The sequence below is a fragment of the Bradyrhizobium sp. cir1 genome, from assembly GCF_014198245.1.
In the GTDB taxonomy this organism is placed as follows: Bacteria; Pseudomonadota; Alphaproteobacteria; order Rhizobiales; family Xanthobacteraceae; genus Bradyrhizobium.
The window spans coordinates 1-40,905 of the sequence record NZ_JACIHE010000044.1; the positions used below are offsets into that span (position 1 = coordinate 1).

Annotated in this window: 25 protein-coding genes, 2 tRNA genes and 4 pseudogenes; 19 read left to right on the plus strand and 12 right to left on the minus strand. The window is 57.4% G+C overall.

Features of this window, described 5'->3' with window-relative positions; genetic code table 11:
* Window positions 1-2,503 precede the first annotated feature (2,503 nt).
* The gene (locus GGD63_RS38595; protein ID WP_183250448.1) at window positions 2,504-2,653 is read left to right on the plus strand and encodes a hypothetical protein; all 150 of its coding nucleotides are present in this window, start codon (window positions 2,504-2,506) and stop codon (window positions 2,651-2,653) included.
* A gap of 241 nt (window positions 2,654-2,894) precedes the next feature.
* Here the strand turns inward: GGD63_RS38595 and GGD63_RS41055 are convergent.
* A pseudogene (locus GGD63_RS41055) lies at window positions 2,895-3,247 on the minus strand (transposase); the annotation flags it as partial.
* 554 nt (window positions 3,248-3,801) lie between these two features.
* Between GGD63_RS41055 and GGD63_RS38605 the strand changes: the two are divergent.
* The 3 genes from GGD63_RS38605 (at window position 3,802) to GGD63_RS38615 (ending at window position 6,676) form a co-directional block, all read left to right on the plus strand.
* Complete coding sequence (locus GGD63_RS38605; protein WP_246785821.1) at window positions 3,802-4,755, plus strand: hypothetical protein; 954 nt, start codon at window positions 3,802-3,804, stop codon at window positions 4,753-4,755.
* Window positions 4,756-4,839: 84 nt separating this feature from the next.
* Window positions 4,840-5,778 carry a patatin-like phospholipase family protein gene (locus GGD63_RS38610; RefSeq protein ID WP_183250402.1) on the plus strand — a complete coding sequence of 313 codons (939 nt, stop codon included), beginning with the start codon at window positions 4,840-4,842 and terminating at the stop codon, window positions 5,776-5,778.
* Window positions 5,779-5,788: 10 nt separating this feature from the next.
* The gene (locus GGD63_RS38615) at window positions 5,789-6,676 is read left to right on the plus strand and encodes a nucleotidyltransferase (protein WP_183250404.1); all 888 of its coding nucleotides are present in this window, start codon (window positions 5,789-5,791) and stop codon (window positions 6,674-6,676) included.
* Between the two features lie 278 nt (window positions 6,677-6,954).
* Here GGD63_RS38615 and GGD63_RS38620 read toward each other — a convergent pair whose 3' ends face one another.
* From GGD63_RS38620 to GGD63_RS38635, 4 genes are all read right to left on the minus strand, one after another.
* Window positions 6,955-7,164: a hypothetical protein gene (locus tag GGD63_RS38620; protein WP_183250405.1), complete on the minus strand. Its 210-nt coding sequence runs from the start codon at window positions 7,162-7,164 to the stop codon at window positions 6,955-6,957.
* A gap of 18 nt (window positions 7,165-7,182) precedes the next feature.
* Window positions 7,183-7,266 (minus strand) — tRNA-Met (locus GGD63_RS38625).
* Window positions 7,242-7,574 (minus strand): hypothetical protein, encoded by a 333-nt coding sequence (locus tag GGD63_RS38630; protein WP_183250407.1) that lies wholly within the window; start codon window positions 7,572-7,574, stop codon window positions 7,242-7,244. Before GGD63_RS38630 ends, GGD63_RS38625 begins: the two co-directional genes overlap by 25 nt.
* Before the next feature lies 1 nt (window position 7,575).
* Window positions 7,576-7,652 (minus strand) — tRNA-Arg (locus tag GGD63_RS38635).
* A gap of 111 nt (window positions 7,653-7,763) precedes the next feature.
* On the opposite strand from GGD63_RS38635, the gene GGD63_RS38640 reads away from it, so the two are divergent.
* From GGD63_RS38640 to tnpC (GGD63_RS38665), 6 genes are all read left to right on the plus strand, one after another.
* Window positions 7,764-8,528 (plus strand): hypothetical protein, encoded by a 765-nt coding sequence (locus tag GGD63_RS38640; protein ID WP_183250409.1) that lies wholly within the window; start codon window positions 7,764-7,766, stop codon window positions 8,526-8,528.
* A 1,294-nt stretch (window positions 8,529-9,822) separates the two neighbouring features.
* Window positions 9,823-16,242, plus strand: coding sequence for a non-ribosomal peptide synthetase (locus GGD63_RS38645; protein WP_246785822.1), 6,420 nt, complete (start codon window positions 9,823-9,825; stop codon window positions 16,240-16,242).
* The gene (locus GGD63_RS38650) at window positions 16,239-17,666 is read left to right on the plus strand and encodes an MATE family efflux transporter (protein WP_183250411.1); all 1,428 of its coding nucleotides are present in this window, start codon (window positions 16,239-16,241) and stop codon (window positions 17,664-17,666) included. Before GGD63_RS38645 ends, GGD63_RS38650 begins: the two co-directional genes overlap by 4 nt.
* A gap of 600 nt (window positions 17,667-18,266) precedes the next feature.
* Entirely contained in the window at window positions 18,267-18,662 is a 396-nt protein-coding gene (gene tnpA, locus GGD63_RS38655) for an IS66-like element accessory protein TnpA (RefSeq protein WP_183250414.1), read from the plus strand.
* On the plus strand, window positions 18,659-19,006 hold the full coding sequence (gene tnpB, locus GGD63_RS38660) for an IS66 family insertion sequence element accessory protein TnpB (RefSeq protein ID WP_028344503.1): 348 nt from the start codon (window positions 18,659-18,661) through the stop codon (window positions 19,004-19,006). Before tnpA (GGD63_RS38655) ends, tnpB (GGD63_RS38660) begins: the two co-directional genes overlap by 4 nt.
* A gap of 70 nt (window positions 19,007-19,076) precedes the next feature.
* On the plus strand, window positions 19,077-20,663 hold the full coding sequence (gene tnpC, locus GGD63_RS38665; protein ID WP_183250416.1) for an IS66 family transposase: 1,587 nt from the start codon (window positions 19,077-19,079) through the stop codon (window positions 20,661-20,663).
* A 166-nt stretch (window positions 20,664-20,829) separates the two neighbouring features.
* Here tnpC (GGD63_RS38665) and GGD63_RS38670 read toward each other — a convergent pair whose 3' ends face one another.
* Together GGD63_RS38670 and GGD63_RS38675 are read right to left on the minus strand one after the other, a co-directional pair.
* The gene (locus GGD63_RS38670) at window positions 20,830-21,096 is read right to left on the minus strand and encodes a hypothetical protein (RefSeq protein WP_183250418.1); all 267 of its coding nucleotides are present in this window, start codon (window positions 21,094-21,096) and stop codon (window positions 20,830-20,832) included.
* A 386-nt stretch (window positions 21,097-21,482) separates the two neighbouring features.
* Window positions 21,483-21,826, minus strand: a pseudogene (locus GGD63_RS38675) (transposase); the annotation flags it as partial.
* Between the two features lie 1,489 nt (window positions 21,827-23,315).
* Between GGD63_RS38675 and GGD63_RS38680 the strand changes: the two are divergent.
* Window positions 23,316-25,229, plus strand: a complete 1,914-nt coding sequence (locus GGD63_RS38680; RefSeq protein ID WP_183250420.1) for a UbiA family prenyltransferase — start codon at window positions 23,316-23,318, stop codon at window positions 25,227-25,229.
* Window positions 25,230-25,356: 127 nt separating this feature from the next.
* Here the strand turns inward: GGD63_RS38680 and tnpB (GGD63_RS41060) are convergent, their stop codons facing one another.
* Both tnpB (GGD63_RS41060) and GGD63_RS40460 read right to left on the minus strand, forming a co-directional pair.
* Entirely contained in the window at window positions 25,357-25,905 is a 549-nt protein-coding gene (tnpB, locus tag GGD63_RS41060; protein ID WP_183250422.1) for an IS66 family insertion sequence element accessory protein TnpB, read from the minus strand.
* A gap of 45 nt (window positions 25,906-25,950) precedes the next feature.
* Window positions 25,951-26,154, minus strand: a complete 204-nt coding sequence (locus tag GGD63_RS40460; RefSeq protein WP_246785823.1) for a hypothetical protein — start codon at window positions 26,152-26,154, stop codon at window positions 25,951-25,953.
* A 738-nt stretch (window positions 26,155-26,892) separates the two neighbouring features.
* Between GGD63_RS40460 and GGD63_RS38695 the strand changes: the two genes are divergently transcribed.
* The 5 genes from GGD63_RS38695 to GGD63_RS38715 all read left to right on the plus strand — a co-directional run bounded on the left by GGD63_RS38695 (window position 26,893) and on the right by GGD63_RS38715 (window position 32,208).
* On the plus strand, window positions 26,893-28,707 hold the full coding sequence (locus GGD63_RS38695) for a hypothetical protein (RefSeq protein ID WP_183250424.1): 1,815 nt from the start codon (window positions 26,893-26,895) through the stop codon (window positions 28,705-28,707).
* Between the two features lie 764 nt (window positions 28,708-29,471).
* Window positions 29,472-29,897, plus strand: coding sequence for an IS66-like element accessory protein TnpA (gene tnpA, locus GGD63_RS38700; protein WP_246785824.1), 426 nt, complete (start codon window positions 29,472-29,474; stop codon window positions 29,895-29,897).
* Window positions 29,894-30,241, plus strand: coding sequence for an IS66 family insertion sequence element accessory protein TnpB (gene tnpB, locus GGD63_RS38705; protein ID WP_183250427.1), 348 nt, complete (start codon window positions 29,894-29,896; stop codon window positions 30,239-30,241). The genes tnpA (GGD63_RS38700) and tnpB (GGD63_RS38705) overlap by 4 nt, the downstream gene beginning before the upstream one ends.
* A gap of 69 nt (window positions 30,242-30,310) precedes the next feature.
* The gene (gene tnpC, locus GGD63_RS38710) at window positions 30,311-31,960 is read left to right on the plus strand and encodes an IS66 family transposase (RefSeq protein WP_183250429.1); all 1,650 of its coding nucleotides are present in this window, start codon (window positions 30,311-30,313) and stop codon (window positions 31,958-31,960) included.
* The gene (locus tag GGD63_RS38715; RefSeq protein ID WP_183250430.1) at window positions 31,957-32,208 is read left to right on the plus strand and encodes a hypothetical protein; all 252 of its coding nucleotides are present in this window, start codon (window positions 31,957-31,959) and stop codon (window positions 32,206-32,208) included. Before tnpC (GGD63_RS38710) ends, GGD63_RS38715 begins: the two co-directional genes overlap by 4 nt.
* A 599-nt stretch (window positions 32,209-32,807) precedes the next feature.
* Here the strand turns inward: GGD63_RS38715 and GGD63_RS38720 are convergent.
* The 3 genes and pseudogenes from GGD63_RS38720 to GGD63_RS38730 form a co-directional block, all read right to left on the minus strand.
* Window positions 32,808-33,027: pseudogene (locus GGD63_RS38720) on the minus strand (transposase); the annotation flags it as partial.
* Between the two features lie 446 nt (window positions 33,028-33,473).
* A complete protein-coding gene (locus tag GGD63_RS38725; protein WP_183250432.1) occupies window positions 33,474-34,220 on the minus strand; it encodes an SDR family oxidoreductase in 747 nt (248 codons plus the stop codon).
* A gap of 9 nt (window positions 34,221-34,229) precedes the next feature.
* Window positions 34,230-35,558 (minus strand): FAD-binding oxidoreductase, encoded by a 1,329-nt coding sequence (locus GGD63_RS38730; RefSeq protein WP_183250434.1) that lies wholly within the window; start codon window positions 35,556-35,558, stop codon window positions 34,230-34,232.
* A gap of 2,484 nt (window positions 35,559-38,042) precedes the next feature.
* Between GGD63_RS38730 and GGD63_RS38735 the strand changes: the two genes are divergently transcribed.
* The 3 genes and pseudogenes from GGD63_RS38735 to GGD63_RS38740 all read left to right on the plus strand — a co-directional run bounded on the left by GGD63_RS38735 (window position 38,043) and on the right by GGD63_RS38740 (window position 40,837).
* Window positions 38,043-38,813: a methyltransferase domain-containing protein gene (locus GGD63_RS38735; protein WP_183250435.1), complete on the plus strand. Its 771-nt coding sequence runs from the start codon at window positions 38,043-38,045 to the stop codon at window positions 38,811-38,813.
* Window positions 38,814-39,929: 1,116 nt separating this feature from the next.
* Complete coding sequence (locus tag GGD63_RS40705) at window positions 39,930-40,061, plus strand: hypothetical protein (RefSeq protein WP_283812026.1); 132 nt, start codon at window positions 39,930-39,932, stop codon at window positions 40,059-40,061.
* Window positions 40,062-40,322: 261 nt separating this feature from the next.
* A pseudogene (locus GGD63_RS38740) lies at window positions 40,323-40,837 on the plus strand (transposase).
* Window positions 40,838-40,905: the final 68 nt, after the last annotated feature.

Consider the following 40,905-nt stretch of genomic DNA (forward strand, 5'->3'; position numbering starts at 1 on the left):
CGTCAGCCTCCCGGCTATCGCCAGCTGACCAGTCCGGCTCTTGCCGGCGAACGCGGTGTCCCACCGCCAGTTACACCACGCTCAGGGACACGATCGCCGCCATCAGCCATGATACGGAATTTTAGGCTCTGCCGTCCGCTCAAGAGGCACGCCGGCGAACTCTCTTAACTGAGGCTCAAGGAACGCGAGCCGGTCGGGTTATCAAGTATAATGACCAGTTCAAATCAAACGCGGTACGGCAAATCGTAACCTACTGTGGCAGCAGCTATTGACTGCACAAGAGTGGCGTCAAGAGAGCAAAGTCTCACAGCGTCGACTTAGAACTCGCTGGCGATAGCCCGAGGGCAAGCGGCGAGCGTCGCGAATTGGATCCGCCACTATGAAGTCGAACAGCGTATCGTTGCCCATGATGTATGAGTCAGAACGAATTCGGATTCGGCGCGCCATTGAGGCTAGCTGAGATGTTCGGCTTGGGCGTTGGCCGGACCATTCGAACGCCGCGGGTCGGCATTCCGCAAGATTGTTCAGCTGAGAGACTTCGATGTTGCCCAGCGTGCCAAGAGCGACGAGGGTGTCAGGGAAGAGTTGTTCAGAACACGGAGAGCAGCACAGACGCGACTGGCGCCATGGAAAGAATCCGATTCTGCTCCTGCGAGCCGCTATGCGAGCGAAACTCGGGTGACTCGGCGATCGGATAGTGAAACCCTTAAAGCGCTGTTCCTGGCCGATGCCGCAAGCCTCTGTGTCGCTGGCCACCTTTGCTCCCGTGAGGGGCAAGCCCATCGCGGTGTTACCCAAGTGGTATTACTGAGAGGTACCGCAGGGCACCTACCTGTAAGGAGTGGGCAAGCCTTCAAAGACGCTGTCCCTACCGCGCCAGCGACGTCAACGGTTAACGGCGACGTGACTCGGCGCTCAATCGCCGGAAAAGCGCTGTCCCTGCCACGCGCCGCTAACCTTGGCACCAACCTTGCCCCATTCGGTATCGCCCCTCTAGGGTGCCGCCAGATTGTAGGCTTCGTAGGACCGCCAATCACCTACCTGAATTGGTTGGATCGTCTGCTACCTTCTAGGCTGGTTCGCTACCTTCGCGGAGAAATGGGGGATGCCCAATATACTAAGCCGCTCCGCTGCATGAAAAAGGCTTACACGCTATCGCTCATGACAGAGCCCGCGAATGTTGGCGGGGTAAGACGGGAGGCATAGAAGCGATCGCTTGAAAGACCACACGCGCCGCTAAAATTTAGCCTCGTCAATCTCCCTCGGCACAAGCAGACCGGCTGTCCGTGCCTGAAACAGCATGACAGTGCGGCTACCAGGTTCGTTTCTCCGACACCGGAAGCAGCGCGGGCGCGACTCGGCGCCGGTCGGTTGGGACTGGATCGGCGCTGTCCCTGCCGCGCCTGCCCTGCAGATTGAGGTTAGCAGGAACGTGACTCGGCGCGGTCCCATTCTGGTAATGGCGCTGTCTCTACCACGCCTCGCTAACCCTAGCGGCTCTGTACCCACGCTAGCTTTCCAAAAGCTGACGAAACCCGTACGGCAATTCACAAACGAACCGCAGCTGTCGTGGCCGATTGCGGACCATGCTCACTGACGGCCGCCGACCGCCCCATCAGCACACGCAGCCAGAAATGAAACCGATCGCTCCCAAGCCTGGCACGAAGTGTTTTCTCTGCGGTCTAGGCGGGGCAAGTCGACTTCAACGAACACGGTCATCGCGACCAAAAAATTGGTCTCAGGGCATGCGTGTGCGCACAGCATGATAATGCATTGGTAGCCTGTTCAGTTGAAGGATCGTCCTTAGAGAGTGAGTGGTGCGCGCCAAATTCGTATTCGCTTGGCCTCAATATTCGTGAAGGCCGCATCAGGCCGCGCGACGTGGTGTCGACTGTATCCGGACCAGTGTTATGGGCGGGGCAGCTTTGCCGTATAACCTGGCTATATCGCGTGTCCAATCGGTTAGGTGGTCGACCGGCCAATGACGAATACACATTCGTTGACCGCATCCCACAGCTGCAGGAAGTCGCAGTGGATCACCGCCTCCAAACAACGGCCCGTGCTGGGGCGGGGTTCATCAGGCGCGAGTAAAGCTCAGGATCGTCAACGGGCCATCGATGAATAGAGACGATTTCACATGGCGCCTAGCTCGGGCCGACAGAGCCTACGCCGTTTCCCGAGGTGCAGCCAACGCTATCGGTTCGATGCGCCAGGATCGGGGCTGCGAACTATCGTGCGCCGTAGCATAAGGGTGCTGTCAATTGTCACTACCAGATCTGGGTGTTGGGGGAAGCAGTACTTGCATCGTAAGGTTACGGACAGGTCGAATGCACATATGGGTGTTTCCATAAAGCTTCGAGAGGCGCATGCCATGGCAAACCTGAATCTCAGCTCCCAATCCGTTGCAGGCGCATGCGCGGGACAGCGGACCGTCACCGACCAAAAACGCACCAAATTTGGAGCACTGGTCCCGAGACGTTCAGGTTCCCAGATGAGACGTGTCATGAAACCAACAGCGCGGGCCGCAACATTAAAGCGTGTTCGGGCACTCTCCGATTTCGACCGGTGCTGCGCAATCTGGTGGCTCTATCGCCGCCATTTCGGCATCGACCCCGACGTGATGTTGGCCCTTGCCGCGGTCACGATCGCCTAGGAGAGATCCCGCTGCGGCATCTAGGCGTCGCGACATCGGCGACCTTTCATGCGAGGCAAGCACTGCCGCACCAAACCTGCCACCAAGTTGCGCGTTGGCTGGCGGACAGAAAATCTCAGCCTAACGCCAAACGTCTCAAGTCTCCCCCAGCCCACTAAGTCGCAATCACATCTATTGGCGGACTGCCTGGGGGGCACCCCAATGGCGCCTGGAAATACGTGAGCAGACCGCACAAGCCGAACTAGGGCGCGGATTCATAACGCGCGGTCAGCCCATAGGCGGATAGAGCGAGTTGGACGGAGGCAAGGTAGTTTCCTGCAAGCTGTCGTAGCGCGTCGCCACCCGACGGCATTGCTTGATCCTGTTGAAGAACCGTTCGACATGGTTGCGAGCGCGGTAGAGGTGCGGGCTAAAGCAGATCGGATCGCTGCGGTTGCTTTTCGGCGGGATGTTGGCTCACGCTCCCTTCCTCATGGCAAGCTCCCTGATCCTGTCGACGTCATAGCCCCGGTCGGCAAGCAGCATTGACCCGGGCTTCAAGCGAGAGAGCAGTCTTCCGGCAAGTCGTACGTCGTGCGCCTCGCCGGGCTCAACACCAGTCGCATCACCTTCCCGGCAGGGACCTCAGACTCTCGTCTTGTCAAGGGTGTGCGGACAAGTGGGTAACTTGCTCGCTTTAAGGATCTCAGCGGATTCGCGGCGCTGTTGCTCACTCTTTGAGCCGCTATTCCTGATTAGCCGTACCAAAAGGAAAGGCCGCTTTGCCGCTCGTCGTGTAGACCCAGTTGTCCTGCGTCCACTATTTCGCGGCGCCGCCCTCAATCTCGTACCACCAGCCGTAGCACCCAAAATAGTTGGCTTCTCCGGTTGTCGAATAGATGTAGTCTCGCTCCCGAGAGAACGCGATCTTGCCTTTGGGAGCGTAGATCCAGCTGGTACCTGACATCACGGCCGCTCGAGGAAACGGCGTCGCCTTGGCTAACTCGCGAGGCAACTAGCACTAACAGTGACGATAAGCAGCGTTGATGGCTCATCGCGCGCCGTCTTTCTGCTCGATGAAGAAAAATACGACGACGCGTACGGGCAGTTGCGCGATAAAGTGCGCGAAGCCGATTTGCGGTCTGATGACCTTGGAGGAAATCGCTCCTATGGGTAAAGAAATCAAATACTTACCATCAAAAACAGGTCCAAAGAAAATCAACCCAGCGCAGGGTATTTTGGATGTTTACGTCGATAAGCAGACGGAGATTCAAGGCATCGAAATGGGAGTTTTGAGCGACGGAACTCCCTTTCTCACTCAGCGGGGACTCGCCCGTCTATGCGGCGTGCAGAACGCTCACATCGGCACAATCGGCGCTGAATGGGACGAGGAAATTCAAAAACCTCGGATCACGACGATTAAGAATCTATTGTCCGCACGAGGACAAACGCCGACGGCTCCCTACTTCGATGTGTCTGATGAAAAGCGGCAGGTGTACGCTTATCCGGACTATGTTTGCCTTGCCATCCTTGAATACTACGCGTTCGAAGCTGGCGCCAACGTCAAGCCAGAAGCAGTGCAGAATTTCCGTCAGTTGGCCGGCATGGCGCTTCGGGAGTTCATATACACGCAACTAGGCTACAGCCCCTCAGCGCGGGTGCCAGATAGCTGGAGCCTGTTTCACGACCGAGTGTCGCTAGTTTTCCACACCGTGCCCCATGGCTACTTTAGTGTGTTCAAGGAAATGTCGGACATCATTGTCACGTTGATCCGGCAAGGGGCGCAGGTTGACGATAAATTCATCCCGGATATCAGTGTCGGTCAACATTGGGCAAATCACTGGCGCGATACCGGGCTAGAGGCGGCTCACGGTGAACGTATCCAATACGAGCATAACTATCCGAGCTATTTCCCGCAGGCCGCTTCAAACCCCCAGCCGGCGTACTGCTACCCGGACAGCTGCTTGGGAGAGTTTCGGCGTTGGATGCGTGACGTTTATTTGAAGGACAAAATGCCGACCTATCTTAGCACAAAGGCAAAGCAAGGAGCTCTTCCGCCTTCGTTTGTGAAGCTGGCCCTTGAAGCGCTGTCTCCAGCGACCAGGCCAAAGGCGCTGTCGTAAAAACTTGCCGCGAGTGCCGGCAGCGATAGTCAGCCGACCGACTTCTCGCACTATATGGTCCGTTTCAAAACTTGAGCATTTTCGATGGTTGACTTCTCAGCCGAACGTCCCTGCCGCGTTCTGAGTTTGGACGGTGGAGGCGCAAAAGGCTTCTACACGTTGGGTGTTCTCCGCGAGATCGAGGGAATGCTCGGCTGCCGCCTCCACGAAAAATTCGACCTCATTTTCGGCACGAGCACAGGCGCAATCATCGCTGCGCTCCTCGCACTCGGAAGGAGTGTGGCGGAGATCAGCAATCTCTACGAAGAGCACGTCCCGACAGTGATGAAAAGGAAGTCCCGTAGCGACAAATCGGCCGCACTTGCGAAGCTAGGCGACGATGTGTTCAAGGACGCGTCCTTCAAGGACATGAAGACCGCAGTGGGGATTGTTACGACACGCTGGGTGATCGAACGCCCAATGATATTCAAGACGAGTATTGAGCAGGCTCACGGCCGGATGGGTACCTTCTCACCGGGCTTTGGCGTCAGGGTTTCAGATGCGGTGCAGGCGTCGTGCTCGGCCTTTCCCTTTTTCGATCGAAAGGTTGTGAAGACGGACAGAGGAGATCAGATCGAATTGATCGACGGCGGCTACTGCGCCAACAACCCCACTCTGTATGCGATCGCCGACGCGATCATGGCCCTTAAATTGCCGCCCGAGCATCTGCGTGTGGTCAGCGTTGGTGTCGGTGTTTATCCCGCTCCAAAGCAGTCCTGGTTTAGCACAACGAAATGGGCGCAAATGCTTTTGAGTGTTCAACTTCTTCAGAAAACGCTGGAGATCAACACTCAATCGATGGATCAGTTACGGCACATCCTGTACCGACATATCCCGACCGTCCGGATCAGCGACACATTTGAGCAACCTGAGATGGCCACTGATCTCTTCGAGCATGATCTAAACAAACTGAACATACTGCGCCAGCGCGGCAGCGAGTCATTCGCGAAGGCTGAAGGCGACCTGCAGAAGCTGCTTATTTAGGAATTCAACCATGCCGATTTCTGAGGACCAACTCAAAACGTGGGCGAAGCAAGGCCCAACCCCACAGTTCACCGCAACATACGAGACGCTGAAGAATTGCTTAAATGATAGCAACTCGCCCTACTATTCCAAAGACTTTAGCATCTTCCTTCAGGGGTCATACAAGAACGACACGAACGTCTACGGCGACAGCGACGTCGATGTGGTAATTCGCCTCAATCAGACATTTTACACCGACCTGTCGAACCTCTCCGAAGAAGACAAGAAATTGTGGAACGCCGCACGCTCAGATGCGGCGTACACGCTTGATCAGTTCAAGAAGGACGTCACAGGCTGGCTCGTAAAAAAATACGGCAACGACGTGCAGCCAGGCACAAAGGCAATCTACATCAAAGGGAATGGGAGCCGCCGAAACGCTGACGTGCTCGTGTGCTGCAAACACCGGCGCTACACACGGTTCAAGAGCTCGAATGATCAACTCTATTATGAGGGTATCTCTTTCTTCCATTCTAGCGGCATTCGGATCGACAACTTCCCGGCCCAACATAGCGACAACTGCACGAAGAAACATCAGGATACGAAGAATTGGTTCAAGCACACCGCTCGCATCTATAAGAATGTGCGAAACACGATGATCGAAAAGAAGATCATCGAGGACGGGCTTGCACCTTCATACTTCCTTGAGGGCCTTCTATGGAACGTTCCGCTTGACCGTTTCGGCGGCACAGAACAACAGAACTTCCAGGACACGCTCGAATGGCTTTCGAAGGCCGATCGGTCCAAGTTCGTCTGCGCCAACGACCTCTACTACTTGTTCCATCCCACCTCGCTGGTCACGTGGCGGGCGGACAAGTGCACTACATTCCTCAGTAAAGCGATCGATTACTGGAATGCCTGATAGCGACGCTTAGCCGACTTGGTGAGTGCCTGGAGATGGATTCGAAACCGCGTCCCGCGGCTTTCAACGCGGAGCTCTACCGAACTGAACTATCTAGGCGAATTGGTGCGGGCGCCGGGCGAACCCGCGCTGCGAGAGCGGCACTCTCGCCGACTAAGGTAATCTTTCGCCCACGAAAGACGATGATGCGCCGAGACAGAGTTGAACTGCCACAGGTTTAACCGGCCCGTTTACAACGGATTGGGCTCGCCACGCGCCACAGTGTCTGCGCAAAAATCTTAGCCGTCGATGTTCGCAGCCGAATCCTTGAAGAGAACGGCGCGAGCCGCGCAGCCCTGTGCCTCGAGCGATTTGCGCATGCCGTGGTGCTCTCCGATGCGCGGGAGCTCGGCGCACACCTTCTGTGCTATGTCACCGAACGGCTTGCTCACCGCCTTTAGATGCGGCGGGAAGTGCTCGTAGGCGAAGAACTGAAGCAGCGCATCCATGGCGTTCTCCTCAAGAGTTGGTTGCAGGGGTCGGAATCGAACCGACTGTACCTTTCAGCATCACGTTATGAGTCTGATCAGCGTCCGGTGCTCGTCCCTGCGATAGGTTCTCTGGAGCCTGCCGTCTCCGGCCTGTCCCGAGTACATCCGTCGGTGATAGAAGCAAAATTGGGCGACCATGCTTCCCATGCCCGCATGATGTTGGCGGTCGTCAAGGTATCGCCGATCGGCAGGATCGCTTCGGCTCCGCCATCGATGCCAATGACGCCAGTCTGCAACTCGCCAAACGAGCCGTTAAGATAGAGCTCGCCGCCTGCGAACACCCGACGGTCGTGACCTATCCGCTGGCCGGCAGATGCGGCCGTTTCAAACGTCCTCGCAATCAGGCGGGCCCCGTGCTTTTCGGTCATCTGGTCACCCCTCCGCGAATCGAACGCGGGCCCTCCGCCGTCGGACGGCGGCGCTCTTTCCAACTGAGCTACGGGGCGAATTCTCGATCGGCTCCGGTGGCGACAGGGGCGACAGGGACTGGTGTAGAGGCATCTAGGCAAGCCAGCCTCCTGCAGCTAAATTACGGCTTTCCCCGCAAGCGAGGCCTTATGTCATCGGCCGGCCACATCGACCCACAAAAACTTGCCGACCTCCGCAAGAGAGAAGTGTACCGGCTCATATTCGAAGGCGCCGGTCAAATCGCGCCTGTCACCGCTGGCTTGGCCGCCCTGCTTCGCTTCACCCATCCGTCTGAGCTGCAGAAGGCTCTCGATGTTCAGCGGCTTGCTCTGGTTGATACCGCGGCCGACCACGAGGCCCGCCTGGTCGCCTTGGAGAAGCTCTTCGCTCCGCGCTTAGCAATCTCCTCCGGGGCTCTCATCGTTGGTCGCGATGCTTGCCTCCGCTCGAGCGCCGCTTTTTCCGAATACATCACCTATACCGATTTGGAAGCCTTCACGGCTCTTCCAAAGCGGGAATGGGAAGAGGTGCTGGCCGAGCTGAAGCAGCAGAAGCTTGCCCGTCCCGAGAATGGCCGGATGATGCTTCTGTGGCGGTTTTTCTGTCTCTTTGATCCCTTGTTCAATGGCACCGACCCCGTCGGCGATGCGGCCATGCTTGCCGGTCGTCTGGCTGATTGCGCAGATATTGATAGCGCTTCAGCTTTCGTCGCTGCTCCTAATCTCGCGCCCAGGCGCTTCAACCCCGCCATGATGTTTCTTTCCAAAGCAAGTGGCGAACGTGTCAAGCGCACCATAAATGGCGAATGGAGGTGTCTCGGAGAATTGAGTGGAGACGATCGATATCGCCTCAGAAACGTTCAGAGTAATTCGACTCAGATCGCTCTCGATCTGATGCGCGATCTGAGTCGATAGTGCGCGTCGCCTGCCACCCGAGAAACTCACTTCTCGAGCTCGACGCAAGTCATGCTGGGGCGGGCCCGGAATAGGCCCATAACCGGCGTAGATCGATGTCCGCTGTTCGGCCGCTATAGGAGGCAGAGCGCGGACGTGGCGGATTTATGAGTTCACGCCTTAGTGCTCGCCTCTCGCAGCATCAGCAGGCTGAGGTTTGTGGCATGGATGATGCTGCTCATGCAGTCCAACATCGTTGAATTGACAGGCTCGAATAGCTGAGTGGAGTGCGCGAAAATCGGACCATTTGATTTGTAAAGTCTGCCGATCGGGGCGAAGGACACGACGCGCGCAGTTCGCTAGGTGATCTTAAGCGGTAACATGAAAAAGGAATGCTGCATCCGGGTCCGCAAGGCCAGGACGGTGGTTTGAGCAGCTTATCAAGCAAGTCTGGCGAGTGCACCGCGATGGATTAATCCTCAAGCAGAAGCCATGGGCAGGCTGCGTCTCTGTCGATCGAAGTCTCGGTGAGCCATTCGTCCCTGCAGACGGCCAGCCGTTCAACCGTGCGCCGCCCAGGAAATATGGCCTCCGCGCCCATCCACAGCGGCTTTTGCTCACCTCCGGGCCCCCCGTGCGATGACACGATGTCTCAGTTTCCAGCTCGCATTGTTTATTGTCATAAATAGATCTCCATTGACTAACGGCCAAATAAGCTGAGCTATCGGATGTAGGTGACGAGGCGATCGGGCGCTTTGTTTACCGGTGCCAGTACCTGGATGACCTCAATGCCGTCTCTGGGACTGCTGCTGTGAGCTTCGATGAATCGTTGTAAGGCGCCGCCGGGTCCCTGTTGCGGCGATCACCGGCTTGAACACCATCGGTCTGGCGGTGGTTACGGTAAAAAGCCTTTCGTCCGTACAAGCTGTATGGCCGGGGCGGCCAGCACGCTGTCGATGGCTGGTGGTGCCGGCTCAAGTGCCGGGAAAGCGGACAAATACGCTAATCGCAAGCCGTGACGAGCCTGGGGCGCGTTGATTGCGGGTGCCATGCAAACGATCGCGGGTCCTCTACAAGAGCAGGTAGGTGCCAAAGTGGACGCGCCGTCTTAGCGTCCTCCTGTTCCTCTGCCTATCACCGAACCAGAAGCGAACACCGGAAAGCTCATACGGACAAAACCTTACGACGTGCGGAATCAGGGGGCTGCGCATGCACACCTCGATGACGAGCTCCGGCGGTCCGATTTTGGCACCGAAGAAGGCGACGAATGGCGGGGCGCGTGACTACGCAAAATCAATCAGCCAAGAAGCAGTCCATGGAACGTCAGCCGGTCGACGTGATCACGGCGATCAATCGGTTTGCCGGTTCGGATCCGGAGAGAGTTGCGCTGAGGCACGGCGCAGACGAACTCACATATGAGGCGCTACGATCAAGATCGGATGCCCTTGCAAGGATCTTACGAGAGCAGGGTGCTCGCGGCGCGGTTGTCGGCTATTGGGGAGGACGGGACCTCGACTGGGCGACGGCGGTCATCGCAATTGTGAAGGCTGGATCAACGTACCTACCGCTTGATCCATCGCTGCCGGCTTCCCGTACATCATTCATGATCGAGCAGAGCCGCTGCGCTTTGTTGATGGGCCGAGACCGTCCGGATTCGCTCGGCCTATTCCAGGGGAGCAGCAAGACAGCTCCGCAAGTCGTAGCTATAGAGGCGGCACTGGGCCGGATGCAGACCCCGTCCGTTATGCCATCGCCGAACGTGGATGGACTTGCCTATATTCTGTTTACGTCTGGTTCGACGGGCCAGCCTAAGGGCGCAATGATCGAGCGCCCCGGCCTAAACAATCATTTGGCGGCAAAGATCGATGCTCTAAGTCTCACCCGGACGGATTGCGTCGCGCAAACGGCATCGCACTGCTTCGATATCTCGCTTTGGCAGCTTCTTTCCGGGCTTTGCGTCGGAGCCTCTACATCGATCATCGATGATGGGACACTGAGATCGCCGTCATCGCTGCTTCAAGCAATTCAACGATGCGGCGCTACGGTCGTCCAATTCGTACCGTCGATGCTGGCAGTGTTTGTTGAGTATCTGCAATCGCTTGCCGCGGCAGAGCGAGCCGTGGACGGCTTACGGATTATTTCTACGGTCGGAGAACCGCTAACGCCCGGATTGGCGCGTGCGTGGCTTGCCTTGTATCCCCGCGTTTCCATTCTTAATCATTACGGGCCGACGGAGTGCGCGGACGGCGTGACGCATCATCTGGTTTCCGTGCCGCCTGCGCTGGCTGAGACTTACGTGCCGATCGGCAGGCCAATTCAAAACGTTGAGGTTTATGTCGCGGACGGACCACGGCTCTGCAATGTAGGAGAAGTGGGCGAAATCTGTGTTAGCGGTGTTGGTGTTGCTGCCGGCTACATCAATGACCAGGTCCGCACCAAGGATGCGTTTGGGCCAAATCCATTCTCGGACGACCTATCCTTCCGGCGCCTATATCGGACAGGTGATCTTGGGCGCCTCCGTTCCGACGGCCTTTTGGAATGTCTCGGGCGACGGGATCGTCAGGTCAAAATTCGCGGGCACAGAATCGAGCTGGGAGAAATCGAAGCTCGTTTGTCCGCTCATCCCTTGGTGCATGGCGCCGTCGCAGTCGCCTCTTCTTGCGCAGGTGTAAAGCTTACGGCGCGAGATATAGCTGGGGCGGAGGCGCAAGCCGACTCGCGGCGGATGGTTGCGTATGTGACGGCTCCAGCTGAACTGGCGGAAACCGACCTTCAGAAGTTTCTTGCCGAGGCACTCCCCAGTTACATGCTTCCGGAAAGAATCATCCACGTCAGCGGTATTCCACTGACCAGGAACGGAAAGGTCGACTTTTCAGCATTGCCTGAGCCGGGAAGTGTTCGGCCGGTATTGTCAACACCCTTCGAGGAGCCGCAATCAGATCTCGAAGTCCGGCTACGTCAAATCTGGTCGGGCATTTTGCGTATCGAGAACATAGGTGTGAATGACCAATTCATGAGCCTCGGCGGAGACTCGCTCCGCGCAATGCTCATCTTGGGACAGTTGCATTCCTTGCTCGGGGTGAGAGTGGATTTCAGGCTGGTCCTGAATGGGACGATTCGATCTCTTGCCGCTTCGATCGAGGCTCGCGCTGAGCCCAATCCATGCGCAGCCTTGACATACCGAAAGCTTGACCGATCACCTCTGACGCGACTCCAGGAGCACCTTTGGTTTCTGGCGCAGCTCGATCCATCTGCCCGTAACTATATCATTCAAGGCGGGCTGCGGATTAAGGGAAACATCGATTTAGCTCGGTTCAATCGCGCCTGGACCGAGGTCATTCACTCCCACCAGGCACTTTCGGCGCGCTTTATCGACGAAGACGGTCCGGTTCAATGCTTTGATGCTCCGCCATGCACCAATCTTGAATTGATCGATGCATCTCATCTCACCTCCTCCGAGGCTGAGGAGCTCATCGCACAGTTTCGGCGAACGGAGCTGAAAGACAATTTCGATCTCGGACAGGGCCAGTTGTTTCGCGCGCGCATGGTCCGGTTTGGTCCCGACAATCATCTCATATTGATCACCGCTCACGAAATCATCCTTGATGCCTGGTCGATTTCTGTTCTGCTCAGAGATATTCAGCAGAGATATTTAGATGCCGCGGCGCCTTGGCCAGAGAACCGTGCGTCACTCTCGGGCTACGCGGCTTGGGAAAAACAACACAGTTCTCCAGAGGCACTGGAGAGCCAACGTCACTATTGGCGTCGTCAGATTGGTGATGATCCGCCGGTGCTTTCGCTTGGAAGGGCGCGCCCGCAAACAGTTACATTCCGCGGCGCCTCGCATCCAGTGCTGCTTGGCAGCGATCTCTCCAGTCAGGTAAGAGAATTCGCGCGCCAAAATAGCTGCACCACGTCGACAACACTACTTGCGTGCTTCCAGCTGCTGCTACGAATGTATAGCGGTCAGGACGACATTATCGTCGGCATGCCACACGCTGTACGGGATCAACCTGGAAGTGCGGACATCATCGGCTTTTTCCTGAATATGCTGCCGATCCGTGCGGCGATCGATGCCGGTCAATCCTTTGCTGCTCATGCCAGGCGCATCCAGGGATTGGTCAGCGATGCCATCGCAAATGCGGCCTATCCATTCGGATGGATGGTCAGGGATACAAGGTTATGTCGCGAACCGGGCCGATCACCGATCTTCCAGGTCATGTTCAACATGTACTCCGAAGCCGCCGAACCAGTTGGTCGGGACGAGTTGGCTCTGACATTCCGCGAATATGACACCGGCTATGTCAAATTCGATCTAACACTGTACGCGCAAGATCACGGCGATGAAATTGCGCTCCAGCTGGCGTATGCGGAAGACATCATCTCGAGTGATCTGGCTGTCCGCATGGCCAACAATCTGCGGTGTCTGATTGCCGCCTGCGTTGATAAAGCGCTTGCGCCTATTGAGGACCTGAGCTGCCTTAGCGCCTCAGACCTCACGATACTGGATTCGCTGGATGGGCCGATCCAGCGATATGAGTCCGAATGTCCGCTTGCCGAAGCCTTCGAGCAGATCAGCGTCTCTAACCACGGCAAAGTAGCATATTTTGGCGAGTTCGGGCAGGTCACGTTTGACCAGCTGCGTGCGCGCGTAGCAGCAATCCGCTCGCTCCTGCGGGAGATGAAGGTGGGGGCCGGCGATCTGGTTGCCGTGCTTGTTGACCGGTCGCCGGACGTTGCCGCTGTCATGCTTGCGGCGCGAGGCTTGGATGCTGTTGTTGTGCCGATCGCGCCGGATTATCCGCGTGATCGGATCGAACATATCCTGCGAGATAGTCAGGCAAAGCTCTTGGTTCACGCGAACATCACGGAGCCTGGCTTTGAGATACCTTCGATTTGTCTGTTGGCCTTAGAAACGTGCAGTGGGTCGAGGGATGATTTCGGGCCCAGCGACACACCGTTAGATCACCCAATTGCGAGCCTCATATACACGTCCTCCTCGACAGGTCGGGCGAAGGGGGTTCTTATACCGGAAGCGGCCATTCTCAACCGGCTGAACTGGATGTGGCGGTGCTTTCCGTTCGATGGCACCGACGTCATGGTTGTCCAGAAGTCCGCCTGCCTTGTTGCGTCCGCTTGGGAGCATTTTGGTGGGCTTCTGAGAGGTGTGCCTACGCTGATCCTCACCCAAGAACAGGTCCTAGATCCGGATCTGCTGTTGCGCAGTTTGGCAAAACATCGCGTGACACGCTTTTTTGCCTCTCCGCCACTTCTGTCCGGTCTCATCGGGTCCCAGGAACGGCAACCGCAAAGGACCGCCTTGAGACTGGTCACAAGCAGTGCCGAACCGATGCCTTCCTCGCTGCCCGCTCGCTGGCGTGAGGCTTTTCCGGGCGTGCCGTTGTGGAACTTCTATGGTGCGACGGAATGTGCGTCCAATGCAGCCGTGCACGAAACGTCGGAGGCGGATGATAACTCGGCGCTTGTCCCAGTGGGGCGGCCAATCGACAACATCAAACTCTACGTGCTCGATTCACGATTGAAGAGAGTGCCTGTTGGAGCCCCCGGCGAACTGTGCATCGCAGGCCGCTGTCTGAGCGCTGGGTATTGGCGGGATCAAGATCGGACTGACCGCTGTTTCGTGCCGAATCCGTATGATGGCGGACAATACAACGTGCTTTATCGAAGTGGGGACATCGCACGCATCTCAACCAGCGGCCTTCTTGAGATTTGCGGCCGATCGGACAACCAGATCAAGGTGAGGGGCTTCCGCATCGAGCCGGAAGAGGTCGAAGTTGCCCTTGAGTCTCATCCGGCAATCGCAAAGGCCGCGGTCTTCGCAGAAGGCATCGATGACGATCGCCGCTTGACGGCGAGCGTGGTGTCCGCTCGCGAGAACCTCAGCTCTGGAGAGATTCTCGCCTACTTGCGCAACAGGCTGCCATCTCCCATGGTTCCCGCAGCCTTCCGGTTGGTTGAAAGTCTTCCCCTGACGACGAGCGGAAAGATAGACCGGGCTCGCCTATCATCGGTTCCGTACCGCCAGATAGAAACCAGTCCATCTGCTGAGCCCCGCACCAGGAACCAGCGAGTTCTTGCTCGGATCTGGGAGGATCTATTAGGGGTCAAGGGGGTGGGAATCGACAGCAGTTTCTTTGATATCGGCGGCGATTCTCTTCTGAGCGTGCGTTGCGTCACGCTGGCGTGCAAAGCCGGGCTGAATCTTACCGTCAGCCAACTTCATCGAACGCCGACCATCAGGGAGTTGGCGGCCGGGGAAGCGGAGGCGGCACCCCACAACATAGCTTCCGCGGACAGCTTGCTGCCTGTGCCCCCCATCATATCGTTTTGGAATTCTCTTCTCGGTTTTGACGAGCATTTTAACATCGGCGATCTGTTCTTTTTGCGGGGCGGCATCCTGAACATCAAGATCCTGGACCGCGCTCTTGCCCAAGTCATGGAGAAGCACGAAGGCCTCAGGCTACGCGTTGCCCGAACCCAAGATGGACTCCGGCTGGGGATTGGGCCTTGTCCGACTGAGCGCATCGTGGAGGAGATCGATCTCGTCCGGTTGACCGGCCCAGACCAGCGCAGGACAATCGAGATCGTCTCGGCAAAACGTCAACACATGTTCCGGTTTGACGGTCACACGCCTCTTGTTCACGTCGCGGCTTTCCGTACTTCGGAAAGCGGAGATTACTATTTGCTGGTGCTGATGCATCATTTCGTCGCGGATGGGATGGGCTATCGGCTATTCCTGGAAGCATTGGAGGGCGCATACAACGCTCTTGCTGCAGGCCATCATGTGAATGGCCCTGAGACCGTACAAAGGCTCTCTTCCTGGTTGAAGCGCCTCGAGCATTACGCGGACAGCGAAGCACCAGACGAACTCAAGTACTGGGAGGATATTGACTACGATCAATTCAATCTGCGTGTCAGCGACGCGTCATCGCGCGGCACGAGTGTTGCCGAAGGAAGCGCGACAGAGATTCACGATGCAAGTCTCGCAGGTCGTCGGGAGGATGCGAACGGCCGTTCGCGGGTAGATCGGGCCAAGTACCATCTTGAGATCGACGGGGAAGCGACAGCGGGTCTCCTTAGTATTAGAGCCAGATCAGCGCATTGTCAGGACTTTGATGTGTTTCTTGCTGCCCTGTCCGGTGCGTGTGGTGCCCTGTTCGGCAACTATTCGCTCTGGATTGATAGCCTGACCTCGACACGAGGTCGGCTGTTTGACGATTTTGATCCATCTCAGGTCATCGGCCTTATCAGCGAACTCGTTCCGTTTCCATTGAAGGTCACCGGAAGAGAGTCGCGTTCCGACCGCGCTCGTCTCATATACCGGCAGCGCAATGCGCTGCCGCGTGGGGGAATAGGCTTTCGGGCCCTGAAATTCCTAAACCGGGATCCGGCCTTGCGGTGTCGGCTCGATCGCCTGCCACTTCCCAGAATTGGGGTGAATTATCGCGCCGGTTTGCAGCGTCATTTCGCGCGTCGTTTTCTAGACACAGGCCCTTGTCCGCTTTGGATCGGCGAACACATGCATCAAGCAACGGCGATCCACCTCTTCTGGTTCGAGGTCGGATATCAATCGGGGCGTCTACAGATCGACACCACGTATGATCCAAGCATGGTCGATTATGAGGCGACCCGCCATCTTTGCACGGTCTTGCAACGGGAGCTGATGCAGACGATCAGCGAAATGCGGAAGATCTCGGGGCACCTTCAGCCATGAATGAGCCCGATGCGGAATTCGCCGCCGAGGGCGATCACGATGTGATGCCGAACAAGAACGCGCGCATCGATCTATCAGACCCCAGTCTGTTCAGACTTATCCTACAGCTCGCCATTCCGTCCGTTGTTGGCTTGTCGATCAACGCGTTGCAGCAGGTCGTCAACGCAATCTTTGTTGGCACACTCGGTGCGCCGGCGATCGCAGCTGTCAGCATGACCTTGCCGATCGTGGTCCTGCTCGCGGCGGCCGGACAGGGGATAGGAGTTGGAGCAGCCTCGTTCATATCTCGTCATCTTGGTGCTGGTGAGTACCTAGAGGCGAGTCGGGTCGCCAGTACCGCTCTCGCGCTCGCCGCGCCAGTCGGCATCACGGTCACAGTCGCTCTGTTTCTAAACATGCGAGAGATCTTCCTAGCGCTCGGTGCAACTCCAACCATCATGCCCCTGGCGCTCGACTACGCGACAACGCTTTTGTTCGGATGCACCCTGATGCTTCTGAATACTGTCAACGGCTTCATCGTCCGAGCCGAAGGCAACACACGATTTAGCATGTGGACGATGATGACCGCCTTCATCCTGAACGCTGGCCTTGATCCAGTGCTCATATCCGTGCTGGACCTCGGTGTGCGAGGCGCCGCTCTCGCAACGCTTGTGTCTCAGACTGCGGCTATTAGCCTCTATATCGCGTATTTTACCAAGCGACGCGGAATGGTCGTCGTCAGGATGTCTCACATCTCGTTGCGAGCAGATCGCATCAGAGAGATCGCGTTCGTGGGGGCGCCAGCGGCCATGACCAGCATCTTATCTGCTATTACTGTTGTGCTCTTGTACGGAGCAGCTGCGCCCTTCGGCGAAGAGTCCATCGCGGCCGTGGGAATAGCCGTGCGGCTCATAACGATTGGCGTACTGCTTATCAGCGGTTTCTGTATGGGTTCTCAAGCTATCCTGGGTTTTGGCTGGGGCGCACGCGATTTTTCTCGTGTACTGAAGGCTGCAAAGGTCATGCTCGCTATGACTGTCGCTCTTTCGGTTACATATTCCGCGGCCGTTGTGATTTTTGCCCGACCTTTGATCAGGCTGTTCAGCGATAGCGATAGCGTCAGGGAAATTGCCGTTTCTGCCTGCACCGTTTTCCATCTCTTTTTTGGACTGTATGGTGTTGAGTGTGTCGTCACGGCGATGCTTCAATCGCTCGGGAGAGCGCGTCTCAGCGCGGTTGTGTGTTTCGCGAGGCATTATCTCTTCATTCCGGCTGTACTGTTGTTTCCGGTGATATCGGGTTTCAACGGACTGTTGGCTAGTCAAGCAATCGCAGAGTTGGGTGCCGGAATGATCGCGCTGCTCGTCATGTTGCGCCAGTTCGCTGAGCTGAGGCGAGGAAGACCAGCACATTCAGCCAGGAATCGAGAGGGCTCCTTGACTTGATCAGGCATTATCCCGACCAATTAATGACTTCTTCGCGGGCAGCCAGCCGCCAACCGTTCAGAGCTGGTTGCCGAAGTTGTTGCCCTCGTAGGCGAGAACGAGATTGGCCAGTTCCATGGGATTATGAAGCTTATCTTGTCGATGCGGTCGTGTCATTTGTGTTGGAGTTATGAAACCGCGCCGTAAAAGAAGTTCTTCGCTGGTGCAGGTAAAGTCGTCGCTCTCGCAGGAGACGGATCCCAGAATTTAGGCCAGGATACGGGGATCCGATCCCGACGCAATCCCCTTCCTGCAACAAGGCTCTAAACTGCTCTCCTGATAGTAGGGGATAATAGCTCTTGCGATATGGCGGGCCGGGTGGAGGGCCCGGCGAATGTTCTTTGCTAGGTTCACTCACCTGGTGCTGGTAGGCGCGACTATTTCCGGATACTCCTCATAGCCGCGCCGCCGGGGTCTGCCGTCTTTTACAACAGGGCCGGCATGTTGTTATCGGCGCCGAGTGGGACTAAAAGTGTACGCATCCGACGGGCGCCGTCTTGCGTGACGCGAGGTAATTCGCGAAGCGTGTGACCTTAAGTCTAGCTTTAAGGTCATCAGGCGATGCGGGTCGAGGTTTTGGGCGGGCTGGAGCGGCGGCGGCGCTGGTCGCAGGACGACAAAGCGCGGATTGTCGAGGAGACGTTGGTGCCGGGCGCGAAGGTGACTGAGGTTGCGCGCCGCAACGGAGTCGCGACCAGCCTAGTGTTTACCTGGCGTCGACAAGCACGGACATCAGAGCAGGTTGTACCATCTTTTGCGCCGGTGCAGATCGTCGCTACGGAGGTGGAGGAAACTCCGAAGCTTTTGCCTGCGGGTGACGGCCGGGTGCGCTCCGTAGCGTCCGCGCGTACTGGATTGATCGAGATTGATCTTGGCAACCGGCGACGCATCCGGGTGGATGCGCACGTCGACCCGGAGGCGCTGGCGCGGGTTCTCGAGGTGCTTGAGCGCCGATGATCGCCATACCGGGTAATGTGCGGGTGTGGCTCGCGACCGGCCATACCGATATGCGCCGAGGCTTCCCGAGCCTTGCGCGTCTGGTTCAGGAGAGCTTGAAGCGTGATCCGCACGCTGGTGATCTTTACGTTTTTAGGGGCCGCCGCGGCGACCTGATCAAGATCATTTGGCATGATGGCCAGGGCGCATGTCTGTTCACGAAGCGGTTGGAGCGCGGCCGCTTTTTGTGGCCATCGCTGGCGGACGGCGTTGTGACGATCAGCGTTGCGCAACTATCCTATCTCCTGTCCGGAATTGACTGGCGAATGCCGCAGGCAACCTGGCGTCCGCAGGCTTCCGGTTAAGCTGTGGCTTATTGACTCACGAGGGAGATCGGTCGCGAATTTTAGCGGCGAATATGATTGATTTGCCCTCGTGACAACGCCTTCCGATCCGCTTCCCGCCGACCTTGCCGCTGCGCACGCAATAATCCTTGCGCAGCGCGAACAACTGGCGCTGGCGAAGAGCGAAGTGACCGTCGGTCGACTGGAAATCGAGCGGCTGAAGCTGATGCTGGCCAAGGCACGGCGCGAACAGTTCGGGCAATCCTCCGAACGCGGCAAGCTGCTGGTCGAACAGCTCGAGCTTGCCATCGAGGATCTCGAAGAGACGCAGGCCGAACAGGAAACCAAGGCCGAACTCGCCGCGCCAGGGGCCGCCAAGGAGAAGCGCGCGCAAAATCCACGGCCGCCGCGACGTCCGTTGCCGGACAATCTGCCGGTCGAGCGCGTCGTCGAACCCGCGCCTTGCGCATGTGGTAAGTGCGGCAGCGAGCGGCTGCACAAGCTCGGCGAGGTGGTCTCGAAGACCCTGGAATGCGAGCCGCGGCGCTGGAAGATTATCGAGCATGTCCGCGAAAAGTTCTCCTGCCGGGATTGCGAGGCGATCACAGAAGCGCCGGCACCCTCCCATCCGATCCCACGAGGCTTTGCCGGGCCGAACCTGCTGGCGATGGTGCTGGTCAACAAGTTCCTGCTGCATCAGCCATTGAACCGGCAGAGCAAGACGTATGCCCGCGAAGGGGTCGAAATCGATGTCTCGACCCTGGCGGATCGGATTGGCGCCTGCGTGGTGGCGCTCGATCCCATTATTGAGGCGATCCGGATCCATATCATGAGCGCGGAACGCATCCACGCCGACGATACGACGGTGCCGGTGCTGGCCAAGCTTAAGACGGTTACCGGCCGGATCTGGACCTATGTTCGCGATGACCGGCCGTTTGGCGGCACGGATCCGCCGGCGGCCCTGTTCTACTACTCACGCAACCGGGCTGGAGAACATCCGCAAAGCCATCTTGCCGGCTATGTGGGCCTCATGCAGGCCGATGCCTTCGATGGATATAACCAGCTCTACAAGGCCCAAAGGAAGCCAGCTCCGATCCTTGAAGCGGCCTGTTGGAGCCACGGCCGCAGAAAGTTCTTCGACCTGGCGAAATCTGGAGAGGCGCCGATTGCCAGCGAGGCCGTGCGACGCATCGATATCCTGTTCGAGATCGAGCGCACCATCAACGGCAAAACGCCGGAACAGCGGCTTGCGGCACGTCGTGATAAGTCGAGGCCGATCGTCGCCGATCTCGAAATCTGGATGCGCCAGCAGCGAACCTTGCTCTCATCAGGCAACGATACTGCAAAGGCGATCAACTACCTGCTCAACCGCTGGGCGGCGTTCACCCGCTTCCTGGACGATGGCCGCATCTGCCTCTCGAACAACGCTGCCGAACGAGCGTTACGCGGTGTGGCTGTCGGAAGACGAAATTGGACCTTCGCCGGTTCAGATGCTGGCGGCAATCGTGCCGCCGCTGTCTATACCCTGATCGAAACCTGCAAGATGAACGACGTTGATCCGCAAGCCTGGCTCGCTGACGTGTTGGCCAGGCTTCCAGATCACCCCGTCAATAGAGTCGCCGACCTGCTCCCGTGGAATTGGAAGGCGACCCAACAGTCCAAAGCGGCTGCTGCCTGAGCGCCGCGGCAGACCGGCGCGCCTGCCCGGGGTGCTGGCCGGATGCGTACCTAAAAGTCAGCCGTTAGCAGATTGGATTGATAGCCGCTTGTCTTGATTGCTGCCGAGGAGTTTGTCGCCGGCTTTCTCCATCGTGTATTCGAGCAAGCGCGCGCTCGAACGGCATTCATATCAAGAGGCGCATTTTCGGCGTGGAGCACAGGGCGAAGATCGCCGAACCGACGCTGCCACGGTCGTTTATCGCAAACAGATGTTGGCGAAATGCCGGACAGAGATCCTGCAACCTCGCAAGAAACCGCGTCGCATTATTGGCGACATAAATCCCTCCTCCTTGAGCCGCCACAATGAAGATGGGATATTCGCCGATCCTCTTAGCTTCCTCCAGCCGCGGCTGTTGTAAAAGCCACTCGCGGAATGCGGCGGCTACGGACATGCGGGCGTTTCTTCAGAGACCGTACGCAGTTCGTGGTCGTCACCTCCCAACAAGGAGTACAAACGGAAACGCAAATCTAGCATAGCGTCAGTGACGCAAATATCTACAAATTGAAAGTAGGTTTCGCGCGATGGAGGTCTCGAATGAAGGCGCTGGAGGACGAGAACACCCGGCTAAGTACAACCATGGTCAGCGAAGAAATGCTCGCTACCGTGACCCGGCTATTCCTGTCGGGGTGAAAGACCAGTTGACCTGCGGAAGCACCGGGAGAGCCCACGCCCGCCTGCCGTCGTGGAGGTGTGAGTATCAGAAGCCACGTGTGGACTACCGATTTGAATGTGGGCGCGAATGCGAGAAACGACGTTGAGCGTTCAACTTTCATCTTAACCAATCTCAAAGCGATCGCCTTTGCGGCACGGACAACCGTGGATTCGCGACAAATGCTCCAGAGCTGACCACAGTTGGCTCTGCGCTTGGCAGTTCTCTTCTCGCGAGCTCTGGGATTAGGGCAGATCTTCAGCTGCTTCGAGAGCCGCGACGGCCTCTTAGATGTTGTCCAGAACAAGCTGTATCTGATCAGCGTCCATCTTTTATTGACGATCGACCAAACTGCGCATCTTTTGCAAGCTTGAGCAACCGTTCGAGCCTGCCGCAGCGATCAAGCAGAGCCGCGGCAAAAGACACAGAACTCGGCTGGATCGCTCGGTAGATCATCAGGAAAATCACTCATTGGCCTGAGTCCGCCATGCTTCGCGCCTCGAAGCAGCGAAGATTTTATCTTACGCAAGTGCTTTAGCCGTGGGATTCGAGGCGCGTGCGTATGTGTCCAGCCATGCCGGCGAGAAGCGCAAGCTGCGCGGCATTCATCCGCATGACGTCAGCCACGATGGGATTTGAAGCCGCTGCGATCGAGCCGCTTCCAGTACATCACAAGGCGCTGCCATCCCGGACGATAATCTTTATCCGATGCGCGCGCTTTGCAGGGACTACCAGCGTCACACTCTCATCAGGTCATGAACCAGCGTCTCCTACGCCAAGAGCGCCAAGACTCCGCGCCTTTTCTGAAGTTCACAAGTTGCGTCGCTGCGTAAATCATGATGCCGGCGAGGGGGCGTCAGCTTGAACGTGTTCGTCGGAACGTTATGAACACATCGTCAACACAGCAAGGCCAGGCTCTCCGCTCTCGAGCGTGCCCCTGCAGCTCGACCGTAAGGCGGCTGCTTCGGGCGACAACGAGGACTCCGTACCGGCGGTGGCAAGGAGTGCGGCACCAAAGACAAAACGATAGATATAAACGGCCCCTGCCACGTGTTCTTATCCCGCCGAACATTGGAGGGGCATCCTTTTTGCGTATGCGCGGACACGCAACTCGGACTGTCTGCATATGGTGTTGCTCTCACTGCGAGTCAAATGTCGCAATCGGAACCGGCAGCGGAGGCGCCCCTCACATCCCTGGTCGGCGAGAAAGCCGGAAATAACCTCGATACAATATGTCCCTGCGCATGTTCTCTGAGGCAAGCAACTGCAGCGAGACTCGATTCACAAGGTCATTGACGCAAAGTCGCTGCGACCTAGGGATCTGAAATAGCAAAAAGGCGGATTCATTAGCGGCGTGCCTAGTCGTTAGTAAGATCGGTCGTCTTTATGGCAATCTTCTCAGCCTGGCTCAACACCATTTACCACGCGAGTTTCGCAGTTTCACTGCGCTCTCGCCAGGTGAAGGAAACTCACGCTTCGTCGAGCGGTGCCTCGGCACAGCTGGATCTATACTTGCGTGTTACACCCGCCGCGGGCGGTCAAAAGCGGTTGATCGCGGGCACCGCACGATGAGGGCGGGCCCATAGGTTGCGTTCTAGTCCATCTTAGTACCGTCAAACTGCCACGCGCCCCTACGTCACGCAAGGCGACTCACCCAACCCACGCCGCCTGCTGGTCGCGAAGCGCGCAATTTCATGTTCCGGCTCTGACATTGGCGTCTGTCAGCTTCACGACATAGTCGTCTCGGGCCGGTCGAGGTTTTGAAAGCATAACAAGGTAGTCAATTTGCGTTAATGCTGTTGGCACGGTCGTTGCTATTGAGATGCAGCAACGCCGAATGAAAGCTGAGTGCATGCGGACGCGCGATGCTCCCCTTTTTGTTTGAGGCGGTGCCTGTTCCGAGGCAGAGGCAAGCTCGAGCACAAAGTCCCGCAGTGTTTGCCAAGACTTTTGGAGAGCATATGATGGCGCGCATCGAGTCCCCGGCTCCTGCAATCAAGGTGAAGAGCTGGCTGCGTGGTCAGCCTCTGACGAGCTTCCAGCCGGGAAAAGTCTACATCGTCGGATTTTGGTCATCTTGGTGCGGACCAACGTTCGCGACGATATCTCAGCTTGTGCAGCTGCAAGAGAAATATAGAGACAAAGGACTTGAGGTCATCGGAGTCGCAGCTTGCGAAGAAGTTCAAACGCCGGATGAGGCGCGCATAAACCTGGACGCATGGCTAACTAAAAAAGTGCCGAACTTGAATTATCGGTTCGCGTACGACAGCACAGGTGATATGAGCCAGCTTTGGATGGAACCCGGCCTTTTTTGCGGAATGCCCACCTCCTTCATCATCGACCGCCACGGCTACATTGCCTTTATCGGTTCTCCAATGCAGCTCGATGACGTTTTGCCAAAAGTGATTGATGGCATCTGGTGCGCCAGAGATGACGCCAAAGCCGCGGATACGGAATGTTCCCGCGACAAACCGATAGTAGTAGATCTAGACGGATCTTTGTTGCTAACCGATGTGTTGTATGAGTCTTTCTTTAACGTCTTGCCTCTTGGGTTCAGCACGAACTTTGCTACCGTCCGGGCTCTGGCCAATGGCAAAGCAGCTGTAAAACATCACCTTGCGCTGTCGTCTGAGCTAGATTACGCGACTCTCCCATACAACGCCTGCGTTTTGGATCTAATCCAGGCCGCCAAAGCGCAGGGTAGGAAAGTGTATCTTGCTACCGCAGCCGACGCCAAGCACGCGAAGGCCATCGCAGATCACCTTGGCATCTTCGATGATTGGTTTGCTTCTGACGAAAGAACGAATCTGACGGGATCTTTGAAGGCCGAGATACTGACAAGTGCCTTCGGCAAGTGCGGATTTGATTACATTGGCCACGGTTCATCAGATCTCCCAGTGTGGGAGGTTGCCGATAAAGCCTATGGCGTCGGCCTTTCCAAATCGGTAAAAAATCGACTCGTTACGCTCAAGGGTGAATATGTCGCGTTAGATGCCGGGAATGCCGACAGGCAGGTGTGGTTCAAGGCCCTTCGGGTGCACCAATATGTCAAGAATCTCCTCATTTTTGTGCCACCGCTGACCTCACACCAATTCGCGTTGGTTAATATCATCACAGGAGTGGTCGCCTTTATAGCTTTTTGCGCTTGCGCGTCAGCGGTCTACATCCTGAACGATCTACTAGATCTAAAATCGGATCGCGCGCATCCTAGCAAGCGTTCGCGGCCCTATGCGAGCGGGCTTCTCCAACTTCGGAGCGGCTTATTTATGGTTCCGGCGCTCCTCCTATTTTCTCTGATGCTCGCAATTACGCTCTCACTAGAGTTTGTTGACGTATTGTTTGGCTATTTTGTGCTAACAAGCGCTTATTCCCTCTATTTAAAGCGCCAGATGATTGTAGACGTCATTGCTCTCGCGATGCTCTACACGACTCGCATTATTGCAGGCGGCATTGCAGTTCAAATTCAAATTTCACAGTGGCTTCTCATTTTCTCTTTCTTCATTTTCACATCGCTCGCGCTTATCAAACGGTATGTTGAGCTGACCACCAGGCTCGATCGGGGCCTTCCCGATCGCTCAGGTCGGGACTACAGGAGCGGCGACCTTGATGTCGTTGCCGCTCTTGTTGCTGCGACTGGCTCGAACGCTGTCACGATCTTTGCGCTCTATGTTGCATCGGCCGACGTGCAGACACTCTATCGGCACCCGAGGGTACTATGGCTCATCTGCCCAATTCTTCTGTACTGGATGGCCCGGAACCTCATGATGGCGCACCGGCGTCTAATGGATGACGACCCTATTGTCTTCGCATTGAGGGACCATATCAGTGCAATTGCTATCGTCTCAATCGTCGCTGTAGTTTTCATCGCCATCTGACATTCATTCTAGAGTTTCTAGGGCGGCGTACATCGATTGGTGACCGCTCGGCGCAGCACCGACAGGCCGAGTTGGCGCGCAGGGGTGCTTAATCGAACGTAAGCGCTCAGCCGGGGCCCTATTGAGGCTAGCTTGACGTTTTGCGGAATCGCCATGGCATGAGGTCTTCGATCCTGCTATGGGGATGGCCGTCGATGATCGCCTCGAGTGTTTCGGTGATGTAGGCAGCCGGGTTGACGCCGTTGAGCTTGCAGGTAGCGGCGATCGGCGCGAGCAAGGCCCAGTTTTCTGCCCCGATTTCATGACCGGCGAACAGAGCATTTTTCCTGGTCAAGCAGACTGGCCGGATGGCGTTCTCGACCGAGTTGGTGTCGAGCTCGAGACGTCCGTCTTCCGCGAACATCGCCGGCGACATGCGCATCACGCCGTCCGTGATCGTTGGCCAAACGAACTTGCAACCTTCGAGGCGTTTGTGCACCAACACCAGGCCCGTTCGATCCCAGACCAAAATCTTGATCCGATCCGTCCGTTTCGATCGGAACACGAAGGCTGCGCCGCTAAACGGGTCGAGACGAAGCATCTCCTGCACCTTCGCCGCAAGCCGATCGTGGCCACAGCGGAAGTCGATCGGCCGCGTTGCAACGTAAATCTTCAGATCAGCACCGGCCGCAATCATCGTGATGCTCGCAGCACGCGGATCACCCGGGACAGCTGCTCGGCATCAAATTGCCGTATCCGTCCGCAGCACGATATCACCGATCGCGATCTCAAGCTTGATTGCCGGAGCCTGACGCTCCTCCAACGCACCTCCCACCGGCGCGAATGTCGGCTCCGACGCCTCGCACGCCGGCAACAGGCCTCGCTGTCGAAAGCGCCGTCGCCAGTCGTAGATCTGCCAGCGCGTCGCTCCATACTTGCGCGTCAACCTCGGACACCTGGGCACCAGGTAACAGGCTCTCGGCGACGATCCGAGCTCTCTCAGCTTCCGAACACACACGGCGCCCGACGGCCCTTCAAGAATCTCCAGCCGGCTCACCAACCCTGCCGATGAGCTGTCCAAATGGACGTCCTTTTTGCTCTCCAATCCCATCCCGAACCTCCGTCCAAGCTGGAGGCTTCTTCGCACACCTATCCAGATCCCGAAGCAAGGGTTCCGGCTAAGCGCTTACAATTGAACGGTTCTCGACCGAGCTGTTTGAGCGCTATCAACGTCGGAGACGGCGCTCGTTGCGAGGCTGGCCGAGATGTAGGTGATAGACGTTTCGACGCGATTCAAGCAGGTCACGTAGGAGCTGGTGTGGCGCGAGTTTTCGCCCTCGGCGATCAGCGGCATTAACAAGTGGCTCGATGCGCGCTAAAAGCTTTCTGCGAACGCAGCTAAAGGAATACATCCCTATCTGACCATGGACGCCCGCCAAGCGAGTGCGCGAGCACCGGTTGATTGCTAGCCCGGCTGATACGATCGGCATCAAGGCCGCGGTCAGATATTGGCGACTGAGCTGGCCAATCAGAAGAGCCCTCCAGCTGGAAGAGCTTTTTGGAAGTACGCATCCGAAGCCTACCAAGTCTTGGAGGAGATTGCGGAGCCCACGTCAATTAGAAGCTCTTCGAGGTCAGTATCATTGGAGTGGGCTTCCTCTCCTACGAGAGGCGCAGAAGGTCTATGCTTGGAGATAGTCAGTTCATTAAGTTGCGGGTCTTGCTGGATCGGAGTTTGCTACCTCTGTCGGTCGCAACTACAGCAATACTTTTTGTGTGGCTGCTATACTACAGCGGTTATGGTCTGAACCCAAGCGACGAAGGCTACTGGCTCAACTCGATGGCGAACCCATTCGCCTATTCGATCAAGATCCCGCCAAACTTCTTCGGTGTTGTCTATCACTGGCCATATCAGTGGTTGGGCGGCGACATTGCAGTCCTTCGCATTGCGAACGTCACGTTCACAATGGCGCTAGGCTGGACTATTAGCTTTCTGACGGTCCGCCATCTCTGGATGTTGGACTGGTCTCACGCCGCCGCGCTGTCCGTAGGGATCGCCAGCCTTACATTAGTCGCCTTTTACTGGTGGGCGCTCACGCCCAACTACTACACGCTAAACTTTCAATCGGCTTTGATGGTGATGATTGGTTTGCTGTTAGCCGATCGGCCCCGGCGCAGGCCCCTGGTCCTTGCGTGGATACTAGTCGGCGTTGGCGGCTGGTGCTCATTCATGGCCAGGCCGGCTACCGCTGCGGCCATTGCGCTCGTCGTTGTGCTCTATGTCATTGTTTTGCGCCGAAAGTGGCTGCTGCCCATGTTTGGCGCGGCGCTGGTCGCTCTCGCTCTATTGATCGCTACGGCCAACTTGATCGGCGGTGGCATCACCGGGCTGGTGAGCCACATGGTCAAGGGCACTGACGGAATCGCCCTGCTTGGTGGAGGGCACGAGCTTTCTCACATTCTTCGGATCGACTGGCTCGAAACAAATCGTTCGCAACTTGCTACCGCGGCGTTGGTGGCGACGGCCGTTCTGCTTAGCATTTTCATAGGGGCTAAACACAAGTTGTTCACGTCGCTAACTCTCGGTGCGGCGTTGATCGTAACAATAGCAATTGCGATGCTGGGGATCAACCTGATCAGCATCAAGCTCTCGACGTTGTTCTTGGTGCCAGCCTTCACGTGCCTTGGCGCAATGTTCTATCGCGAGGGAATGGTTCTGCGCAGCCAGAATCCTACCAGCATCGCTCTAGCGCTAATGTTCTTGGTCCTTCCGCATCTGCTTGCACTGAGTTCCAGGGTCAATTACTGGAGCATCGGTTCGGATGCCTGCTTGTTTTGGATGCTCGCCGCCGTTGCCTTCTTGAGCCCTCTTGCGCAAAAGGGACGCAGCGTCGCGACCCTACTGCCCCTAACGGTATTGGCACAGCTGTTCACTGCATCAGTGGTCAATGATTTCATGCTCAACCCGTGGCGTCAGGCAAAAGATCTGCGCTCTTACAACGCTGTCACGTTCCTGCCTGGTGGCGCAAGATTGGTGCTCTCGCAACCCTTCCATGACTATTTAGTCACAGCCAAAGCCAGGGCTCATGCGGGCGGCCTTGAAGTAGCTACGCCAATGGTCGATCTTTCCAACGCACCGACCCTGCTGTATGTGCTTGAGGCACGCGCGCTCGGTCTACCATGGCTCTTCGGAGGATATCCAGGCAGTAATGCAGTCGCAGTGAAAGCGCTGGGACTTGAGAACTGCGTCGATCTGGCCAAAGCGTGGGTACTCATCGCTCCGGATGGCCCGCGTCATCTTGACGAAGCCGGGGTTATGGCCTCCTTCGGAGCCGGGCAGGCGGACTACGCCGCTGCCGCTACATTTGAAGTCCCCGCAATTGACGGGTATTACCAGAATGCTCACAGCCAGCTTTTGCTGAAGCCCGTACGACCCGCCGCGCTAGCCGAGCAATCCTGCCGGGAGGCTAGACGATCACGGCTTGACAGCCAGAAATGAAGCCACTCGTGAAGCTGTAATCCTCGCAGGAGGCTTGGAGCCCATTTCTCGGAGGAGATCGACCCAAGCTGATGATCGAAATAGGCGACAAGCCCATTCTGTGGCCCATCCTCAAGCTCTATTAGCCTTTGGTATCAACGATTTAGTCACCCGCTGCTGCCAAAGGACCATTTGATCAAGTGAATACTCGCTAATTATTCCCGCACATGTACGCTATCACCTTCGACATGACAAATAACCACATGGATGTTCATCGGCACCATGCCGAACCTCGTAACGTGATGCTGGTCGATGCCGGCGAGAAACACCATGACTGTTGGTCGTTCAAGCGAGCTGCTAATTACCTGACAGTACGCCACCGGGTTCACAAAACTATCGACATAGTTGCATTGATTGCTTTCCAACTGCGAGGGCTCACACCTGTTAATGGCTGCCTATTCCTCCCGGGCGTTTCGGCGCGCGCATATTAGTGCTGATCGGCGTTCGCCACTTTAAAAAAATGCCTGCGTCATGGGAGTTTGAGAATGGTCAATACCGCCGTTTCGTGCTCACGCCGAAAATAATTGATTTGCTGGTGTATGACTCCACTCTTTGGCAGCGCGAGCCCTCCTGAGCAGCAACAGCTTTCGGCACCCACACCACGGGTCTGGCAGCCCATGGATACTCCGCGGGACGAACGCTCCTCGCGCTCTGGGTTGGGCAAGGTGTATCGCTCCGGCGAGGACCGCCTTGCGCGGCTTGATGGAGGATGAAGACATAGGCGTATGACTGACCATATGCCTATGCCGAAAGTTTCCCGGCTTGAAGTCGTCTCGACGGGCGCTCGACGCCGTTGGACATTGGAAGAAAAGCAGCGGATCGTCACCGAGAGCTATGGCGGGCCACGTCTGGTGTCGGTGACGGCACGACGCAACGGGCTGTCGACAAGCCAATTGTTCACATGGCGTCGGTTGGCGCGCGAAGGCAAGCTGAGCGGGGATGGCGCGCCGGCGCTCGTTCCGGTTGAGATCACGCCAGTGGCGGCACCGGTATCGATCAGCGCACCGCAACCGACGTCTTCGGCCTCTGCGCAGCGCGCAAGGGTCGGAATCATCGAGATCGAACTTGGGGCCGGGTGTCGCGTTCGGGTTGACCGTGACGTCGACGGCGAAGCGCTGCGGCGAGTTCTTGAGCTCTTGCGACGACAATGATTCCGATTCCGAGCGGCGTCAGAGTCTGGATCGCGACCGGCCACACCGATATGCGTCGCGGCATGCGAAGCCTGGCGCTTACGGTTCAGGAGAGCCTGAAGCGCGATCCCCATGCCGGTGATCTCTACATCTTCCGGGGCCGCCGCGGCGATCTAGTCAAGATTCTCTGGCATGATGGGTTAGGCATGTCGCTCTATGCCAAGCGCCTGGACCGAGGCAAGTTCATCTGGCCTTCGGCGTCGGAGGGCGCGGTATCGATCTCGGCTGCGCAGATGGCTTATATGCTCGAGGGCATCGACTGGCGGAATCCGCAGCTGAGCTGGCGGCCGCAGAGCGCGGGCTGAGCGCAGAATCTGCAGCTTCTTGCATTTTGGGGAGTCCCACCGCGTCCAATCTGTGATTCACTGCGTCGCATGAATGCCGATCGCGACGCTGTTCCGGATGACATTGCCGCCCTGAAAGAGGCGCTGGCAGCCGAGCGCGCGAAGGGTTTGGAGATCGCAGCCGAGCTCGCGGTCGCCCGCGCGAAAGCGTCGGAAGACGAGGCGCTGATCGCACAGCAGAAGCTGCAGATCGCCAGGCTGAAGCATCAGATCTATGGGCAACGGTCGGAGCGTTCTTCGCGGCTGATCGAACAGTTGGCGCTGACGTTCGAAGAGCTTGAAGCCGACGCTACCGAGGACGAGCTTGCGGCGGAACGGGCCGTGGCGAAGACGACGACGGTGCGCGGATTTACCCGCAAGCGCGCCGAGCGCCAGACCTTCCCTGAGCACCTTCCTCGGGAGCGGGTAGTGATCGATGGGCCTACGGCATGCGAGTGCTGCGGCAGCAATCGCCTGCGCAAGCTCGGCGAGGATGTGACCCGCACGCTGGAAGTGGTGCCGCGCCAGTGGAAGGTGATCGAGACGGTCCGGGAGAAGTTCTCCTGCCGCGACTGCGAGAAGATCAGTCAGGCGCCGGCGCCGTTCCATGCCGTCGCACGGGGATGGGCCGGCCCGAGTCTGTTGGCCATGATCATGTTCGAGAAGTTCGGCCAGCATCAGCCCTTGAACCGCCAGGCCGAGCGCTACGCCCTTGAAGGCGTGCCGATCGCGCTGTCGACAATGGCCGATGCCGTGGGATCAGTCTGTACGGCGCTTCAGCCCCTGCTGAGTCTGATGGAAGCCCATGTCATGGCGGCCGAGCGGCTTCATGCCGATGATACGACGGTGCCCGTGCTGGCCAAGGGAAAGACCGACACGGGACGGTGCTGGATCTACGTCCGGGACGACCGACCCTTTGGTGGTGCAGGCCCGCCGGCTGCAATGTTCTACTACTCACGCGACCGCAAGGGCGAACATCCTCAGGCGCATTTGGCCCGCTATGCCGGTATCCTGCAGGCCGACGCCTATGATGGGTACAACCAGCTCTATCTGGCGGGACGCCAACCAGGGCCAATCCGGGAGGCTGCCTGCTGGTCGCATGGACGGCGCCCGTTCTTCGCCATGGCCGACATCGAAGAGAATGCCCGGCGCAAGGCCGCCGGCAAAAAGGAAATCCCGCTATCGCCGATCGCGATCGAGGTCGTGCGGCGGATCGATGGGCTGTTCGAGATCGAACGCTCTATCAACGGCAAAAGTGCCGAGGAGCGTCTTCAGGTGCGGCAGACACTGAGCCGGCCCGTGGCCGAGGACCTTCAGATCTATATGCGGGAGCAGCTTGCCAAGCTGTCTCGGGGGCACGACCTGGCCAAGGCGTTCAATTACATCCTGAAGCGCTGGGCGAGCTTCACTCTCTTCCTGGAGGACGGCCGCGTCTGTCTCTCGAACAATGCCGCCGAAAGAGGCTTGCGAGGCATCGCCCTTGGACGGAAGTCCTGGCTGTTCTGCGGCTCTGATCGCGGCGGGCGGCGCGCCGCTGCCATGTACAGCCTGATCGTCTCGGCGAAAATGAACGGCGTCGACCCGCAGGCGTGGCTTACGGATGTCCTCGCCCGGATCGCCGGGCATCCAGCCCATCGGCTGGGCGAGCTGCTGCCTTGGAATTGGACGCCGGCATCAGCGTTGTCTGCTCGAGCGGCATGACCTCGCACGTCAACAAGGTTCATCACGTCACCACCATCACCCAGGTCGCAAAGGACCTCGGTGAAGACGAAGACTGGCTGCGCGACATTGCCATCGAAATGGAGATCGAGGACGGGCTGATCTGGGTCTATGGCGTCGGCGAAGATGGTGTTCAGGCGTTCACCGACTTTGGCATCGAAAACCTCATCGAGCTCGTCAGATTCTACAAAGAAAACCCCAAGCTGCTCACGCGCTGGCAACGGGAATGATCAACCAGCCTGCGGCCTGCGCCGGATGCGTACGGCAAGGTTCCGTGGGGGGCAGGAGAAATGAACTCCTTCTGGGCGGGCATGCCGGTTCTTTCTTATGTGGCACGCGAGCCTAATGGTTTGCGGGAAGAAGCGCTCCAATGGTGTTGCCGATGCGTGCTTCCATCTTCAGGATTACCGTGGCCAGTGTGTGCCGATCAGGGGTTGGTGACGAACTCTCCGCCTTTGGGGTGCTAAAGCATCGCAGAGACGGAGATCATCTTGACCCAAACTGATGAACTGGTGCGTTGATGCACTCCACTCGCCGCGCGTGCGGCAAATAGACCTTGGGTCCACCCTCTGATCAATGGGTCCACCCTCTGATCAAAAACCCGTCGGGCCAGCGCCCATGCTACCTGGGACAATATCGCCGAGGAGGTCAGTGCGGCCTTCGACATTGGGTGCAAGGTCGCGGGCGGTGCGGCCAGATATGTCTGTCATCTTCATGGCTCTGTTGGCGTCTTGAACCTAAGCACTGTCTCGGCCCCACCTTCCGTTAAAGGCGTCGAGCGAGGAATGATTGATCTCTGATTGGAGATCGGCTGGTGTCTAAGGACTGGCTCGATCGGATTGAGGTCGGGGCTGTACGGCGGGAAGGAAGAACAACTTTGTGCCGGCGGCGCGGATGGCGCGCCGCACGGTCTTTCCCTTGTGTCTGCCGAGATTGTCGATGATGACAATGTCGCCGGGCCTGAGGTATGGCACCAACCCCTGTTCGACAGAGGCCAGGAAGCTTTCGCCGTTAATCGGGTCGTCGATCACGCAGCGAGAGCAGCATCTTCTTCCGCCCCGTCGCTGCCGCCTTATTGGCCGGCTTGAACGGCTGCCTCTGGCCGGGAGCCCGCACCCCATGCCTCCATCAGGTTGGGGATATCGCCGGCGACTGAAATTCCGTTGAGGATGGACATGAACTTGCTTGTGAGTTCCGGATTTGTCCGTCGAAACTGGGCATAGAGACAGGTGCAACTCTCCGGCGCGTCCGTGAGTGTGTAGTTGATCCAGCAAAAGAGCACCGGTTATCCGCAGCTTCAGTCGCGCGCCCGGCAAGCTGCCGGGCCATGCACGGTCATCTGATTATTGTCCGTGCTCCCTGTAAAATTCTAGGAGCTGATCGACCACGACAAGACCTTCGATGGCGCAAATTGCCAGGTCCATACCTAGTCTTGAAAGTGATCCTGATTATTCGATCACGGTTTGCAATCAGGTGCGAGCCGCTGCTGTTGTTGCTACAGCTTAAGTCGCTTGAAAATCCTTTCCGGCATCAGGCGAATGACCAGCATCACGAAAAACCATAGGGATCGCACGTAAATCACATCCCTGCGCCGGTTAAGTCCCTTCAGGACGGCCTCGCCCACTTCGATTGGGGCAGCCGTGAGGATCGGTGGCAGTTGCGTATGCTCAGTCATTCTAGTTCTGACAAAGCCAGGCTTGATCGTCATCACATGAATGCCGCTATTGATCGCCAGACGATTACGCAAGCCGGAAAGGAAGGCCGTAAGCCCCGCTTTTGCAGAAGCGTAAAAATATTTGGAGCCGCGTCCCCGATCTCCTGCAACGGACGAAATTCCGACAATAACCCCATGTCCCCGGCCGGCAAATCGCTCGGCAAAGAGACTGAGGATCAGCGCCGGACCCTCATAATTCGTACGCATGATCTTCCGAGCATGATGAAGGTCGATTTCGGCGCGCGGCTGCTCACCAAGCAGGCCGACAACCGAAATGACAACATCCGGAAGGTCGGGTAGTGCATCGACGAACGCGACGAATGAACCGTGGTCAAGCACGTCAAGTTGGTGGATGGTGAGCGTGCGACCCGTGCGCACGGAAATATCATCGGCCTCGCGCTGAAGTTCACGATGCGAGCGTCCCGCTAGCCGAACTGTCCAGCGGCCCTGGGCAAAGGTAAGCGCAGTTGCCCTCGCAATTTCCGACGACCCCCCGAGAATAAGAACGGTCTTTTTCGCTTCAGCCATCGGCCTCTCTCAAATCCCAATTCGCTGAGCTAGGCGCGACTGCAATCTTCTGCCGGGGTCGATCGTCCGTCGAAGCTCGCGGAAGGAAGACATGTCAGGATAGCCTCCCTCGAAGGTTGCTCGTAATTGCCTGGCATCTTTCGCCAGATAAAGTCTGCCGCTTGCGGCGACGACGAGTTCATCCAGCTCATCGAGGAAGGAGAAAACATCGCGCGCGATTGGAAAGTCCAGCGCCAGGGTATAGCCAGGCATCGGAAACGATAGAGGGCCGCTTCCTTGGCTGAGTTTCTTCAGAACGGCCAGAAAAGAGGATCCGCCGCGTTGCGCGATGCGATCCAGCATTTCGGCCAGGGTACTTTCAGCGTTCTTTATGGGAAGCACGCTTTGGTGCTGAAGGAAGCCGCGTCGGCCATAGATCCGGTTCCAGTTGCCGATCGCGTCGAGCGGGAAAAAATAAGAATGAACGGGGAGCAGCGTGAAAGACGTGGATTTCCGTGCTCCGGATCGGAAATAGAACTCATTGAACGCGGCAACGGTCCAATTGTTCAACACAAAGTAGGGGAGGTCGATCGGAATCGACAGAGAAGGCTTTCGTAGTGGGAATCGGTTTACGGCCTGCTCTTCGTCGAGTTGATCGGAAGCGGCATGTTCCCCCAGAAATATCAGAGAACGGCCGAGGCGGCCGCCGCTCGCCAGGCAATCGATCCACGCCACCGAATAAGTAACGCTCTCGCAACTTTGCAGCGCAGTGATCGCAGCCGCGAGATTGTCCGCCGCGATAGTCCGCTGGCGAATCCAGCCTGTCTCAACAGGGCGCAGCGAGATTGTCGCCTCGAGAATGATACCCGTTAACCCCATTCCGCCAATTGTCGCCCAAAACAAATCGGGATGCTCGTCACGCGATGCAAGGAGCATTTCGCCCGTTGGCAGTGCCAGTAATAGTTCGTCCACGTAACGGCCAAAGCCGCCCTCGCTGTGATGGTTCTTGCCATGGATGTCGGCTGCGATGGCCCCGCCAACGGTGATAAGATCTGTGCCGGGCACGACATAGGGGAAGAATCCACGCGGCAGGAATGTCGTAATTAGGTCAGAAAGGAGCAGGCCCGCTTCCACGGTCACTCGACCCGTCGTCGGATCGAAAGCGCGCATCCGGTTGAGGTGACAAAGTGCGATTGTCTGGCGAATACCGATTGCGGCGTCCCCATAGGCCCTGCCATTGCCGCGGGCAATTGCCTGATCTCCCGCTGCTGTTGCACGTCGGGCGGCGTCAGCTGTGCGGGGACTTATAATTTCAGTGTCGCCGATAGGATAGCGGCCCCAACCCGAAATTGTTGTCACAGTCTTCAGCTCCTCAAGCGTCCTTAGGAGGCAAGAAGCGATGTTTCGGCAACCGGTTGTGGGGCAACGACGCCCCACCCGTTATGCACCAAGTAGCCCGGAAATCGACGATGTACGCTTTTCGGGCTCGAGTTAGTGAGACATAGTCGTGCAGCCACTCTTCCATCCTAGTCGAGCGTGCCGGGCACTGGATGCGCAGCGGCATCTTACTCTCCAAAGCAATTGCCGAAGGCTAACTGCGATGCCCGAGCTTGTCTCTCTGCAAGAGACGGAAGGAGCGTATCGCTCGACTTTAGGCGCATGCAATCACCTCCACTTGACGTTCCCGTATGCTTAAGCAACGAACGTGCCAGCGGCGTCAGCGCTAAGTGTCCGCTTTCCCGTAATCCCGCCGAAACGCCCCGAGGATGCCGCTGTTGCGAACTCGACAGGCTTTGTAGTGAAGTCATAAACTGAACAGGCGTGGCGCGTCGCGTCGGTCAGCATGGACGTTTCTGAGCCACCGAACGGAGTTGCTAATCCTCTCTGCCCCTCGGTGGGATGAAAGAGAGTGACGATCTAAATCGTATTTGGAGAAGTCAGGGGACTTAGACGCGTGATCGCGATCGATAACGATGAAATCATTCACACGCACTGCAGCCTGTGCGGCATAACGAGATTGAGGTCGATGAGTTGGTGAAGAGGCCAAAAAGGCTCGACCAACGGAGACTAAATCGAGGCTCTTACATGTTTTGAACATCTCATTCGGCTGCGCTTGGTCGAATATGCAGTCGGCTCGGCTTTGTTGCCACTCTCCTCGTCGGATGGCAACCGGCATCGTAACTCCGATGATGACGGAGGACCGCATCAGGGGGGCAATTCCGTGGCCAATCACGGTCATGCGCGAAGGGATTCTAACACTGTTTTTTCGGCCATGATCGGTCTGTCGAAATTCAGCCGCCGTTCACCGAGGTTCGCCGCAATATGCTGCGATCGCCGTTTGAAGTGAGGCGGGGCGGCGGATTCACCGTGACGGTGGCGGGCTTCACTCAATCAGCGTCTCCGATTTCCGTAGCGACTTTTTGAAGGAGAGTGCGATGAAAGCATAGCGCCACAACGAGCAGCCGAGAACAAATGTTTGAGAACTGCATCAATTCGCCTCTCGAAATTGGTGCTTCTAGGGCGACGCGCACCAGGGGCTTTACACTAGCATCCTACGGGTCCAACGCGTGGCGGCATTCTCCGAGCCTGGTCCTCGAGGTCGGGCTTCATTTGCTCACGGTGTCGCTGCGCGCATGCATGAAGTTGATGAGCACCGATCGCTAAACCATGGCCGTTAGCGCGCAAAATCATTGCGCGAGCATCGTCATGGGGGCACTTGAATGGTCATCACTCGCTCAACTAGGATACGCGTCTCAAAGAGTCTCGGCGCATAATGGGAAGGCGGCCTGTGCATCGCTATTGATCACGTCCCAGTTCACGCTCTTGGTCTCGAGCATGGCGCGTACTTTTGGAGGTCTCGCCGCTGTACTCATCTTCGGTGACCTTCATCCCAGTCGCCTTCGAAGGGCTCGTAATAGATCTTGCGGTCGATCACCTATGTGGTGCCGCCACAGTCGACGATCGTGAGCTTATCCCCGCAATAGCGGACCCGCCGGCGCGAACGCCGCCAAGCCGGTCACGGCCAAGGCACGGGCGATCATCAATGATTTTCTCATCGTCTACGCTCCTTGCTAGGCCATCCCTGAATGGGGCCAGCGCTCCTCAATACTTGCGCCAGCTTTCGTGGTGAAACCATGATTCATGGCCACGGCGCGTCAAGTACGGCAATCTTCAGTTTTGCCAGCCAATTGTGATCGCCGCACCTGGCTCCACCGGCGCCTCGCCTTAAGTCGGTAGCTTGATCACAAAATCATCACGGTCGCAGACAGAGACCCGGGTGCATGCGTGGTAACCAAGATAAATCATCTCCAGAACCTGTGTGGTAAAGACATTGGGCAGTGAGCACGACGCGGAGTTTAGCTTCACACGCTCTCGACGTAGCGGCAGTACCGGCCGACCGATCGCCTCGACATTGATCGCGAGCGCCCGCACGATCTCCCGCCAGGAATGTCCACTTTCCAGACGACGCCAACGCTCGGAACGAGAGGAGACCGTCTTGCGCGATCTCCAACTATCCATCCACGTCCAATTGAAGACTCTTAACGTCGGAAAACTGACAAAGTGGCCGGCCTCACAGAGGGACGACGCGTATTTCTTGCATCGAACAAGACGCGCACTCAAATTCCGCGGGTGGCACGCCGATTGCTGAGCCGGAGAGAACACAGCGGGAGTTGTGTTCGAGGCAGGAGTTTGCGATTGGGTCTGCCGGCTCGAACCTGACGAATGCGCGACGAGGTTGTGCTCGCACTGCGGACGCGGCGGAAACGCTATCACGACAAGCGAAGCGACATTTTGTGGCGTCCGGCTAGTCACTGTTGATCGGATGAAACGAAGAGCTGCGTGATGAGAACACTTCATGTCTATTCAGAAGACTTTTTTGAGTACATTGATCGTCGTGCAATTTCATCCGCAAAGGAGTTCGCAAAGCTCCTTGTACCGTTATTGCAGCCTTCTTCTGTCCTTGACGTCGGCTGCGGACGTGGTGCATGGCTTCGCGAGTGGAAGGCGGCCGGTGTCAAAACCGCAAAGGGCGTGGATGGGCCGTACGTTCGGGTGGATTCACTTCACATCCCACGAGAAGATTTTTCCCCTGTGAATCTGTCCATTCCATTTCGCCTTGGCCACAAGTTCGACTTGGTGACAAGTTTCGAAGTAGCCGAGCATCTCGATCCATCAAGTTCGGATACGTTTATATCTAGTCTTACTGCACATGCCGATCTTGTTGCGTTTTCGGCAGCAACGCCTGGGCAAGGTGGCGAAAACCACATCAACGAACGGTCTCTCGCGTTCTGGCAAGAACGGTTCGCCTCCCTTAGCTACGAGGCTTATGACATAATTCGCCTTGCAATGAAGAGTAACGGAGAGGTGGAACCGTGGTATCGGTTTAATACGATTCTATACGCCAAGCGGGATATCGTCGATCGGTTGCCAACTGCAGTTCGGAATACCCGGATCGCGCCCAATGACATAGACGAGGTCGGCGATCTGGGTTGGCGATTGCGAAAAGTTTGTCTACGGCCCCTGCCGGTTTCGGCCGTAACCATTCTCGCGAAGTTCAACTATCTTCGGCTGAATCGAGCACATCGAAGAAAGCTATCCAAGACTTTGCTATAGCGCTGGTCGTAGCCCACGTCTCCGCTGCTCAAATTGCCGTGACGCGTCATCAACATCGACGATGATGGCCCTGCCAACGTCGAGCCGCTAGTTTGTCAGGTATGCAGAGAGATCGCCGCCATGGGACGAGTCCAGCGGCCCGCCGAATCGGAGGACGACCTGAACTTCAGCATAAATAAGTCGCAGCTCGGAAATCGCCGTAGTTGAGAATGGACAGATGCTCATCGAATGCTCGACCCGCCGCGTCTCTCCCGTTCGGCTCTATTCTGCCGATTGGCATCTGCCTCGATCAGGCGCTCATGATGCTCCTTTCAAAGTTCCTCCTCATATTTGTCCAAGGAGTCAATGGGGGCGAACAGACATTGGATAGCAAGAATTTAGAACTTGTCACGACTGCAACTCGCTGGCTTTCGGTCAGCTCCGTGCGCCGCCACTTGGTCGCGTGAGGAGAAGGATGGGATCGTCGGGGAAACGCTTGCGCCCCGAGCGAATGTGTCGGCGACAGCCCACGCTCGGAGCCGAGATGCGTCGGAGGTGTTTGCGACACAAGGCGCGAGGCTCGGGAATGATCACTCGGCTCCGGTCGGTTCGGATGCTGGCGGTGTATGCGTATTTGCAGAAATGTCGAGACACGGTTCCGCTACTGAAGATTGCGCCGTCCCGGGCGGCTGAACCACTATCAGCGGCTGAACCACTATCAGTTGCTCGCGCTAAACGAAGGGCTGCACTAGACGAAGGTGCGCTCGGAGTTGTGAAGCGCCCGCCATCGGTGGGCTGGAAATCTGTGGCGAATTGAATGAGGAGCGGAAAGCTGGCAGATTGGCGGCACTCTGTTCTGTTAGCGGCAAGGCGAGGCCTAATGGAGACTTCCGCGACTTTTGCTGAGGCCTGTACATCCTTTCTTCGCCTCGCAAGAGGAGCGGCTGGGCATCGAGCCCGCGAACAGCTGCTTTGTCTCCGAACTTGCAACGCCGGACTCAGCCAATGTCGATCGTGCGGCGGTCAGGGGAAGGCGCGAATCGTGCGGCTGAGGGCTATCCTTACGATGTTACGCTCTACGGCACGCGGCCGAAAGGCTGCGGAGTGGCTAGCGAGGGATGAGCGGATCACCACGAGATGGCCGCCGGCCTCGCGGCGATCGAGGCCGAAAGCGTTGATTCGCACGGCAAGGGCAAGCCGAAACGCGCGCCGCGCCCCCGCAATGAATTCGGCATCTGGAGTACGGATCATCATGGAGCCCGCACTTGAAGGATAGAGAAGGTCCTTATCGGAGCGCATCTGTCGAAGCGGCTGGACGTGCAAGCGCGAGGGTGTCCGGAACGTTGTGTAAGTACGTTTTTGTGAGTTTACCTTTGCGAGGGGACTCACATGACCACTGATTCGACAATCACTCCTGAACTTCTGGACCAGGTTCTGGCGAATCACAGCAAGCCGGAGGACCTGACCGGGTAGAACGGGCTGTTCAAGCAGCTGAAGGGAGGTCTGATTGAGCCGGCTCTTGGTGCCTAGCTGACGGAACATCTTGGTTACGAGAAGGGCGATCCTGGCGGCCGGAGCTCAGGCAACAGCCACAACGGCACGAGCTCGAAGACAATTCTCACTGAGGACGGCGAGATCGAGGTTGCGGTGCCGCGTGACCGCGCCGGCAGCTTCGAGCCGCAGTTGATCGCCAAGGGACAGAAGCGGTTCGATGGCTTTGCCGACAAGATCCTGAGCCTGTACGCCCGCGGCATGACGGTGCCGGAGATCCGGGGCCACCTAGCCGCACTCTACGGCACCGAGGTCTCGCCGGACTTGTCAGCCGGGTCGCCGACGCTGTGCTCGAGGAGGTGCGGGAATGGCAAAGCCGGCCGCTCGACGCCATCTACCCGATCGTATTTTTCGATGCGATGCGCGCCAAAATTCGCGACGAGGGGCTGATCAAGGACAAGGCGGTTTATGTCGCGCTGGCCTACAACAGCGACGGCGAGAAGGACGCGCTCGGGCTCTGGATCGAGCGTACGCATACGACGAAGGCCGCCTGATTGACGCGTACGCGCGGGCGTGGCGAGCCGTATGATAGCGTTGGATGAAGGTCAGGCGGCTTGCTGAT

Coding starts and splice junctions, on each gene's coding strand:
- GGD63_RS38695 (WP_183250424.1), top strand. CDS start 26,893: ATGCTTGGAGATAGTCAGTTCATTAAGTTGCGGGTCTTGCTGGATCGG.
- tnpC (WP_183250429.1), top strand. CDS start 30,311: ATGAATGCCGATCGCGACGCTGTTCCGGATGACATTGCCGCCCTGAAA.
- tnpA (WP_246785824.1), top strand. CDS start 29,472: ATGACTGACCATATGCCTATGCCGAAAGTTTCCCGGCTTGAAGTCGTC.
- GGD63_RS38615 (WP_183250404.1), top strand. CDS start 5,789: ATGCCGATTTCTGAGGACCAACTCAAAACGTGGGCGAAGCAAGGCCCA.
- tnpB (WP_183250427.1), top strand. CDS start 29,894: ATGATTCCGATTCCGAGCGGCGTCAGAGTCTGGATCGCGACCGGCCAC.
- GGD63_RS38650 (WP_183250411.1), top strand. CDS start 16,239: ATGAATGAGCCCGATGCGGAATTCGCCGCCGAGGGCGATCACGATGTG.
- tnpA (WP_183250414.1), top strand. CDS start 18,267: ATGCGGGTCGAGGTTTTGGGCGGGCTGGAGCGGCGGCGGCGCTGGTCG.
- GGD63_RS38620 (WP_183250405.1), bottom strand. CDS start 7,164: ATGGATGCGCTGCTTCAGTTCTTCGCCTACGAGCACTTCCCGCCGCAT.
- GGD63_RS38670 (WP_183250418.1), bottom strand. CDS start 21,096: ATGTCCGTAGCCGCCGCATTCCGCGAGTGGCTTTTACAACAGCCGCGG.
- GGD63_RS38630 (WP_183250407.1), bottom strand. CDS start 7,574: ATGACCGAAAAGCACGGGGCCCGCCTGATTGCGAGGACGTTTGAAACG.
- GGD63_RS38595 (WP_183250448.1), top strand. CDS start 2,504: ATGAAACCAACAGCGCGGGCCGCAACATTAAAGCGTGTTCGGGCACTC.
- GGD63_RS38715 (WP_183250430.1), top strand. CDS start 31,957: ATGACCTCGCACGTCAACAAGGTTCATCACGTCACCACCATCACCCAG.
- GGD63_RS40705 (WP_283812026.1), top strand. CDS start 39,930: ATGGCCGCCGGCCTCGCGGCGATCGAGGCCGAAAGCGTTGATTCGCAC.
- GGD63_RS38610 (WP_183250402.1), top strand. CDS start 4,840: ATGGTTGACTTCTCAGCCGAACGTCCCTGCCGCGTTCTGAGTTTGGAC.
- GGD63_RS38645 (WP_246785822.1), top strand. CDS start 9,823: ATGGAACGTCAGCCGGTCGACGTGATCACGGCGATCAATCGGTTTGCC.
- tnpB (WP_183250422.1), bottom strand. CDS start 25,905: ATGATTGCGGCCGGTGCTGATCTGAAGATTTACGTTGCAACGCGGCCG.
- GGD63_RS38605 (WP_246785821.1), top strand. CDS start 3,802: ATGGGTAAAGAAATCAAATACTTACCATCAAAAACAGGTCCAAAGAAA.
- GGD63_RS38725 (WP_183250432.1), bottom strand. CDS start 34,220: ATGGCTGAAGCGAAAAAGACCGTTCTTATTCTCGGGGGGTCGTCGGAA.
- GGD63_RS38735 (WP_183250435.1), top strand. CDS start 38,043: ATGAGAACACTTCATGTCTATTCAGAAGACTTTTTTGAGTACATTGAT.
- GGD63_RS38640 (WP_183250409.1), top strand. CDS start 7,764: ATGTCATCGGCCGGCCACATCGACCCACAAAAACTTGCCGACCTCCGC.
- tnpB (WP_028344503.1), top strand. CDS start 18,659: ATGATCGCCATACCGGGTAATGTGCGGGTGTGGCTCGCGACCGGCCAT.
- GGD63_RS38680 (WP_183250420.1), top strand. CDS start 23,316: ATGATGGCGCGCATCGAGTCCCCGGCTCCTGCAATCAAGGTGAAGAGC.